Origin of the sequence: Pseudomonas sp. FEN (assembly GCF_904067045.1) — a bacterium.
Lineage (GTDB): Bacteria > Pseudomonadota > Gammaproteobacteria > Pseudomonadales > Pseudomonadaceae > Aquipseudomonas.
Map to the genome: position 1 here is coordinate 111,163 of NZ_CAJFDC010000010.1, position 57,671 is coordinate 168,833.

Consider the following 57,671-nt stretch of genomic DNA (forward strand, 5'->3'; position numbering starts at 1 on the left):
GCGCCTCGAACAGCGAACTGGTGGTGCCGTTGCTCAAGGACGGCCGCTTGATCGGCGTGCTCGACCTGGACAGCCCGCGCCTGGCTCGTTTCAGCCTTGAAGACCAGGCGGGTATCGAGCAACTGGCGGCGATCTTCCTGCGCCTGACCGACTGCTGAGGTGGTTCAGGCAACCAGCCCGGCCTTATCCAGCAGCGACTCGGCATTCACCGCGTCGATCTGCTGGGGCAGGACGTACTGCCGGGCGTATTGCAAGTAGATTTCTTCGCTGATAAACAGCTTGAATAATTCTGGGTCGATATGGGCGTCGCGGCACATGCCAGCCATGATATCCAGCGCTTCGCTCAGCGACTTGCCCTTCTTGTAGGGGCGATCGGCAGCGGTCAGCGCCTCGAAAATATCGGCAATCGCCATCATCCTGGCCGGCAGGCTCATGTCTTCGCGCTTCAAGCGTTTGGGGTAGCCGCTGCCGTCCATTTTCTCGTGGTGTCCGCCGGCGATCTCCGGCACGGACGCCAGGTGCTTGGGAAACGGCAGTTGGTCGAGCATCAGGATGGTCTGCACCATGTGATGGTTGACGATGTAGCGCTCTTCGCGGGTCAGTGTCCCGCGGGCAACGCTCAGGTTGTACAACTCCCCCCGATTGAACTTGTAGGGCGGCACATCCAGTTGAAAGCCCCAGCGATTGTCCGCGGGCATCCGTTCGGCGGCGTTGCGTTCGAGCAGGTGCTCGGGCTTGTCCGCCAACAACGCTTCGGTGGCCGGCAGAGGGACGGCCGGGTGGCGTTCCTGGCGTTGACGTTCTTCCCAGGAGACGCCGAGGCGATCGTCCAGCGTGCGGGTCCAGGTGCGTTGGGCAATACGCTTCAGGCGTTCCAGGTCGGCCTCGGCCATGACTTCGCCACCGAGGTTGCAGTGGGCGACAAAGGCAAAGTCCTCGTCCAGGGCGCTGAGGTCGATATCCCGGACCTGGCTCAAGGTCGGTTCGTCGCCACCTTGCGCCAGACCTTGCCAATAGTCGATCCAGGCATCGCGCTTGAGTACTTCGAAACGGGTGCGGATTTCGTGAATGCGGTCGTACAGGGTTTCCAGCTTGGTGGCTTTGTCGACCACGTATTCGGGCGTGGTGACCTTGCCACAGTCATGCAGCCAGGCGGCGACGTGCAGCGCTTCCCATTCGTCTTCCGTCGGCTGGTAGGCCTGGAAGGCGGGTATCTGGCTGGCCGCGGCGGCTTCGGCGAGCATCAGCGTCAGGACCGGGACACGTTGGCAGTGGCCGCCGGTGTAGGGGCTCTTGGCATCGATGGCACCGGCCAGCAACTGGATGAAGGCCTCCAGCAGTTGTTTCTGGCGGGCCTGCAGGCGCTGGCTTTCGATACAGGCGGCCGCAGTGCCGGAAATGGCACTGATGAAGGCAATGCGGTCCGGCTGCAGGCTCTCCAGATCGGCGTCGGTGCCGCTGTCCGGCAGCAGCAGGGCAAGGACGCCGACGGTTTCGCCATGGCGGTTGTGCAGGCGGATGCCGATCAGGTGAATGCGTGGGCTCTCCAGGGTGAGCATGAGCTTTTGCAAGTCGGCCGCCTGCTCGAAGCCCAGGGTGGTCACTACATTGTCGCGCTGGTCGAGTGTCTTGAGCCAGTCCGGGCGGCGTTCGTCGGCCTCGGCGGCGTTGTGGATATCGAATTGCCGGGGCTCCCGCGGTACGCCATCGATGATCAGAGCGTGGGCTTCCAACTGTCGGCTATCGCTGTCCAGCAGGTAGATCAGGCCGGCCCGGGCCTGGGCGATTTTCAGCGTTTCTTCGAGCACGCGTTGCAGCAGGGGGTCGAAGCGGGTTTGCTCCGAGAGGCTGGAGGCGATTTCGAAGAAGCTCGCCAGGGTCTGCTTCATGCGAGTCATCGAGATCGCCAGCCGATCCACCTCCAGTACCGGCGAACGCGGCGTTGCCGGGTACTTGAAATTGAAGCTGCGAATCGCATCGGCCTCCCGCACCAGGGCGTGCAATGGCTTGACCAGCAGCCGGGAGGTCAGCCAACCCAGGGGCAGGCACAGCAGCAGGGTCGCCAGGGTGATCAGCGCGCCTTGCCAGCGGATCCGGTAGGCGTCCGCCAGGAGCTCGTCCTCTGGCACCAGCAGGGCCAGTTGCAGTCCCTTGGGACCGCCTTCGGCGAGCTGTGTGTGGGCGACTATCCATTGCCGCTGCTCGATCGCCAGAGGGTGCTCGGTGGTACTGCCCGGTTCCATGAAGCGCCGCAGGGTCGGGCTCAGGTCCTCGACCCGGGCCAGGCCCGCGCCGCTGCTGCCGTTGATCAGCCTGGCATAGTCGGGGTAGGCCACCGCGGTGCCGTGCTCATCGAACAGGACGATTTCGGTCGAGGGCGTGACCTTGTGCTTGTCCAGGGTGGCGGACAGATCGGCCAGGGTCAGGTCGGCGGCAATCACCACGTTCGGGCTACCGCGCCGGGCGAGGGTGGTGCCGACATTGTGGGTGGAGAAAAACAGGTAGGGCGCCGTGGTGATCTGTTCGCTGTCACTCAGTGCGCTGTTGAACCAGGAGCGCACGCGGGGATCGTAGGCTTCACGGTGATTGTCCTGGCGGCTGATCAGTTTCAAGGCCGCATCGTAGAACAGCGACTCGGACCTGACCTCGTTGGCCCCGGGGTCGCGCTCGATGCTCCAGACCTGGAAGGTGGCGTTGTCCGGCGCCTTGAAGTAGGCGCGCAAGGCGCTGTCGCGTAGCGGCCGGACCATGAAGAAGTCACCATCGGCGTAACCGAGGTACAGCGATGCCAGGTTCGGGTTATCGGCCAGCGCCTGGGTGAAGGGCCCGAGCAGGGCCAACCGTTGCTCCAGCGTAAGGGCCCGGGTGCGATCGTCGATGGCCAACAGGCTCAGCAAATGGCGAATCGGCTGGTAGGTGTGTTGTAGATCGAGCTGGACATCTTCCTGGATCCTGGCGAAGAGTTTTTCGCTGCTGGAGAGAATGATCTGTGTGGTTTGCCGGTAGTTGAACAGCCCCAGCAGGGCACCAGTCAACAGCAGCAGGCAGGTGAACAGGATACTGATGTGCACGTGCAGCGCCAGCCGGCGTCTTTCGCGTTGCATGGGGCGAGGCATCGCCGATCTCCCTGGGTGATGGGGTGCACTGTTCAGCGCCCAAGGATAGCCAATGTCCGCTGTCAGGTGTGGTCCTGTCCGGGCATTTTTTCAGGTGCTGGATCGGTGTGTTCGCGCAATGCCGTTTCGAGTTCGAGCAGCGCCCGCACAATGCTCCGCCGGGCGGCTTCGATGCGCGGCGTCGGGGCGTCTTGCTGGCATTGCTGTTCCAGGGTTTCGCAGTGCTCCACCAGGTCGCTGGCCTGGGCGATCCGCGCCGCGCCCTTGATCTTGTGGGCCATGTCGAGCAGCGCGAGCCGGTCGCCACCGACGGGCAGTTGCAGCAGTTCCTCGCGGTCTGCCTGGCAACTGCTCAGCAGCTCGTCGATCAGGCGGCGCAGCAACAGCGGTTCGCCTCCGGTCAGGGCGTTCAGGCCATCGAGACTGAAGGTGCTCTTGCGTGGGCGCGGCGTGACATCGGCCAGTTTCTGGTTGAGGGTGGTCAGGCTGATGGGCTTGAACAGGCAGTCGTCCATGCCGGCTTCCTTGCAGCGGGTTCGTTCCTCGGGCTGGGCATTGGCGGTGAAACCGAAAACGGCGCAGGGTGCCAGATCATGGCTGGCTTCATGTTCGCGCAGGCGCCGGGTCATCTCATAGCCGTTCAGGACCGGCATGTTGCAGTCCACGATTACCAGGTCGAAATGCCCGTCTTTCCAGGCTTGCAATCCGCTCGCGCCATTCTGCGCGGTGGCGAACGAGTGGCCGAGGAAGCCCAACTGCTGGCACATCAACAGCCGATTGGCCGGGTGGTCGTCCACCACCAGCACATTCAATGCCTGCGACGGCAGCGCCAGTTCCGGGTCGCGGTTGGCGATCCCTTGAGTGGCTTCGAGGCTGTCCAGCTCCAGGGTCACCACCACGCGGGTACCTTCGCCGGGGCGGCTGGAGAGAGCCAGGGTGCCGCCCATCATTTCGCACAGGCTGCGGCAGATCACCAGGCCCAGGCCGGCGCCACTGCGGGCCAGGTGCCCCGAGTTGTCGGCTTGCACGAAAGGTTCGAACAGCCGGGCCTGGTCGGCGGCGCTGATGCCGATGCCGGTGTCCTGGACGGTCAGGCTCATGTGGGTCCGCTGCGCGCCGCTGGCGGGTTGCATGAGCAGTCCGATCGTGACCTGGCCGTGCTCGGTGAACTTGATGGCATTGCTGATCAGGTTGGAAAGAATCTGCTTGAAGCGCAAGGGGTCGATCAGGATGTCGCCGATGCCGTGCCCCTCGGGCAACTGCACCACCAGGTCGAGCTGTTTCTGGCGCGCCAGGCCATCGAAGACCCTGACCACCGACTCCACCAGTTCGCTCAGGTTGACCCGTTCGGGGGACAGGCTCAGGCGTCCCGACTCGATGCGGGCGATATCGAGGATGTCGCCGATCAGTTCCAGCAGGTCCTTGGCCGAGTTGTAGGCGACTTCAATGGCGGGGCGATCCAGGTGACCCTGGTCCGCCCGCTTGAGGGTCAGTTCGAGCATGCCGATCACTGCGTTCATGGGCGTGCGGATTTCGTGGCTCATGGTCGCCAGGAACGTGCTCTTGGCCCGGTTGGCGCTGTCGGCCTGATCCTTGGCCGCGCGCAGTTCGTCGAACAGTTCACGACGTTCGCTGATATCGATCCAGCCGCCGATGATGCCTTGCACCTCGCCCAGCGAATTGCGGTAGGGCAGGATCCAGTGATAGATGGTCATCCTGCGGTCGCCGATATGCAGTGTGCGGTCGCAGATCTGTGCCGTGCCTTCCGCCATGACCCGCTGGTAATCGGCCTGGTACTCCCGGGCCTCGAGGTCGTTGTCCTGATAGGCGTCCATGACCCGCTTGCCGATCACGTCCTCAAGCTTGGTCGAGAAGGCCTGCAGGTAGCTGTCGTTGCAGGTCTGCAAGCGGCCTTCGCGATCACGCACATAGATCGGGTGCGGCGTGCCGTTGACCAGTGCGCGCATGAATTCGAACTGGTCGCTCAAGGCGCGTTCGGCCAGTTGGCGTTGCCTGATCTGCCGGCGCATGTAGGCGTTCCAGCCCAGGGAGAGCAGCAGCAGCGCGCCGGCCCCGATGACGATCTGCAGGATCAGGCGATGGTAGTTGCGCCAATAGCTGTCGGACGCCGAGGTATAGCCACGCCAGCGATTGTTGATGATGCCCAGTTCGTCCGGGGCGATGCTCAGCAGCGCCTTGTCGAGAATCGAGCTCAGCTCGGTGGCGCCACGGGCGGTGGCGAGGGCGAAGATCGCCTGCTGGGTGCCGATGGTCGTGCTGATCTGCAATTTGTCGTCGAAGGTCTGCGAAGCGATCAGGTAATTGGCAATCACCAGCGAGCTCACGGCGCCATCGGCCTGGCCTTGCGCGAGCAGTTCGGCGGCCTTGAGGCTGTCGTCGGTTTCAATCAGCCTGATCTGCGGGAAGTCGCTGCGCAGGTAGTTGAGCAGCGGGTTGCCGCGGATCACCGCCAGGCTCCGGCCCTGCATCTGCTCCAGGTTGCTGGCGCTGTCGCCTCCTTTGGCCGTCAGCAGCACGTACGAGTTCTCCATGTAGGGCCGGCTGAAATGCAGGATGTTCTCGCGTTCATTGGTCGGGCTGACGGCGGCGATAATGTCGGCCTGATGGTTTTTCACCCGATTGATCATGTCCTCCAGGCTGCGCGAGCGCTGCACTTCGAATCGCAGGCCGGTGCGCAGGCGGATCAGCTCCAGCAGGTCGGCGGTGACGCCTCGGAAGGTGTTGTTCGCATCGAAGAAGGTGACGGGCGCGAGGGCTTCGTTGACCACGACGCGAGCCACGGGGTGCTCCTTGAGCCAGCGTTCTTCGCGTGCGGTCAGTTGCAACTTGTGGTCGGTCAGCAGGATGTCGCTGCCGGCGCTCCAGCGGCGGGCGATGTTCTCGCGTTCGCTGGTGGGAATCGCCTTGAGGGTCGCGTTGACGGCGCCGAGCAGTGCGTTATTGTCGCCGCGCACGGCGAAGCTGAAGCCGTAGGCCTCGTGCCTGCCGAAATTGGCCATTTTGACATTGCGCAAATAGCCCTTGTTGATCAGGTAGTGGGTCGAGATCGTGTCCCCCAGGAACACGTCGGCCTGGTCGAACGCCACGGCGTTGAGCGCGTTCAGGTAGGAGGGATAGAACTGCAGCGTGGCGTTGGGATACAGCGCCTTGATCTCGTCCAGCGGCAAGTAGTGGTAGACCATGCTCAGGCGCATCCCCGCCAGGCCATCGTTCAGGGCGCGGGTTTCGTCTTCACGGGTGACCAGCACCGGCTGGTCGATGGCGTAGGGGCTCGAGAGCGCGATGTTCTTGTTGACCGCCTCGAAGCCGTTGGCGCTGCCGAGCAGGTCGATGCGACCTTGTTCGAGCGCGCTGATGGCGGCTTCCCGGGTGGCAAAGCTCTGTACCTTGATGGGCAAGCCCAGGGCTCTGCCCAGGATGCCGGCGTAGTCGGCGGTGATACCTTCATAGTCACGCCCGCTGACGGTCATGTCGAAGGGCGGATAGTCCGGGGCGGAGGTGCCGAGCACCAGTTCGCGCTGGTCCTGGATCCAGCGCCGCTGTTCCTTGTCCAGCGCGACCTCCATGTGGCTGGCGCTTGAGCGGCTGAGCAATGAGAAGTGAGTGACACTTGGGGTCTCTGCAAGCGCTGACAGGCACAGGCACAAGCCTGTGATCACCATCAGATAGTCCTTTATGCGCATGGGCATTGGTTTTCTCACACTACCGCGTTGCGTTTGGCCATCTCGATAAGCTCTACCAAGGATTTGGCTTTCAATTTTTGCATGAGTCTTTTCTTGTAGGTGCTGACGGTCTTGTTGCTGAGAAACATGCCCTTGGCGATTTCCTTGTTGGTTCGTCCCTGGGCAAACAGTTGCAGGACCATCAGTTCCCGATCATTTACCAGTTTGAATAATTCGATCTCCGGATTTTCCGGTCCCTCTTTTCGCGCACCGATCAGTGCCTGGCTTGGGAAGTAATTGTAGCCGGACAGTACCGCCTTGATCGCGCTCAGGAGTTCGCTCAAGTCTTCTGCCTTGCAAACATAACCCGAAGCGCCGGATTGCATGCAGCGCATCGCGAACAGGTTGGGCGTCTGGGCGGTCAGCACCAGGGTCTTGAGCGGCGAATTCATGGCATTGAAGCGGGCCAGGACCTCCAGGCCATCCAGTTTGGGGATGCTGATATCCAGGATGACCAGGTCCGGCATGCACTCACGGACCATTTGCATCGCATCGACACCGTTATCGGTTTCCCCGACTATTTCATAACAATCCTCCTGTTCCAACAATATCCTGATGGCCAGGCGGACAACGGGGTGGTCGTCGACGATAAAAACCGAGTTCATAATAAAGTCCCATACGAGCTGCTTGGAAAGCGCGAACCTTAGCTCAGTTGGACAAGCAGGCGCATGAAGGGAAGGCCCTACAGAGGTAGTATAGGAATATTCCTACTCTAATTAGGGTTTTGACTTACGAGTGGCGCAAGTTCTAAAAAGAAAGAGCTATTAAGTATGGGTTCGCTTGGTTATACGGAATGGTTAATGGTTTATAAAATCTTATAGTGCTTTGGGAAGTTTCCTACTTATAGGTCGGGGTGTTCTTGCCGTGGCAGCCCCCTGGACAGAACCCGGGGGGGCTGATGGATTTGTCTCACGAAGAACTGGTGGAGCGAGGTCCGTCGGATGGCTCGGACCAGGCGGGGCCGGCTGTCTCCTGCGCAGGGCGGTCCAGGCCCAGCGCAGCCTTGAGGGCGCGACCATTCAACGGTTTGCTCAGGCAACCGAGCAACGGTAGCCGCCGTTCCAGCGCGAGGGCGCTGAGGGCATCGAGTTCTTCGTTGCTGAGACTGCTGAGCAGGATCGCCTGATTGATCATGCCGCCGCGGCAGGCGGTTTCGATCAGGTCCAGCCCCAGCGCGTCCGGCAGGCATTGGTCGCAAAGCATCAGGTCGAACGGTATGTGGGTCGAATCCAGCGCGCTCAAGGCTTCCCGGGCATTGAGCGTCGGCGTCAGGTCGTGGAAGCCATAGCTGTTGAGCAGGCTCTGTGTGGCGGCCAGTTGAAAGGGGTGATCCTCTACCAGCAACACGCGTAAGTTGTGTTTGGGCATGGTGTTTTCCGGGCGACCTGTCGACTCGGGACAAGGCTACATAGGTAGGCGCTGTGTAGGAAAATATGCCTGGAATCGGGCGCTTGTTGAATGGCAGGTCAGCTTGAGTGTGGGCGGCAGACATAAGAGGAAAGCAATTATTTCAGTGGGCCGAAGCCGTGATCAATCAGTTGATTCCCGTGCCCGCGTAGGTTTTGTCCTGCCAGGCGGCCCGCCTTGGTCAGGGCGGGCCGCCTGGCCTTATACCGGGCTGGAGCGACCGGTCATTTCCCGGGCCATTTCGCTGGCATAGCTGTCCGTCATACCGGCGATGAAGTCGATCACCCGCAGAAATGAGGTGTGCAGCGGCCACTCGGGTTGCGGTGCGCTGTTACCCAGCAGATCGAGGATGCGCCGATGCTTGAACGACGGCGTGCGTCCGCCATGTTGTTCCAGGGCCGCGCCACAGAAGGCGTTCAGGAGGATTTCCAGGGTGGTGTAGGCGCCGATCTCATGCAGAGTCTTGCGCTTGTCCTGGAAGATTTTCTTGCGCGCGATGTCCTTGGCGTTGAGTACACAGCGTTTGGCCGGGCCGTGCATGTGCTCCACCAGGTCCCCCGACAGGGTGCCGGCCAACAGCGCATCCTGTTGCTCGACGAAGGCCCTGGCGGCGGCATTGGTCAGGTGTTCGATGGCCTTGCCGCGCAGGATCGCCAGCTTGCGCCGCCTGGAGTCCTGGGGCCCGAGTTGCCGGTAGGTTTCCGGCAGGTCGTCGCCCACCAGGCCGAGCAGCAGGGACTCGACCTCGGCATAGTCGAGCAGCTCCATTTCCAGGCCGTCTTCCAGGTCGATCAGGGCATAGCAGATATCGTCCGCGGCCTCCATCAGGTAGACCAGCGGATGGCGCGCCCAGCGTTGTTCCTCCAACTGCGGCAGGCCGAGTTTGTGGGCGATCTGTTCGAGGATCGGCAACTCGCTCTGGTAGCAGCCGAACTTGTGCTTCTTGTACCCCAGCGAATCGGCGTGCCGGGCCGTCCACGGGTACTTGAGGTAGGTGCCGAGGGTGGCGTAGGTCAGGCGGGTACCGCCGTCGAACTGATGGTATTCAAGCTGGGTCAGTACCCGGAAGCCCTGGGCGTTGCCTTCGAAGTTGAGGAAGTCATTGCCTTCGGCCGGGCTCATGCCGTCCAGCCAGCCGCGTCCGGCCGCCTGCTGGAACCAGTGGCGAATGGCGTCCTCGCCGGAGTGGCCGAACGGCGGGTTACCGATGTCATGGGCCAGGCAGGCCGATTGCACGACCATGCCCAGGTCGCTCGGCTCGCACCAGGCCGGCAGGGCGTCGCGCAGGGTTTCACCGACGCGCATGCCCAGGGAACGACCGACGCAACTGACTTCCAGCGAGTGGGTCAGGCGGGTATGGATATGGTCGTTGCTGGTCACCGGGTGCACCTGGGTCTTGCGCCCCAGGCGGCGGAAGGCACCGGAGAAGATGATGCGGTCATGGTCTTTGTGGAAGGGGCTGCGCCCCAGTTCTTCGGGGCTGTGCAGCGATTTTCCGAGGCGTTCGCGGGTAAGCAGTGTGTGCCAATCCAAGGCGGGGCTCTCCGTTGGTGACTGATGCCCCAGCTTCCCGTTTAGTGCGTCTGCCTGCAAGCGAAACTATGCAAGCAAACCTTATAGGCCGGCGGCATCGATATCGATCAGCAGCAGCCGTTGGCCGTTGTCGAAGAATTGCCCGGCGGTCAGGCAATACTGGTTGCTGGTGGCGTCGCGATAGGTGCTGGAGAGGATCAGTCGCCGTTCGTCCCAGCCTTCAGCCAGCAAGTGATAGAAGTAGGGCCGCCAGGACCAGTTGTGGCCCAGGTAGCTGCTGTCGGCCTGCCAGGCATTGTTGCGCCACTCCAGATTCGGGGTGAGCTGGGTGCCATGGCGATCGCATTGGTAGAAGCGCAGCAGCCAGGGGTAGCCGTCGGGCTGGGGCAATTGGCTGAGCGGTGCCTGGCCCTGGGCCCAGCTCTGGAGTGTGTTCATGAGTCCGCCCAATTGCTGGCGCAGGCTCATCAGGCGGGTGCGTTCGGCCAGCTTCTGCTGCACATAGCGCTCCCTGAGTTCGGCGAAACGGGCGACAAAGGCGTCGGTGGCAAAGAACTCCAGCTCAGCCCTGGCGAACAGATACCCCTGTACGTAGCGTGAGCCGCACTCGAGGGCGAAATTCAGTTCGGCCTCGGTTTCCACGCCTTCGGCGATGATCCAGCAGCCGGTCTTTTCCGCCATTTGCGCCAGGGCCTTGACCACTTCGCTGCTGGGGCCGCCGCGGGCCGCGGCCTGGAACAGGCGCATGTCGAGCTTGAGAATATCTGGCTGCAAGGCCAGCACCCGATCAAGTTGGGAGTAACCGGCTCCGAAATCGTCGATGGCAATGCGCGCGCCGGCCTCCCGATAGCGGCTGACCACTTCGGCCAGGCGCAGGCTGTCGCCGCCCAGTTCGGTGATTTCGAAGACAATGCGCCGTGGATCGACCTTGTGCCGCGCCAGTTGTTTGAGGCTCGGCAAGGCCTGGCCGTTGCTCAGGCGACTGATCCAGCGTGGCGACATGTTCAGGCTCAGGAACCAGTCCCGGGGTGCTTCATGCAGCCGGCTCAGGGCGTTGTCGCGGATCTGTCGGTCCAGGCGTCGCAGGGCTGCGGAGGGCGCGCGCGGATCGGCGAACAGCGGTCCCACGGAGGTCAGTTGGCCGTTGGCCTGGCGCAGTCGGCCAAGGGCCTCGACACCAGCGATACGGCCGGTGGCGGTATCGATGAACGGCTGGAAGCAGGCGAGCGGTTGCCCGTCGATCACGGAACCTCCTTGGTTTGGGTCTTGTGGGGCTGACTGCGGCGGGCAGGGTCGATCGAGCGCGGGCCGGGGCGCGTGCTCAATCGGATGGCTGTTGCAAGAATGCAGCCAGTTTCGCTGGCGTCAGGATTTCGGCGCGGTGCCGCGCAGCGCCAGCCGAATCAGCGGCAACAGGCTGGCACCCAGGCGCGCCCAGCGTGACAGGCTGTCCACGCCACCGCCTTTGGCGCCCCTGCCGCTCATGAAGCCGAGCAGCGCGACGATACCGATACCCCACAAGGGCGCGTGCTTGAGGCCGAGGCTCGCCTGCCAGTTCTGGCCCAGGCCACGCATGCGCTGCAAGGGTTGCAGCAGCTCCCGGGATTCATGGCGGATTTCCTGGCGATGCATTTCCATGCGCAGGCGGACCAGTGCCTTGCGCATGTCCCGGCGTGAATGGAGCTGCGTCAGATCGGGCAAGCTCATGGCAGCAGTCGCTCCCTGTCGTTGGCCAACTCTTCAAGGGTGGCATGGAAGGGTGACGACTCATCGAAGATCGCCGCTTTCAGGCGCAGGGCACAGAACAGCGTGGCCAGGCTGTAAAAGACGCACAGGCCGATGATCGCGGCCAGGCGCCAGTTGTCCCAGAGCAGGATCAGCACCAGCGCCGACAACCCCACCAGCAACAGCAGGCCGAACACCAGGGTCAGCCCGGCGAACAGCAGCAGGCTTACGGTGCGGGCTTTCTGCTCCTGCAATTCAATGCCGAACAGTTCGACATGACTGTGCAACAGGCCGAGGAAGGCCGCGCCCAGGCGGCGTGTCGAGGAACCGCTGGCGGTCGACTCATCGCTAGCCATGATCAGCGCCGCGTTGCCAGCAGGCCGACGAGAAAGCCGATACCGGCGGCGATCCCGATGGACTGCCAGGGTTTGGCCTGGACGTAGGCTTCGGTTGCTTCGACCGCCACCTGGCTGCGATCGCGCAGGGACGCTTCGGTCAGTTGCAGGGTTTCGCGGGCCTTGAGCAGGCTTTCGCGAATCTGCTCGCGCAACTCGTCGGCCTGCTCGCCGGCCAGGCTGGCGGTGTGCTCGAGCAGGCGTTCAGCGTCGCTGACCAGGGTCTGAAAATCCGCCATCAGTATTTCTTGAGCCGTCTGTGCCGTTTTGCGAGCCATGATGTTCTCCGTGAAAGGCGTCGTGACAAGTGTGTGAAGGTTTCGAGTGCGAGCCCCGCGTGAAGGTTCACCGCGACTGGCTGGTACAACTTTTGCTATGTGCTGGTGCGTTGTGCCGGGCGTGTGCGCCTTATTTGGGCGTTCCAGAGCCCTGGCCTGCGAAAACCATACCTCAAATAATTGTAAATGCGGAAAAAAGCCAAAAGTTCTCTGTGCTTCATTCTTCGCTCTGCGCCAAAGCGGTTCGCCAGCGGATTCGGTTGGCGCCAATCTGGTGCGAAATGCAAGTGAATGAACTGCTTTGGTGCTTTTCCCCGACTTCAGGTCTGCCGTCTCCATGGAAAACTTGCAAAGCGCTGTGGACACTCTGGTCCATGGTTCCAACACCCTGTTCATTCTACTCGGTGCGGTCATGGTTCTGGCCATGCACGCCGGTTTCGCCTTTCTGGAAGTCGGGACCGTCCGGCAAAAGAACCAGGTCAATGCCTTGTCGAAGATCCTCAGCGACTTCGCCATTTCGACCCTGGCCTATTTCTTTATAGGCTACTGGGTTTCCTACGGCGTCAGCTTTTTGCAGCCGGCGGCGCAAATCAGTGGCGACCACGGTTATGGCCTGGTCAAGTTCTTCTTCCTGTTGACCTTCGCGGCGGCGATTCCGGCGATCATCTCCGGCGGCATTGCCGAGCGGGCGCGGTTTGCCCCGCAGTTGTGCGCCACCGCGCTGATCGTGGCCTTCATCTATCCATTTTTCGAAGGCTTGGTCTGGAACGGCAACTTTGGTCTGCAGGCGTGGCTGTTGGCTCGTTTTGGCGCCAGTTTCCATGATTTCGCCGGCTCCGTGGTGGTGCACGCCATGGGGGGCTGGCTGGCGCTGGCGGCGGTACTGTTGCTCGGGCCGCGCCAGGGGCGCTATCGCGAGGGGCGCCTGGTGGCGTTCGCGCCGTCGAGCATTCCGTTCCTGGCCCTGGGCTCGTGGATCCTGATCGTCGGCTGGTTCGGTTTCAACGTCATGAGCGCACAGACCCTGCAAGGGGTGAGCGGGCTGGTGGCGGTCAATTCCTTGATGGCGATGGTCGGCGGCACGGTGACGGCGTTGATCGTCGGTCGCAATGACCCGGGCTTTCTGCATAACGGGCCCCTGGCCGGGCTGGTGGCGATCTGCGCCGGTTCTGACCTGATGCACCCGGTGGGGGCGCTGGTCACCGGCGCGGTGGCGGGCGGGTTGTTTGTCTGGTGCTTTATCGCGGCTCAGAGCCAGTGGAAGATCGACGATGTGCTGGGTGTCTGGCCGTTGCATGGCCTGTGCGGGGTCTGGGGCGGGATTGCCTGTGGGATCTTCGGGCAGCAGGCGTTGGGTGGCCTGGGTGGCGTCAGCCTGGTCAGCCAGTTGATTGGCACCGCGCTGGGGGTGGTGGTGGCCCTGGCCGGCGGCTTTGCGGTGTATGGGGTGATCAAGGCGGTGCATGGCCTGCGGCTGAGTCAGGAAGAGGAGTACTACGGTGCCGACCTGTCGATTCACAAGATCGGCGCGGTGAGCCAGGACTGATCCGGCCCGGTTCAAGAGGATGGCTCGACGCTCTCTCGGCGCGGGCCTAAAATAGAGACCTCTCTTGGACCGGACCTTGCCCCATGCCTCCTGAATGCCAGCTGTTCGGCACCTTGGGTTGCCATCTCTGTGAACTCGCCGAAGCGCAACTGATGCCGCTGGTCGTCGAGCACGGCCTGATGGTGGAACTGGTGGATATCGCCGACAGCGAAGCCTTGTTCGAAACCTATGGCTTGCGTATCCCGGTCCTGCGCCGCGTGGATACGGGGGCCGAACTGGGTTGGCCCTTTGATGTCGAGCAGGTCGTGACCTTTCTGAGTTGAACCTCTTTTCAGCACTCCAGCAGCGGATCGGTCGATCCGTCGTGCGCTTGCCGAGCCCTTCTGTTTCATCAAATTACCTGCGGTTGCGCTTGAAAAACGACTGTGCTTACGTCGCTGCATGACGTTTGACGCAGCACGTTCCAGTGGTGCAAGGGAGGGAGATGAAATGAAAGGGAGGTCGATTCTGCTGGTCAACCAACTGGGCGGTCGCAAGTTTCTGGCCACCGTGGTGGTTGGCGTAAGCACCGCGATGTTGACCTGGTATGGAAAGATTGATGGTGGGACCTACGCCATGGTGATCCTCGGCACTGTGGGCTCGTTCATCGGCGGCAACGTCTATGGAAAAGTCCACCCCAGGGAATCATGAGGGCGGCCGGCGGGCGGTAATCGGTTGGCGGGTCATCAAAAAATAAGTTACTGTATGTTTATACAGTTTTCGTTCCGGTGTTGGGACAGGATGCCCACCCTGACGTGCGCACCCGGGAACGGAATCCAGAGAGATAAAGAGGGTTAAAGCATGCTCAATGTCGAACAATTGAAATCCAGCGTGAACCGCATGTCCGCTGATGTGGTGCGTGAGGCGGTCCTGGAGTTGCGCCTGGACGGCCTGGTAACGGAAGGCAAGACCCCGTTCAACAAGTTGCACTTCAATACCTGTTTCGCGGAAATCGAAGCCTTGTTCCAGCGCGCGGGCTATCACCGACAACTGGATGTGGTGGGTTACCAGGGGCTGTTGTATGCGCTCTACGATCCGGGGCGCTGGGAGGCCGTGGATGTGTTGCGCTGGTTGAAGGATTACACCGAGGCGGCCAGTGCCAGGCGGCTGGAGAGCAAGATCGCCAGCGGCTGAGAGTCGGGTGTGCTGGCGGGGACGTGGATGGTTTTTCCGCGAGCCTAGGTTCCGCCGGGGTCTTGCTGGATAATACCGGCTCGTCCAGCCGTTCGAGTCCTCTCATGTCCGCCTTGTCCTTCAATGCCGCCGAGCACCAGGCCAGCACCCTGTACCTGCCACCCGGTTCGTGGGCAACGGTGCTGGACTGCCTGTGCGAACACTTCAAGGCGATCAGCCGCGAACAATGGCTCGACCGCATTGCCCGCGGTCGGGTGCTGGACGCGGGGGGCGTCGCGATCAGCGCGCGGCTGCCTTACCGTGAAGGCTTGCGCATTCACTACTTTCGCGAGGTGCCCGACGAGACGCCGATTCCGGTCACTGAGACGATTCTCTACGCCGACGAGCACCTGGTGGTGGCGGACAAACCGCATTTCCTGCCGGTGACGCCGGCCGGCGAATATGTCGAGCAGACCTTGTTGCGGCGGCTGATCCGCCGCCTGGACAATCCGCACCTGGTGCCGCTGCACCGTATCGACCGGCACACCGCGGGCCTGGTGTTGTTCTCGGCTGATCCGGCGAGCCGTTCGGCTTATCAGGCGCTGTTTCCGACAAGACAGATTGAAAAGCGCTACGAGGCAATTGCCCGTGCCTTGCCGGAGCTGTCGTTTCCCCTGGTCCATAAAAGCCGACTGGTGGAGGGCGAACCGTTTTTCCGGATGCGCGAAGGCGTTGGTGCCAGCAATACCGAAACCGCGGTCGAGGTCGCGGAAAAAAATGGCGAACTGTGGCGCTATGGGTTGTATCCGGTCACGGGCAAGAAGCACCAGTTGCGAGTCCATATGGCGGCACTGGGGGCGGGGATCTGCAATGACCCGTTTTATCCACAGGTGCTCAAGGATGCCGAGGATGACTACGCCAACCCGCTCAAGCTATTGGCCCAGGGTTTGCGCTTTCGCGACCCGCTCAGTGGCCAGGTGCGCTGCTTCGAGAGCGAGATCATCCTGCACTGGTGAAGCCCGCGGCCGTCAATGGCAAGCCTGGGCCGCGCTCACCGCCGCCCGCAGGCCCAGCAGGTAGCTGTCGACACCGAAACCGCAGATCTGCCCACGAGCCACTTCGGCCAGCACCGACGGCTGGTGCAAGGGTTCGTTGCGATGGATATTGGCCATGTGCAACTCGATCACCGGTACCGACAGGTGGGCCAGGGCGTCGCGAATATCGTAGCTGCTATGGGCCCAGGCACCGGCATTGATCAGTACCGCGTCCACTTGTTCGCGGGCGCCCTGCTGGATCCGTATGCACATCGCTCCCTCGCTGTTGGTCTGGAAACTGGTGACATCCACGTCAAGCTCCCTGGCCAGCACGCGCAGGCGGTCGTCGATCTGCTCCAGGGTGATGCTGGCATGACGGATCGGCTCGCACTTGCCGAACAGATGGTGATTGATACCGTGCAGCATGAGGACTTTCATGGTTCGGCTCCCGGAGGGGGAATGAGTCCAAGTGAGGGGTTCTCATAGAATAGGCCGTACCCGAGGGTTGTGCCTGTGCGCTGTCGCTGCCGCGAGGAAACGACGGAGCCCGCGCAGGGCGGGCTCCGTGTTGGGACGTTCGCGGGGCTTACAGCTCCTTGACGGTACGCACCTGGTCTTTGTTGATGCGGGTCTTTTTACCGTCCAGTTGCTTGAATTCGTAGAATCCTGAATTTTCGTCGTATCTGGGGGTATCCACGGCCTGGATTTCACGCCCGTCGTTCAAGGTGATCACCGTCGGCGACGAGCAACCGGCGAGGGCGGCGAGGCTGGCTGTCAGCAGGAGCGCGGCAAGAGTCCGTTGTGTCATGGTACTTCTCCAAAAGGGGCAGGTTGAGAATAGCGTTGATTGGTGTCGGATCCGATAAATTACAGCACTGATTATTAGTTTCTGACGTGCACAGGCTCAGCAAGTTCCTGATAAGTGCCCATCCGGCGAGTGAGCAGCCGGTTGCAGCAGCTCTGGCGTGTTCAGATTGGCCAGCCTGGGATCACCGGGCAGACATTCCAGGGCCTGTGCCCGCAGTTGCAGCAGGATCTTGCGTGGGCTGCGCTCACCCAGGGCCCAGGCGCTTTCGAAGGCCCCGGCCAGCGCCGTGGGAATCACGCACAACAGCGGTTCCCAGTGCTCGCCCTGGCGTAGCATCAGCGGTTTTTGCGGATCGCGGCGAACCGCGTCGAGCATGGCGCCGAGCAAAGCGCTGTCGATCTGCGGCACATCGCAGGGCAGCACCAGCAGATGGTCATGGCGAGCCGCCGCGAGGCCCGCGCGGATCCCGGCCAGGGGGCCGGGAAAATCCTGGCTGTCGTCGCTCACCAACTGGTCGGCGTAGGTGGCGTAGCGCTCCTGGTTGCGGTTGCAGGAAATGATCAGGTCATCGCTGAATGGGCGTGCCACGGCGTGCAGATGGGCGATCAGCGGCTGCCCGCGCCACTCCAGCAGGCCTTTGTCCTGGCCGCCCATGCGTTGGCCGCGACCGCCGGCCAGGAGCAGAATGGAAAGATTGTTCACGGGCATGGGCAGTCTCGACAGCAGCGATGAAAAGGGACGCTGTGATATAACACTGGGCTGTTCCTCCTTCAACTGGACCGAGCCTATGAAAGCCAAGGCTGATACACCTTTCGTACCGCTGAACATCGCGGTGTTGACCGTCAGTGACACCCGCACCTTCGATACCGACACCTCGGGGCAGGTCTTCGTCGACCGCCTGGGCGCCGCCGGGCACCGTCTCGCCGAACGAGTGTTGCTCAAGGACGATCTCTATCGGATTCGTGCGCAGGTCGCCACCTGGATCGCCGACGACCTGATCCAGGTCGTGCTGATCACCGGTGGCACCGGTTTTACCGGGCGCGACAGCACCCCGGAAGCGGTGGCCTGTCTGCTGGACAAGCAGGTCGACGGTTTCGGCGAACTGTTCCGGCAGATTTCCGTGGCGGACATCGGCACCTCCACCGTGCAATCCCGGGCGTTGGCGGGGCTGGCCAATGGCACGCTGGTCTGCTGCCTGCCGGGTTCGACCAACGCGGTGCGCACCGGCTGGGACGGAATCCTCGCCGAGCAACTGGACTCGCGCCATCGCCCATGCAACTTCGTACCGCACCTGAAACAGGCGGCGCCTTGTGAATCCCGTGGGTAAGCCGGGCAAGGGCGGTGCATTGATGCCAGTGGAAGTCGCCCTGGCCCGTCTGCTTGAACTGGCCGAGGCGGCGCCGATCCGTGAGTCGCAGTCTGTGCCATTGGCGCAAGTCGACGGGCGGGTGCTGGCCGCGGACCTGGTTTCCAGCCTCGACCTGCCGCCCTGGCCCAACAGCGCCATGGACGGTTACGCCCTGTGTGTGTCCGATTGGCACGGCGAGCCGCTGCCGGTCAGCCAGCGCATCTTTGCCGGGCAGGTCCCCGAGCCGTTGCAGCCGGGCACCTGCGCGCGGATTTTCACCGGCGCGCCGGTTCCGCTGGGGGCCGATTGCGTCGAAATGCAGGAAAACACCGAAGTGCTCGCCGATGGGCGGGTGCGTTTCATCGAAGCGCTGACTGTGGCGCGGAATATCCGCCCGCGGGGCCAGGAAACCACGGTGGGCGAGGTGGTGCTGGCCGCCGGGACCCGGCTGGGGCCAATCGAGCAGGGCCTGGCGGCGTCCCTCGGTTGCGCCGAACTGAATGTGCTGCGCCGGGTGCGGGTGGCGGTGCTGTCCACCGGCGATGAGCTGGTCGAGCCGGGCCAGCCGCTGGGGCCGGGGCAGATCTACAACAGCAACCGCGTGTTGCTGTGCAGCTGGTTGACGCGCCAGGGCTGCGAGGTGCTGGATGCGGGGATCCTGCCGGATGACCTGGAGGCTACCCGGCAGCGTTTGACACAGCTGGACGATGTCGACCTGATCCTGTCCACGGGCGGGGTCTCGGTGGGCGAAGCCGATTTCCTCGGCGTCGCCTTGCGTGAGGCGGGCGAACTGGAGCTATGGAAGCTGGCGATCAAGCCGGGAAAACCCCTGACCTTCGGGCATTTTCGCGGGGTACCGGTGATCGGCCTGCCGGGCAACCCGGCATCGACCCTGGTCACCTTCGCCTTGTTGGCGCGGCCTTATCTGCTGCGCCGCCAGGGGGTGCGGGAGGTTCAGCCGTTGCAGTTCAAGGTGCCGGCGGGGTTTGTCTGGCCCAAGCCGGGCAATCGCCGCGAATACCTGCGCGCGCGCCTGGAAAACGGCCGGGCGACGATCTACCGCAACCAGAGTTCCGGTGTGTTGCGCAGCGCGGCCTGGGCCGAGGGCCTGGTCGAGGTGTTGGAGGGGAGCACCCTGGTGGAAGGCGACTGGGTGAACTTTATTCCATTGAGCGAAGTGCTGGGTTAGCCAGCGAGGTCTTTGGCGGTCTTGCGGGCCTCTTCGCGGATAAATCCGGCTCCCACTCTGTGTGTGTCGAACCCAGAGTTCGCATACGACTGCATACTTGTGGGAGCGGAGCTTGCCCGCGAAGCTCTTGGCGTCCTCCAGAACGCTACCACCGTATCAGCCCTCCAGCGACCCACCGGCCAGCGCACAGAGCTGGATCGGGTCGAGGATGTGCACTTCCTTGCCTTCGGCGGCGATCAGTTCGTTGCTCTGGAAACGGGTAAAGACCCGGGAAACGGTTTCCACCGCCAGTCCCAGGTAGTTGCCGATCTCGTTGCGCGACATGCTCAGGCGGAACTGGTTGGCCGAGAAGCCCCGGGCGCGGAAACGTGCCGAGAGGTTGACCAGGAAAGTGGCGATGCGCTCATCGGCGGTTTTTTTCGACAGCAGCAACATCATTTGCTGGTCGTCGCGAATTTCCCGGCTCATCACCCGCATCAACTGACGTCGCAGTTGGGGCAGTTGCAGGGCCAGTTCGTCCAGGCGCTCGAAGGGGATCTCGCAGACCGAAGTGGTTTCCAGCGCCTGGGCCGAGACCGGATAAGTCTCGGTGTCCATGCCCGACAGGCCGACCAGCTCGCTCGGCAAATGAAAGCCGGTGATCTGTTCTTCGCCGCCGTCGCTCAGGCTGAAGGTCTTCAGCGCGCCGGAACGCACGGCGTAGACCGAACCGAACGCGTCGCCCTGGCGAAACAGGAACTCACCTTTCTTCAGTGGTCGGCCACGTTTGACGATGTCGTCCAACGCGTCCATGTCCTCCATATTCAGCGAAAGCGGCAGGCAGAGCGGGGCCAGGCTGCAATCCTTGCAATGGGCCTGGTTAGGGGCGCGCAATTTCACTGGGTCGGACATTTCTTAAATCCTTGTGGGAAAACACACATAAGACATAAGGGTAACTCAGCAAAGGGGGTCCAGGCCAGCCTGCGCCAAAATGGCACACCTGTGCAGATGGCGCGCACCACCTCCCCGGGTGAACCGCTGGATTCCGACTCGCCCGCGCCGCCATTCGCGGGACTGGATTATGCGCCTGAGGCGGCCGCTGAAGCGGGCCGAACCATCAGATCACCCGCGAAAACCGCTGGCGATTCTGCTGTTCCAGGTAGGCATCGAAGACCATGCACACTGAACGGACCAGCAGGCGTCCCGCCGGCAGCACCGTGAGTCGCTCGTGGTCCAGTTCGATCAGACCGTCCGCGGCCATCTCCGTCAGGCGTGGCCAGAGCGCGGCGAAATAGCCGCCGAAGTCGATATTGAACTGGCGCTCGATACTGGCGAACTCCAGGGTCAGGTTGCAGATGATCTGCTGGATCACTTCCCGACGCAGGCGGTCGTCGGCGTTGCACAGCAGGCCGCGGCTGGTGGCCAGTTGCGCGCTGGCGAGGGTGTTCTGGTACTGGTTCAGGTCACTGCTGTTCTGGCAGTAGAGGTCGCCGATCTGGCTGATGGCCGACACGCCCAGGCCGATCAGATCGCAATGGCCATGGGTGGTGTAGCCCTGGAAGTTGCGTTGCAGGGTCGACTCTTCCTGGGCAATCGCCAGCTCGTCGTCGGGCAGGGCGAAGTGGTCCATGCCGATATAGCGATAGCCGGCGGCGGTGAGTTGTTCGATGGTGCGGTGGAGCATTTCCAGTTTCTCGGCCGGTGCCGGCAGGTCGTTGCTGTCGATCCGCCGCTGCGGCATGAAACGCTCGGGCAGGTGGGCATAGTTGAACACCGACAGGCGATCGGGCTGCAGGTTGATCACTTCATCGATGGTCCGGGCGAAGTTGTCCGGGGTTTGCTTGGGCAGGCCGTAGATCAGGTCGATATTGATCGAGCGGTATTGCAGGGTGCGCGCCGCCTCGATGATTGCCCGGGTTTCGTCCAGGCTTTGCAGGCGGTTGACCGCCCGCTGCACATTTGGGTCGAGGTCCTGCAGGCCGACGCTGACCCGGTTGAAACCCAGTTCGCGCAGCAGGCCCATGGTCGACCAGTCGGCTTCGCGCGGATCGATTTCGATACCGTAGTCGCCGGAATCGTCGTCCAGCAGATTGAAATGCTGGCGCAATTGGCTCATCAGTTGCCGCAGTTCGTCATGGCTGAGAAAGGTCGGGGTGCCACCGCCCAGGTGCAGTTGTTCGACCTTTTGTGCCGGGTTCAGGTGGCAGGCGATCAGCTGGATTTCCTGCTCCAGGCGTTGCAGGTAAGGCAGCGCGCGACCACGGTCCTTGGTAATGACCTTGTTGCAGGCGCAGTAGTAGCAGATGTTCGCGCAGAACGGTATGTGCACGTACAGGGACAGCGGGCGCAGGGCTTTGCGGCTGTCACGCAGGGCGTGGAGCAGGTCGAAGGCACCGACCTGGCTGTTGAATTGTACGGCCGTGGGATAGGAGGTGTAGCGCGGTCCCGCGATGTCGTAGCGGTGGATCAGATCAGAGTCCCAACGGATGGCGTCGAGCATGCGGGCATTCCCCCGGATTGGCTGCAATATCCCGAGTCTAGGGGTTGCGGGGAGCGGCCATCTTGACCTGTATCAACGGCTCTCAGTGCCCCATCAGCCAGTGCTGATGCGGCCCCGGCAAGGTCCACAGGCCGAACAGGATTACCAGCAGACCGCCGCTCATGCGCACACTGCGTTTGCGCAGCACGACCGTGACCCGCTCCGCCGCCAGCCCGGTGGCGAGCAGTACCGGCCAGGTGCCCAGGCCGAAGGCCAGCATCAACAGCGCGCTGTCGAATGCATTGCCCTGGCTCGCCGCCCAGAGCAGGGTGCTGTAGACCAGTCCGCACGGCAGCCAGCCCCAGAGGGCACCCAGCAGCAGAGCGCGAGGCAGGCTCGAGACCGGCAGCAGGCGGTTGGCCAGCGGCTGGATATGCCGCCACAGGCCGCGTCCGAGGCTTTCGATGCGGGTCAGGCCGCTCCACCAGCCGGCCAGGTACAGCCCCATGCTGATCAACAGCAGCCCGGCGATCACCCGCAGGAACAACGCCGCCGGGCTGCTGGCCACGGCCCAGCCGGCAAGGCCGATCAGCAGGCCGGCCGTGGCATAGCTGAGAATCCGCCCCAGGTTGTACGCCAGCAGCAGGCGAAAACGCCGGCTGCGTTGCTCGCGCGGAATCGCCAGGGTCAGGGCCCCCATCAGGCCGCCGCACATGCCCAGGCAATGACCGCCGCCGAGCAGGCCGAGAATCAGCGCGGAAACCAGCAGGGGGGCCAGTTCAAGCATGGGGCGGGGCCTTGTCGTGCTTGTCCACGGCCGGCTGGGTCTCTTCGACGGCAGCGGCGTGCTTGGGGTCCTGGTCGTCGAACAGGATGCTGTGGGCCGGGCCCTCGAGGTCGTCGTACTGGCCGCTGTCCACGGCCCAGAAGAAGATGTAGACGGCGATGGCCACGATCAGCAGGGCCGCGGGAATCATGATGTAGAGAGCTGGCATGGGAACTCCATGCCCGCGCGGCTCAGGCCGGCAGCGGGCGGGTAACTGGCGTGGCGTTGAATGCCGCCGCGCCAGGCAGACGCGTCAGGCGCAGGGCATTGAGTACCACGGTCAGCGAACTGATGGACATGCCGATTGCGGCCCACACCGGAGTGATCCAGCCAAGGGCGGCGAACGGCAACATCAGGCCATTGTACAGTGTGGCCCAGATCAGGTTCTCGATGATGATCCGCCGGGTCCGGCGAGCCAGGCTGATGGCTTGCACCAGGGCGCCCAGGCGATTGGACAGGAGCACCGCGTCGGCGCTGGTCTTGGCCAGGTCGGTGGCCGAGCCCATGGCCACGCTGATATCGGCGGCGGCCAGGACCGGGACGTCGTTGACACCATCACCGAGCATCAGCACTTTATGGCCCTGGCGATGCAAGTCCCGCAGCACCTGCAATTTGTCATCCGGGCGCAAGCCGCCGCGGGCTTCGTCGATACCCAGTTCGGCGGCGACACTGGCGACCATCGGCGAGCTGTCACCGGACAGCAGCAGTGTGCGCCAGCCGTGTGCCCGGCAGGCCGCCAGCAGCGCGGGAGCGTCGTCACGCAGGCGGTCGTCAAGGACGAACCAGGCCAGCGGCCCGCGGCTATCACCCAGTAGCAGCCACTGTCCGGCTTCGTCTGGCGTCGGTGGCAGCGCGCAAGCGCCGAGTTCGCAGACAAACGCGGCCTGGCCGATGCGCAGCAGTTGCTCGCCGACCCGACCCTCGAGGCCCAGGCCGGGTGTGCCGTGGACCTCCTCGGCGGCTTGCGGGGCACGGCCAAAGGCCCGGGCAATCGGGTGCTCGGAACGGTTTTCCAGGGCGGCGGCGAGGCTCAGGCAGCGCTCGCTGTCCAGCTCGCGCAGCGGGTGGATGGCGCGCAGGGTCAGGCGGCCTTCGGTGAGGGTACCGGTCTTGTCGAAAATGACCGTGTCGACCTGGTTCAGGCCTTCAAGCACATGGCCACGGGTCAACAGCAGGCCGAGCTTGTGCAGGGTGCCAGTGGCGGCGGTCAGGGCGGTGGGCGTGGCCAGCGACAGGGCGCAGGGGCAGGTGGCGACCAGCATCGCCAGCACGATCCAGAACGCCCGCGCCGGCTCCAACTGCCACCAGACCAGGCCGATGACCGCCGCGGCGAGCAACGAGAACAGCAGGAACCACTGGGCGGCGCGGTCGGCGATCTGTGCCAGGCGCGGTTTCTCGCTCTGGGCACGGTCGAGCAGGCGGACGATGGCGGATAACCGGGTGTCCTGACCGAGGGCCAGGACCTCGACCGTCAGCGCGCCTTCGACGTTCAAGGTGCCGGCGGTGACCGCATCCCCGGTTGTGCGGGGCTGCGGCAGGTACTCGCCGGTCAGCAGCGATTCGTCGATGCTCGACTGGCCTTCGACAATCCGGCCGTCGGCTGGCAGCACGGCGCCGGGATGCACCAGCACCCGTTCCCCCAGACGCAGTTCGCTGAGCAGGATACGTTCGCTCTGGCCGTCCGCCCCCAGGCGCAGGCAGGACGCCGGCAGCAGGTTGACCAGTTGCGCGGTGGCGGCAGCGGTGCGCTCGCGGGCGCGGCGTTCCAGGTAGCGGCCGGCCAGCAGGAACAGCGCGAACATGCCCACGGCATCGAAGTAGAGTTCGCCGACCCCGGTAATCGCGGTCCAGATCCCGGCGCAGTAGGCGCTGCCGATGGCCAGCGAGACCGAAACGTCCATGGTCAGGTGGCGGGTGCGCAGATCGCGAAAGGCGCCGCGAAAGAACGGGGCACAGCTGTAGAAGACGATGGGGGTGGTCAGGAACAATGCCACCCAGCGCAGGATGGTGTGCAGTTCCGGGCTCAGGTCGATATTGAATTCCGGCCAGGTGGCCATGGTTGCCATCATCGCCTGGAACCACAACAGGCCGGCCAGGCCCAGTTGGCGCAGGGACTTGCGGTTTTCGTTGGCGAGCTGTTCGCTGGCCTGGTCGGCCTGATAGGGGTGCGCGGCGTAGCCGATATGGCGCAGTTCGCCGAGGATCTGGCTCAACGGCAGTTGGCTATCCGCCCAGCGCAGTTGCAGGCGGTGATTGGACAGGTTCAAGCGGGCCTCGGCCACGGCGGGCAGAGCGAGCAGGTGTTTCTCGATCAGCCAGCCGCAGGCGGCGCAACTGATGCCCTCCATCAACAGGGTGGCTTCGGCGAGTTCGCCGGCGTGGCGGACGAAGGGTTGCTGTACATCGGCGCGGTCGTACAGCGCCAGCTCATCCACCAGTTGCACCGGCAGGGTATCGGGATTGGCCGAGGTTTCGCTGCGATGGCTGTAATAGTGCTCCAGGCCGCCAGCGACAATGGCCTGCGCTACCGCCTGGCAACCCGGGCAGCAGAACTCGCGGGGCTCGCCGAGGACGACCGCGGTGAAGTGGCTGCCGGAGGGGACGGGCAGGGCGCAGTGGTAGCAGGGAACAGGACTGGTCATGGGCGCTATCGGTCAATCAATTGTGGCGAGCGGGCTTGCCCCAATATTAGCCAGTCAAGAATGCTCTCAAGTCTGGCCGAGGTTTGTGGCGAGCAGGCTTGCCCGCGCTGGGCTGCGAAGCGGCCCCAAAATCGGCAAATGCGTTGTATCAGATACAGCGAGATTGCAGGTTCTCCGACTGCTTCGCAGCCGAGCGCGGGCAAGCCCGCTCGCCACAGGAGTTTGTCCGTCCGGGAAGAGGGCATTTATTTAGAGCGTTCTTCAGCGCCTTGCAGCGGTTCGTCGCCCAGCTTCAGGTCCTTGTCTTGGCTGATCTGCTCTTCTTCGAACATCCGCCAGGTCTTGTCGCCCTCGACCCCCAGCAACTCGACGAAACGTCGGCCTTCGATCTTGTCGGCCAGTTGTCCGATATAGCGCCCCGGTTCGCTGGCACTGCGGCTCAGGGTGATCTTGCGGTCCTTCTCCGGCTGGGTCGGCGAGATCAGGTTCAGCTCCAGGCTGGCCGGCTGGCTATTGCCGGTCAGGCGCAGCTCGACTTCACCGGTGACCTCGTCCAGGTGCACCTTGGCATGCAGTTTCAGGCTCTGGGCCAGCACTTCGCGGTCCAGGGAGCGGTTGATGCCCTTGCCGGCCTCGTAGTAGTTGTCGTTGACCAGGTTGTCCGGGTTGTTCACCGCAATGGTCACCATCGACAGGGTCAGGGTCACCGAGCAGGCCATGATCCCGATCAGGATCCAGGGCCAGAGATGCTTGTACCAGGGGCTGGTGGCGGTTGCAGCGGGCATTGTGTCTTCCCTTAACGAATTTGCGGGCCGATGAATCGGCTCTTGGCTTCAATATGAATGCTGTCGTCGTCGGCGTCGCGCAAGGTGAATTTCACCTCGTTGGTGCTCGACGGCAGCTTGTCGGGTGCGCTGGACAGTTCCATCGGCATGCTGAATATCTCGCCAGCGGCCACATGGATTTCGCGCTTGCCTTGCAGTTTCAGGTCGGGCAAGCCGCTGGCGTCCAGGACATAGGTGTGATCGCGCTGATCCTTGTTCATGATCTTCAGGCTGTAGACGTTTTCGATCCGCCCTTCGGCATTCTCGCGGTACAGCACGCGGTCCTTGCTGACGTCGAAGCCCACCAGTGGACGCAGGAAGAAAGCAGTCACCAGCAGGCTGATCATGGTCAGCAGGACCAGTGCATAACCGATCAGGCGTGGCCGCAGCTTATGGGTTTTCTGCCCGGACAGGTTGTGTTCGGTGGTGTAGCTGATCAGCCCGCGCGGGTACTGCATCTTGTCCATGATGCTGTCGCAGGCGTCGATGCAGGCGGCGCAACCGATGCACTCGATCTGCAGGCCGTCGCGGATGTCGATGCCGGTGGGGCAGACCTGCACGCACATCGTGCAGTCGATGCAGTCGCCCAGGCCCTGGGCCTTGTAGTCCGCGCCTTTCTTGCGCGGACCACGGCTCTCGCCACGGCGCGGATCGTAGGAGACGATCAGCGTGTCCTTGTCGAACATCACGCTCTGGAAACGAGCATAGGGGCACATATAGATGCACACCTGTTCGCGCAGCCAGCCGGCGTTACCGTAAGTGGCGAGGGTGAAAAAGCCGACCCAGAAGTAGGACCAGCCATCGGCCTCGCCGGTGAAGAAGCTGATGACCAGATCGCGAATCGGCGAGAAGTAGCCGACAAAGGTCAGGCCGGTGACAAAACCGATCAGCAGCCACAGGCTGTGTTTGCAGAATTTGCGCAGGAACTTGTTGCCGCTCATGGGCGCCTTGTCGAGCTTCATGCGCTGGTTGCGGTCGCCTTCGGTGACCTTTTCACACCACATGAAGATCCAGGTCCAGACGCTTTGCGGACAGGTGTAACCGCACCAGACCCGCCCGGCATAGACGGTGATGAAGAACAGGCCGAAGGCGGCAATGATCAACAGGCCCGAGAGCAGGATGAAGTCCTGGGGCCAGAAGGTCGCGCCGAAGATGAAGAACTTGCGCTCGGGCAGGTTCCACCACACGGCCTGGTGACCGCCCCAGTTCAGCCACACGGTACCGAAGTACAGCAGGAACAGGCCGGCACCGCCCACCATCCGCAGGTTGCGGAACAGGCCAGTGAAGGCGCGGGTGTAGATTTTCTCGCGTGAAGCGTAGAGGTCGACGGTTGCGTTGGCGGGTTTGGCAGGTGGCGTGACGTCGTGTACCGGAATCTGGTTGCTCATCATTGCGTCCCACGGCTGGGGGAAATGCCTCGGTCAGTACATGCCGACCGCGATCGGAAGGAGTAGTGCAGTGGCGCAATGATACGCCGCTCCCTGCGCTCCAGGGGTGCGACCTTTGGTCGCGTTGGGTGAGCCATCAGTATGGTGTAGCAGATGTAACAAAGCATGATCCAAGTCAATTGACTATAGATTATGGGCCGTGGCCGGGGACGGATCGGAGAGTGGCCATGGTGTTCGCCGATCCTCCGCTTGGCGTGCGTGTCGAACAGCGCCGCGGCTAATGAAAACGGCCCCGCCAGTTGCGCTGGCGGGGCCGTTGGGGTTGCTCAGGCGCGCTTATTCAGCAGGCTTGTTGTCACCGTGGGACAGGCTGTAGACGTAGGCGGCCAGCAAGTGCACCTTGTCGTTGCCCTGCAACTGTTCCTGAGCCGGCATTTGGCCCTGGCGACCATAGCGGATGGTCTGTTGCAATTGCGCGAAGCTCGAACCATAGATGAACGCGGCCGGGTGCGTCAGGTTCGGCGCGCCCATGGCTGGGGTGCCCTTGCCTTCAGGCCCGTGGCAGGCCACGCAGTTGGCGGCGAAGAGCTTCTGGCCCGCCACCGGGTCGGCCTTGGCGCCTTCCGGCAGCTTGCGCCCGTCGAGGTTGGTCAGCACGAACGCGGCGACATCGGCCACGCCCTGTTCGCCAATGACATCGGCCCAGGCCGGCATCACCGCGTGGCGACCGCCCATGATGGTGGTCTTGATGGTTGCCGGCTCGCCGCCCCAACGCCAGTCTTCGTCGGTCAGGTTGGGGAAACCGTAGGCGCCCTTGGCGTCGGAACCGTGGCAGACCGAGCAGTTGGAGGCAAACAGGCGCGCGCCCATCTTCAGCGCTTGCGGGTCCTTGGCCACTTCCTCGATAGGCATGGCGGCGAATTTGGCGAAGATCGGCCCGAACTTGGCATCCGATCTGGCCATTTCCTTCTCCCACTCGTGCACGCCGGTCCAGCCGCTCTGGCCGTTGGCGAAGGCGGTCTGCTTGTCGTTGTCCAGGTACGAGTAGCCTGGCAGCAGGCCTTTCCAGTTACCCAGGCCCGGATACAGGGCCAGGTAGCCGAGGGCGAAGACGATGGTGCCGACGAACAGCATGAACCACCACTTGGGCAGTGGGTTGTCGTACTCCTCGATACCGTCGAAGGAGTGGCCGACCGTCTCGTCGGTCTGCTCGGCGCGCTGGCCCCGGCGGGTGGACAGCAGCAGCCAGGTCAGGGCGAAGATGGTGCCCAGGCTGAGGACTGTGACGTACAGACTCCAGAATGTAGTCATTCTTTGTTACTCCTAGACGCTTTTTTGACCTGCTTGATGGCTTCGGGATCATCCGCGAAAGGCAGCAAGGTTGCGTCGTCGAACTCCGACTTGCGCCGTGGGCTGAACACCCACAGCGCCAGGCCGATAAAGGCCACCATCACCACGAGGGTGCCCAGGCCACGAATCATCCCGATATCCATCCAGATCACCGTTTGCTTTTGATGATGGTGCCCAGGCCTTGCAAGTAGGCCACCAGCGCGTCCATTTCAGTCTTGCCCTTCACGGCGTCCTTGGCTCCGGCGATGTCTTCGTCGGTGTAAGGCACGCCCAGGGTGCGCAGGACTTCCATTTTCTTCGCCGTGTCCTTGCCGTCGAGCTTGTTTTCCACCAGGAACGGATAAGCCGGCATTTTCGACTCGGGCACTACGTTGCGCGGGTTGTACAGGTGCGCGCGGTGCCAGTCATCGGAGTAACGTCCGCCGACCCGGGCCAGGTCCGGCCCGGTGCGCTTGGAACCCCAGAGGAACGGGTGGTCCCAGACGCTTTCACCGGCCACCGAGTAGTGGCCGTAGCGTTCGGTTTCGGCGCGGAACGGCCGGATCATCTGCGAGTGGCAGCCGACACAGCCGTTGGCGATATAGATGTCGCGGCCTTCCAGTTCCAGCGCGGAGCGTGGCTTCATGCCCTCGACCGGCTTGTTGGTGACGTCCTGGAAAAACAACGGGACGATCTGCGTCAGGCCGCCGATGCTTACGGCGATGACCATGAAGAAGGCCAGCAGGCCGATATTCTTCTCGACTACTTCGTGCTTCATCAGTGAGCTCCAGCGACAGCGATCTGAGCGGCGGCTTCAGCTTCAGCCGGGTTCGAGGCGCGAACGGTACGGAACACGTTGTAGGCCATGAACAGCATGCCACTGGCGAAGAACGCACCGCCGATGGCGCGAACGATATAGCCAGGGTGGCTGGCCTGCAGTGCTTCGACGAACGAGTAGGTCAGCGTGCCGTCGTCGTTGATTGCGCGCCACATCAGGCCCTGGGTAATACCGTTGACCCACATCGAGGCGATGTAGAGCACGGTGCCGATGGTGGCGAGCCAGAAGTGCGCGTTGATCAGGCCGACGCTGTGCATCTGCGGCCGCCCGAAGATTTTCGGAATCATGTGGTACAGCGAGCCGATGGAGATCATCGCCACCCAGCCGAGCGCCCCGGCGTGAACGTGGCCGATGGTCCAGTCGGTGTAGTGGGACAGCGAGTTGACGGTCTTGATCGCCATCATCGGCCCTTCGAAGGTCGACATGCCGTAGAACGCCAGGGACACCACCAGGAACCGCAGGATCGGGTCGGTGCGCAGCTTATGCCAGGCGCCCGAGAGGGTCATCATGCCGTTGATCATGCCGCCCCAGCTTGGCGCCAGGAGGATGATCGACATCGCCATGCCCAGCGACTGGGCCCAGTCCGGCAGCGCGGTGTAGTGCAGGTGGTGGGGGCCGGCCCAGATGTACAGGGTGATCAGCGCCCAGAAGTGCACGATGGACAGGCGATAGGAGTAGATCGGGCGTTCGGCCTGTTTCGGCACGAAGTAGTACATCATCCCCAGGAAGCCGGTGGTCAGGAAGAAGCCCACGGCGTTGTGGCCGTACCACCACTGGATCATCGCATCGGTCGCCCCGGCATAGGCCGAGTAGGACTTGAAGAAGCTGACCGGCAGGGAGATATGGTTGACGATGTGCAGCATCGCCGTGACGATGATGAAGGCACCGTAGAACCAGTTGCCGACATAGATGTGCTTGGTCTTGCGCTTGACGATGGTACCGAAGAACACCAGGGCGTAGACCACCCAGACTACCGCCAGCAGGATAGCCAGGGGCCATTCCAGTTCAGCGTATTCCTTGGTGGTGGTGTAGCCCAGGGGCAGGGTGATCCCGGCGCCGACGATCACTGCCTGCCAACCCCAGAAGTGGAAGGCCGCGAGGCTGTCGGAGATCAGTCGTACCTGGCAGGTTCGCTGCACGACATAGTAGGAGGTGGCAAACAATGCACAACCACCGAAGGCGAAGATCACCAGGTTGGTGTGCAGCGGGCGCAGGCGTCCAAAACTCGTCCAGGGCAGACCGAAATTCAACTCCGGCCAGACCAGTTGCGAGGCGATGAAAACACCGAGCCCCATGCCAAGGATCCCCCAGACCACCGTCATGATGGCGAACTGGCGGACTACCTTATAGTTATAAGCAGTCGGACTGATTGCTGTGCTCATTCTAAGGTTCCACGGTTTGGGTATATTTATTAGGGGTAAAATCGGCGGCAAGTATGGATAAAGTGTAGGGTCATTGCAACGCGCCATGACCTTGATCAATACCTTGCGAAGCTGATTCTGCGGCCTTTCCATGCTCGGTGTAAGGTCAAAACGTGTCCGCGCGGACGCCAGGATCGACCGGCAGGCGACGGGATACGCTTTGATCGAAGTTTGCAAAGCTTAGTACCGATTCCCGGGAGTGGGTAGGCGGACCAAAGGAGAGGTGCGACACTTGGTCGCGTACAGGCAGGGAACTGCCGCACCTTGATCGATGCGGCAGGGGACATGCGGAGGTTATTGCGCTTTCTTTTCTCCTGGATTGCCGTGGGACAGGCTGAACACGTAAGCGGCCAGCAACTGCACCTTGTCGTTGCCGAGCAGTTCGCTCTGGGCCGGCATTTGACCTTGGCGGCCGTGACGGATGGTTTGCTGCAATTGCGCCAGGCTGCTGCCATAGATGAACGCGACCGGCTCGGTCAGGTTCGGCGCGCCCATGGCCTGGGTGCCCTGGCCGGTAGCGCCGTGGCAGGCCACGCAGTTGGTGTTGAAGATCTGCTGGCCGGCCTGCACGTTGGCATCGCTGCCCTCGGGCAAAGGCAGATGACCCAGCTCATGGCGCACATAGGCGGCGACATTCTTCACGCCGTCCTCGCCGAGGATTTCTCCCCAGGCCGGCATTGCCGCGATACGGCCGCCCATGATCGTCTGCTTGATGGTGTCGGCGCTGCCGCCCCAACGCCAGCTGCTGTCGGCCAGGTTCGGGAAGCCGTAGGCACCCTTGGCGTCCGAGCCGTGGCACACCGCGCAGTTGGAGGCGAACAGGCGTCCGCCCATTTTCAGCGCTTGTGGGTCCTTGGCTACTTCTTCCACGGGCATGGCCGCGAACTTGGCGAAGATCGGCCCGAACTTGGCGTCGGCCTTGTCCATCTCCTTTTCCCACTCGTGAACGCCGGTCCAGCCGTTCTCGTAACCGGGCAGGATGCCTTTCCAATTGCCCAGGCCGGGGTAGAGGATCAGGTAGCCGACGGCAAATACCAGGGTCCCGGCGAACAGCATGAACCACCACTGCGGCAGCGGGTTGTCGTACTCCTCGATGCCGTCGAAGCTGTGGCCCATGGTCTGGTCGACGCTGCCCTTGGTTTCACCCTTGCGCGTACCGATCAACAACCAGGTCAGGCCGATCAGGCTGCCGATGGTCAGTACGCAGATGTACGTACTCCAGAAGGTGGTCATGGCCGGGTGCTCCTTGTCGCAGTGGAATCTTCAGGGGTGTCGGGAAGCGGCTCGTCATCGGCGAAGGGCAACATGCAGGCTTCGGCGAACTCGGGGCCGCGCTTGGCGTTGAACACCCAGAGGGCCAGGCCGATGAAGGCGATGAACACCACCAGCGTGCCGAGGCCACGGATCATTCCGGTACTCATTTCCATGACTCACCTCTTGCTCTTGATCGCAGTGCCGAGCACTTGCAGGTAGGCGACCAGGGCGTCCATCTCGCTCTTGCCCTTGAGGCTGGCCACGGCGCCGGCGATATCGTCGTCGGTGTAGGGCACGCCGAGGGTGCGCATGGTTCGCAGCTTGGTTTCGGTCAGGCTGCTGTCCAGCGGCTTGTCCACCAGCCAGGGGTAGCCGGGCATTTTCGATTCCGGTACCACGTTGCGCGGGTTGTACAGGTGCGCGCGGTGCCAGTCATCGGAGTAACGTCCGCCGACCCGGGCCAGGTCCGGCCCGGTGCGCTTGGAGCCCCAGAGGAATGGGTGGTCCCAGACGCTTTCACCGGCCACCGAATAGTGGCCATAGCGTTCGGTTTCGGCGCGGAACGGCCGGATCATTTGCGAGTGGCAGCCGACGCAGCCGTTGGCGATATAGATATCGCGGCCTTCCAGTTGCAGCGCGGTGTAGGGTTTCATGCCCTCGACCGGCTTGTTGGTGACGTCCTGGAAGAACAACGGAACGATCTGGGTCAGGCCGCCGATGCTGACGGCTAACGCCATCAGCAGCATCAGCAGGCCGACGTTCTTTTCAATTACTTCGTGTCTCATGGCGGACTCCTCAAGCCATCTGCGAGGCGGCGATCACGGCGGCGGGTTGCGCACCGCGCACGGTGCGCCAGGTGTTGTAGGCCATCAGCAGCATGCCGCTGAAGAAGATTGCCCCGCCCACCAGCCGCACGACGTAACCGGGGTGGCTGGCCACCAGGGTTTCGACGAAGGAGTAGGTCAGCGTGCCGTCTTCGTTGACCGCGCGCCACATCAGGCCCTGGGCGATGCCGTTGACCCACATCGAGGCGATGTAGAGCACGGTGCCGATGGTGGCGAGCCAGAAGTGCGCGTTGATCAGGCCGATGCTGTGCATCTGCTCGCGGCCGAACACTTTCGGAATCATGTGATACAGCGCGCCGATGGAGATCATCGCCACCCAGCCGAGTGCCCCGGCGTGAACGTGGCCGATGGTCCAGTCGGTGTAGTGGGAGAGGGCGTTGACGGTCTTGATCGCCATCATCGGCCCTTCGAAGGTCGACATGCCGTAGAACGCCAGGGACACCACCAGGAACCGCAGGATCGGGTCACTGCGCAGCTTATGCCAGGCGCCCGAGAGGGTCATCATGCCGTTGATCATGCCGCCCCAGCTCGGTGCCAGGAGGATCAGCGACATCACCATGCCCAGCGACTGGGCCCAGTCCGGCAGCGCGGTGTAGTGCAGGTGGTGGGGACCGGCCCAGATGTACAGGGTAATCAGCGCCCAGAAGTGCACGATGGACAAGCGGTAGGAATACACCGGGCGCTCGGCCTGTTTCGGCACGAAGTAGTACATCATCCCCAGGAAGCCGGCAGTGAGGAAAAAGCCCACGGCGTTGTGCCCGTACCACCATTGCACCATCGCGTCGGTTGCCCCGCCGTACAGCGAGTAGGACTTGGTCAGGCTGACCGGGATTTCCAGGTTGTTGACGATGTGCAGGATCGCCACGGTGATGATGAAGGCACCGAAGAACCAGTTACCGACATAGATGTGCTTGGTGGTGCGCTTCGCCAGCGTGCCGAAGAACACAATGGCGTAGGCGACCCAGACAATGGTGATCAGGATATCGATCGGCCATTCCAGTTCGGCGTATTCCTTGGAACTGGTGTAGCCCAACGGCAGGCTGATGGCTGCCAGGAGGATCACCAGTTGCCAGCCCCAGAAGGTGAACGCCGCGATCTTCGGCGCAAACAGCTGGGTCTGGCAGGTGCGTTGCACCGAGTAGTAGGAACTGGCGAACAGCGCGCAGCCACCGAAGGCGAAAATCACCGCATTGGTATGCAGCGGTCGCAAGCGACCGAAGCTGGTCCACGGCAGGTTGAAGTTGAGTTCAGGCCAGACCAATTGGGCCGCGAGGAAAACCCCGAGTCCCATGCCGACGATGCCCCATACCACCGTCATAATCGCGAATTGGCGGACCACCTTGTAGTTGTAGGCGGTACTGATTGAAGTGTTCATGGTTCCCCATCCACGGTTCAGATCCGGCCGGCGCTCTGGCATTCGCAGGATCTGGAGTTATAGGCAGACTAAAAGCCAGGTAAGCATGGGCAAATAGCCAGCGGGTGTTATTGACTAGGGTCAATGGGGCGGGGGTTGCCGGTTGTGGGAGTGGTGCTTGCCTGTGAGAGTGATGCTTGCCTGTGGGAGCGGTGCTTGCCCGCGAAGCTTTTAGCGGTCTCACGGTCCTCTTCGCGGACAAGCACCGCTCCCACAGGGTATGCATTCATGCTCAAACCACAGGGTATGTATTCAAGCTCGAGCCTCATGCCCGGGTGGACAGGCTACCGAAGGCTCAGTCCAGACCCAGGCCATAGGCGTTGCTCAGATCGAACAGAATCGACTCCTTGCCGCTGGGCAAGTGAACGACGTAGTACTTGATCGGCGGGACCGTGGTCGCGCGGTCCATGGACCAGGTCAGACCGAAATCCCGCGAGGTCGTCGACTCCGTGTCCCGCGGGGTGTCCGCCAGCCATTCGCGCTGGGCGCCCAAGGGCCAGCGGCTAGCGTAGAGGCGATGGATTTCCGCGAGCTCGGCGCGGGTCGGCAGTCGCCGATGCGCGCTATTGGCCTTGGCCAACATGTTCGCGAAGGTCCCCAATCCCAGGGCGTGGCAGTGGATCACGCCGCTGACCGACAGGCTGTAGCTTTTCATCTGTCCGCCGCGATCGCGCACCGTGATGCTGGTGCTACCGTTGCCGCGCACCGTGACCAGTCCGGAGGCGTCGACCACGGCAATCGCCGGATTGTCCGAGGTGTAGGTGTAACCGGGCGTGCCACCGCTGGCCTGGCGCCTGACCGAGGTGGTTGGGCCGAAGGCGGGCAATACCGCCGGATGGCTGGGGATCAGGTAGATCTTGCCACTCAGGGTAACCGGACGTTGGTCGAACACCAGCTCGGGACGCCCGCCGCCGACCAGTCGCAACTTGACCGTGACCGCCTCCGAACGCTCCGACAGGTTGCCCGCCCGGTCCCTGATCCGGTAGGTCACCGGCCAATCGGCATCAGGCCCCAGCGAGGCGAGGAAGGCCCGGGAAAACTCGATGACGATGGTCTTGAGCTCCATGACTTGCACGCCCGGCCCCTCGACCCCGGCCCAGAAGGTCGTCACCTGGTCACCGATATTGAAACCGTTGTAACTGGCGATCGTGCCCGGCAGTACATTGCCCAGTTGGGTCAGTTCCGCCGAGGTCAGGCCGTCGTCGATCTGTGCTGGAAAGGCCATCGCCCCGAGCAAGGGTTGGCCGGGTTTTTCGCGGTCGACCTCGATCAGGGAAGGGAACGAATCCGTCGAGGTCTGGTTGAGGGTGTTGTACGCCCGGTACCGCAGTTCATGCTGGCCGTGGGTCAGCGCCGCGACGGGAATGTCCAGGCTCAGGGCGTCTCCGGGATTGTCGCCCGGGGCAATGAACATCGGGCTGCCGAGCAGTTCCGTGCCCCACAGCAACTGATAGGTTTCCTCCGTGGCGGGATTCGCCCAGACCGGGAAGGTCACCGGAACGGGCGCCTCGAGGGCGCTGATCGGTAGCAGCCCCTGGCCGTCGTCCAGGGCCGCCGCGACCCTGGGCCTTTCCAGTTCCCGGGCAGCCTCGGGCAGGCTCCTGGCATTTCTGCACGTGGGCAGCAGCGCGGGGCCGATACCCAGACCGCTGGCTTCATAGATCAGGCCCAGGCCGGCGGTGATCTTGATATAGGGGCGTTCCGGCTCGACCACGCTCAAGGTCATGTCCAGTACCGCATACACCAGTGCCAACGGGGTCTTGGTGGTCGATGACCAGGTTTTCCGCTTGAGCGGCGACTGCAACGGCCAGCGCTTGTCGTAGGCCGTCCGTATGCCGATCAATTCGTCCAGCGACGGAATGCTCAGGCCTTTTTGCCGCGCCCTGCGCAGCGTTTCCTCGCTGCTGCCCTCGCCCAGGTTGTAGCACTGAACCACGCCGCTGACATTGACCTCGTAGCTTTTGCGTTGTCCGGCGCTGTCGCTGACCCGGATAACGGTCTTGCCATTGCCGCGCACGGTCACCTTGCCGTTGCCGTCGACCACGGCGATCCGTGGGTCGTCGCTGCGGTAGTGATAACCCGGCACACCGCCGCCGGCGGCGCGCTGGAGCGTCGTGCCGGGGCCGAAGGCGGGCAGTACCTGTGGGTGGCAGGGAATCAGGTAGATCTTGCCGGGCAGGCTGACGGGGCTGCTGTCGAAGATCAGTTCGGGCACCCGTTTGTGGGCCCTGACCGTCAACGACAAGCGGGGGAAGGTCAGGGCCGTCGATTCGTCGCTGCTACCATCGAAGGCCACCTTGAAGGTGAACGTCAGCCCGCTCAGATCCCTCAATTGATCGAGATCGGCGCGTGGTAGCAGGCCTTCGACAAGGTCCGAGATACTGCTGACTTCCTCCGCGTTCCAGAGTGTGAGCGTGAAAGGTCCGCCGTTGCTCCGGGTGCCCTCGATCCGCAGCCAGATCCGCTGCCCGATCTGGATATGCGGCCATTTCCTGACTTCAACGTGGGCATCGCCGGTAAAACTGTTGAGGTCCAGCAGGAGATTGTCCGCTGCCTCGCGAACGAAGGGCGCGCGCAGGTGTTCGTGGGCGATGGGCAGTATGTCCAGTGGCAGGATTTTCGACGGCGCCGGAACACCCTGGCGGGTGACGGTATAGCCGACTTCCACGCGCCTTCCGATATTGGCGCTGACGGCCGTGGCGGGCACGGCAAAGTCGACGCTGCCGCTGGTGTTGCCGGGCTTGGCTTCGAGCGCCGGGGTGCCGTTGCCGGGCGTGCCGCGCCAGTAGGCTTGAATGCTGTCGTGGATCTCCATGCCGTAGCTGACCCGGATTGTCGCGCCATCGAGCGCCTGGAGCGGGAACAGCACGTTGTCGTGGGCCTCCACTACCTTGGGCGGATCAAGCTCCAGTGGCCTGGTGCTGACCGGCAGCAACAGCGCCTGTGAGCGGAAGGGCTCCGGGGCCTCGGTCTTGACCTCATAACGCACCACGACGGAGCCACCGGCCAGCACGCTGACCTTGTCGTCCGGGAGGGTGAAGTCGATGTCCTGGCCGCTCTCGATCACCGGCAGGCTCTGTTGGTGATGGATCTCCATGCCAACAGCGGTCGTGCCGATCCAGATCAGCGTCACCGTCTGGCCATTGGCCATGAATGCATACGCTTCCACCCGGGCAATGACCCCGGTTGCCTCCGGGTCGAGCACGTTGCCATTCGCTTCGGCCACGGGCACCCGTGGCGGCTTGAGATTCAGGGCGCGGCCGATGATTTTCAGCGACCGGCTCTTGGAGCGACGCAACGGCTGGTCGGGCGCCTCGACATAGTAGTAGAAGCGTGCCTGTCCCTGAATGATCAGCGGGAACTGCTCGTTCGGGACCTGGAAGGACACGAACGGATCGCTGTCGTGGCCGGGCATGACGGCGCTGTAGGCGGGCAGCGCCGCGCCCAGGGCGGTTTCCCGTTCGACCCGCAGGCGCAAGGTCTGGGTACTGCTCATCCCCTCGTAGCGCAGTATCAGGGTCTGGACATCGGCACCCTCGAGTGCGTCCAGGTTCAGTTGCAGGCCTTGGGCCCGCGGCACCACCGGGGCCGGCAGGGACGGATCGCCGATGCCGACTTCGACAAAGGCCGGACGTGACCATCGCGACCAGTTGTTGACCCCATCGCGGATCTCGTAACGCACCAGGATCGCGTCGGAGTTGCCGGCCTCGCTGACGATTTTCGGGTCGATCGGCACGACCACCTCATCGCTTGGTCCGCTCAAGGGTGGGTGCTCCACGAGGCGACCGTGCCAGGAGACGACGATCGAATCGCCAGCGCTCATGTTTGCGTAGCGCTTGACCACCACGCTGACGCCCTCGGGCGCTTCGATCACCCCGGGAGGCAATATCACCGGCAGTTCGAGTTTGTCGTTGAGAGTGGGGGTCGCGGATTGAGTGTCGGGGTCGCCAGGCACGTCCAGTTTGACCCGCACGCGGGTCTCGGCGCTTTCCGGCGTGCCGCCGGGGAAGGGCGTGAGGACGTAGCGTACCGTCACCTCCGGCGCCGACATGATCCAGCGCGTATCGACCCGCAGGGTGAGGTGGCTGGGGCCGGGTTCGCTGCCTTGGGTATGGCTGGCGACGGGGTCGGGATGCGCGCCCCAATACAGGTCGAGCCGATCCCTGGGCTTGAGCTCCAGGGCGGCGATCACCACGGGCAAGGAGCGTTGCGGATCGATCACATCGGTGGCGCCGATGCCGCCGATATTGAAACTGCCGATCAGCGGCGGTACCAGGTCTCTGGTTACGCGCGGCTGTCGTGCACTCGCTGGCGAGGCGAGTTTCCAGGTGGACTCGACGGGCCCTGGCGCTTGCCAGAAGTCGTCCGTCACCAGTACGTTCAGCCTGCCCGTGGCCGCTACTTTCTGGACGAATTCCGCGCTGGGCAGTTCAAACCTCTGGAGAGAGCTGGCGGGGCTTTCTTCGCCGCTGGGGATCGTTTTGCAAAGCGCGTGTTGTGCCGCTGATTCGCCTGGTTGGTACTTGAGCAATGCACCTTCGCCAACTGACAGGTAGACAGCTTGCGGGGAGACGCTCAGGTCCGCCAGGATGCGGGTGACGAAGCAGATGTCCGTGGCGGAGAAAAAGTCCCGGGACCACTGGGTATCGGCATCGGTTTCGTAGGGGAGTGGGGCTGCCGGGTGAGCGGTATGCAGGCTGTCCAGATGGTAGGCGGAGCCGAAAGTCACCAGCAGGCGATCACTCTCCAGCGTCTGGGTTTTCGATTGGCTGCCGACACGGATGATGTTGACGGCCTTGTCATGGGTATAGGGCTCCAGGGTGACGTAGCCCATGTCGTTCGGTGCCTGGTAGATGGGGTTGACCACCAGTTGACCGGCGTTGCGAACGATCTCGCGATGGGTATGCTTCGCGGCGTCGTCGGCGCTCGTGAACAGTGGCCCGACGGCATAGCGCTCGGTACGCGTCGAGCGGGTCTGCGAGGCGCTCCAGGTCGCCGCCAGGAGACCTTGATCGGTCCACAGCGGGCTGCTACGTATGACGCTCAGTTTGCCGCTGGCCGCCACTCGACGGACATACTCGAGCGCCGTCAGCGCGCCGCTTTCCAACTGTCCCTCGGTGACGATACCGTCTTCGGCAAAGACTTCGCCGCTGGCGGTTTCGTCCTTTTCGGGGAAGAGTTCGACCTTGTAGCGCAGCAGTGCCTCGTCGGCGCTGGACAGATACAGGTTCACGCTCGCTTGCCGGGACAGGTTCCTGGGGTTGGGGCAGACGCTGCGCGCCGTACCGATCAGCTGGGCGAGATGTCTGGCGCTGATGAAGTTGCGATAGATCCGGTCGTCCTTGAGTGTCTCGAGGGCGGGCGTCGTCGCTGTGATGACATAGACACCGTCGAAGTCATAACCCTCGCCGATCATCTTGAGCAGATCGAAATTTTCCGGAAAGACCCGATAACGATTGAATCCGGAGCCTGCATTGGCCACCGGAGCGGTAGCCACGTACTGGTCTTCGCCATTGTTTCTGAAAATGAAGCCGAACTGGCTGTCGACGCGCTCGCTGATCTGACCGAGGGCGTGACGGAGTGCGTCCTGGACGTCGATGAATACCGGGCTCAGGACCGGGAAATCGGCGGCATGAGCAAGGTTTGTCGCTTCACGAGCATTGTTGCCGCTGAATCCCTCGCTGCTGGAACTGATGGACGAGACGATTCCCGGATGCCGCCAAATCGCCCCGGGAACCAGGACATGCAGTTCGCCCGCCTGTATCAGGGCCCGGGCATAAGCCGGCAGCGCGCCTTTGTCGGCGGCTCGGGTGCTGCCGAAACGTTGCTGCATGGCATTGTCCATCAATTTCAGCGGCGCGTCGGCGGGCGGCGAGAGGTCCTTGAGCAATACACTTTCGTCGGCGGAGCCGCTGGCCGTGTAGCGGATGAGCGAGCCGTCCTGGCCCGCGAGGTAGCGATGGGGGATCGACGCGCGATCCTTGATCGCGCGGTAGATATCCCAGGTTGGGAAGAGGTTTCGATAGAGCTCGGCCTCATCCCTGGGCAGGTAAAAGTCGATTTGCGCGCTGCGCGAATGGTACACACCGACGATCTTGTGGTCCTTGGGGAAGAAGGTCGCGTGGACCTCGCGGGGAAAAATCAGCTGGTGATCGAAGATTTCGGTGGGCGAGCGCCAAGGCTCGGTAGCGACGAACAAGTTGTCCGGTCGTTGCAGGATCAGTCCGCCAAAGACCTGTTCGCGACGCCCTGGGATCTGTGCACAGGCATCGCGTGCCGCATCATCGGCCCTGATGAACACCGGGCCCAGCGCGCGGCGCCGGAAATTCCGGTAGGGCACCCAGTCGGCCGCGACACGGCCAGTGGTGCTCCAGATTTCACTGGTGTCCAGCACGCTCAGTTCTCCGGCCTCGGCCAGTGCGCGGACGAAGAACATCGGCGTGACATGACCGGCCACGACCTGTTCAGCCACGCTCGGTTGCGTGCCCTTGCCCTGGCGCGTGAGCAGCAAGGCCTCGGCTTGAGTGTCGAGGTACTTGAGCAGCGCACCGTCCAGGGTACCCAGGTACAGGGGCACGACTGAGGTGTTCGAGGCGTGTTTTCGGGCCAGGGGCAATGCGGCACCGAGGTCGTGGGGGGTGACGGCGTTCCGGTACAGCCATTGCTCGTCCCCTGGCGGCAGCGGCGTGGGGTAGAGCGGCGTGCTGTAGTGGATGCCCGCCAGTTCAAAGCCTTCGGGCAGTGCCGGGCTGCCCTCGAGCGGATCACTGGCGACATAGCGCGACTGGTGCCGGTGCTTCAGGATGAAACTGATCCGCTTGTGTCCGTGCCGGTTGTCGAACCGCCGGTTGTTATGCCGTGCGGCTTCGTCCGCACTGTCGAACAGCGGGCCGAGGGCGAGGGGCGGGCGGGTTGCCGGCCGCTGGTTGGAATAGGGCTGCCAGTCGCTCGGGAGCTTTCCGGGCGGTCCCCAATAAGGGCTGCTTCTGACCACATACAGCCCTTGGGCTCTGGCCAGCAGCTTGATGAAACCACTGGGCAGCAGTTGGCGCTCCCTGAGTTCCTGGTCGATCTCGCTGCCATCCGGCCCGGGCAGCAAACGGGCAATCAGCAGCTCCTCTTCCGCGGAGCCACTGGGCAGGTACTTGATCAGGCTGAAGTCGCTCATCAGTACATAGAAGGCTTGCACGCCTGTCGATTGCGCCACGAGGGTTGCCAGTACTTCATCGGGGCTGATGCTTTTGAGCGCGAGGCGGCGTTCATCCTCCGCCAGCGCACCGAGGTGTGCGGGGATGTTGTTCGGCTCGCTCATCTCGAGCAAGCTGACATTGGAGCGGTAGATCGCGTACAAGCGATAGCCTTCGGGATAAACGCGGCTGCCGGTTTCGGTTCTGGGATAGAGGCGGCTGGCGTCGAACTTGCGCTGCCCGGTGCTGAGTGGCCGCGTGGCGACGAACGTCTGGTCCGGGCGCTGGAAGATCAAGCCGCCCAATTCCTTCTCGGTGCCGCCCTGGATGATCTGCTGGGCATGGCGGGCGGCATCGTCCGCGGACAGGAACACTGGACCCAGTTCAGGCAGCACGGCGCCGGCGAACGCTGCCCACTGGATCGGGTCCACCTCACCCACGCGGTTCCATAGGTGGCTGGGGTGTATCACCCGCAAGCGGCCGGCGGCGGCGAGGGTGCGGACGAATTGGCTGGGAGGCAGTGCGCCGTTGAGCAGTTGATCGGCGTAGTGGTCGGCTCGAGCTCGCCAGTCCGCGCCTTCGGGTAAAAGCGCTTGCTCCAGGTCGCTGTCTTCGGACTGGTAGGCCAGCAGCGCGCCGTCGGGGGTGCCGAGGAACAAGGCGGGCGGGCGCGCGCCAGCGCTCGATGGACGTGCGCGGCGGGCATGATGGAGCGCCGCGAGCAGGTCATGGGGGCTGAAAAAGTTTTCGTACAGCCAGCTTTCCTTGGGCGGCAGTTGCTCCAGGGCGGTCTCGGCCTGGCAATAGAGCCCGGCCAGGACAAGGTTTTCGGGCAATTGCAGGATGCCCCGGGCGTCGCGGCTGAAGATGGCCTCCGGGTCGAAGGGCGCGCAAGGGGCGCCCAGTGGTTCGGTCGTCTTGAACTCATCCTTTTGCGCGTGCTTGAGCATAAACGACGACTGTCGACTCAAACCTTTGAAAGCCGCCTGGCCGTGGGCATACTTGACGGCTTCGTCCAGGCTGGCGAAGGCGCGGCCGAGCAGCGGCTGAGCGGCCTTGTTGCACGCTGGCGCAAGCGCGCGATCGGTTTGCAAATGACTGGTGCCTGGTTGTTCGGCGTGGGTGAGGGCGTCTTGAGGCATGGCAATACTCGTCTGAAAATGAAAAGGGAGAGCGTCCCGTGTCGCCGGTGCCGGCCTTGCGGTGTCCGGGCAGGCAGGTAAGGTGTTTTCATTTTCAGGAAAAGCGGCGCAGCGATGCGTTACATATCTAGGTTGCCGGCGCGGATCCATTCGCTGTCCGTTGTCGGTGCGAGCAGTGAAATGAGAGGTGCTATGTCGACCCTGCAAGCGACCCGCTCCCAAGTCCCCTGGGCAGTGGCTGGCGGCTATCTGTACAACGCGGCCGGAGGGGATGGCCCGCCCGCCACGCTGATCCTTGCCCACGGCGCCGGCGCGCCGATGGACAGTGCTTTCATGAATACCATGGCCGAGCACCTGGCGACGCTGGGCATCGCCGTGCTGCGCTTCGAGTTTCCCTACATGGCCCAACGGCGCCTGGACGGCGGCAAGCGTCCGCCCAACCCGCAGAGCAGGTTGCTGGAGTGTTGGCGCGAGGTGTACGAGACGGTGCGGCGGCAGGTCCAGGGACCGCTGTTTATCGGCGGCAAATCCATGGGCGGACGCATGGCCAGCTTGTTGGCCGACGACCTCGGCGCGCAAGGATTGGTATGCCTGGGATATCCGTTCTACGCGGCGGGCAAACCGGAGAAACCCCGGGTGGCACATCTGGCGGATATCGCCACGCCGACCCTGATCGTGCAAGGCGAGCGCGATGCCTTGGGCAATCGGCAGACGGTGACGGGCTATCCATTGTCGGCGCAGGTGCGGGTGAGCTGGCTGGCTGCCGCCGATCACGACCTCAAGCCGCTGAAGGCCAGCGGTTTCAGTCATGAGCAGCATCTGGACACGGCGGCTCGGCAAATCCGCGACTTCATCCAGCGTCAGCCGGCGTGAAACGCCGATTGCCGGCTGTACGGCAATCGGCGCGGGTGGTTCAGGGTGAGTCGAGGCTGACCACCACCGCGGTGGCGGGCGAGCGTTTCGACCAGTTACCGACTACATCGCGGATCTCATGGCGTACCCGCAGGTCGTTGGCGTTGCCGACGGCTTCGATGATGTGCGCCGGGATCGGGATAATCACCTCCAGCGCCACTTGCGCAGCCGTCAATGGCGGATGGTCGATGCGCTGTTCGGCCCAGGTAACGCTGATCCGATCGCCTTCGCTCATGTGCGGGTAGGGCGCGACAATTGCCCTTACCCCTTGAGGATCGACGATAACTCCCGATGGCCGCACCTGCGGCGGGTGCAGGGCTTCGTTCTCATAAGGGGTCGCCGGATCGATGTCGACGCCGCCGGGGGCTTCCAGTTTTACCCGGACATGGGTGATTTCGGAGTCTTCCGATGTCCCGCCGGGAAACGGCGTGAAGCGATAGCGAACCGGCACCGGGTCCGTGGCGGACTCAAGGTGTCGGGTTTCTACCGTGAGGGTCACGAAGTCATTGATCGGTGGCGCGTCCAGCGGGTGCTCGTAGCTACTGACGGGGACCGCGGCATCGCCCCAGTACAGGTCGATATGGTCCCAGGGTTTGAGGTTCAAGGGGCCCACCAGCACGGGCAGGGGTTTTGTCGGGTTCTCTACGTCGACGGCACCGACCCCGGCGGGGTTGACGCTGAGGATCAGCGGTTGATCCGGGCGGCGCGGATTGATGTTCTCAGACATGCTGAAGTCTCCAGGGAAAAGGGCCGTTCACGGCTGCAAGGCCGGTGGACAGACGCCGCCTGTGCGCATATCCACGTAGGCGTTCTGGCGCTTTGAACGACCGCTCCCGGTGACGCTGTCGACGCTGTACGTGGCCTCGGCGTGGCCGTAGCAATTGCTGTCCAGCACGGCTCTCGGCACCCGCAGGTCATAGCCGTTGCGGGTCTGTTCCTCGGTCAACGGGGCGGAGGTGTGCGGCCACTGGTTTTTCCGGTTGCCGCCAATCAGTTGGTCAAAGCCTTCGTAAAGAAAGTGGATGACGTCGCCTTGCTTGATATTCACGTAGGGGGCGATGTGGACCGGGGCGCCGTCCTGGCCGTTGACCGTATTGATCGCGCCATGCTCGTTCAGCTCGGTGAACCGCGGGGCCTCCGGCCCGCTCGGGCCACCGGGCAGTTCATCGCGCGAGCGGACGATCAGGCTTTGTTCCGGCGATCTCGAGGTGTTCGGATTGCCGCTCTGGTTGACGCTGTAATAGCTGCGGATATCGGTACCCGTGCCCACTGGCCGGAAGCGACTGTTGAGGACCGCTCGGTTCAGGTCGCGGGCGGCGGCGACATCGCTGGCGCTGATGCGATAGGGCGGTTCGAACATCGGTTGTCCGCCCCAGTACAGCTGGAGGGTCTGGCCTTCGGTGAAAGCGGGATTCCAGGCAATGCTGGCGCTGGCATCCCGTTCAAAGTCATGCTCATCGATCAGGTTATCCAGCGCTTCGGGCGAGGCACCGCGAATGACTGGCCGCGCCAGGTCGCCGGGCACCGGCAGCCTGGCCCTGACCAGGATATCCAGCGGTAACGAGTAGCCGATGACATGACCGTCACGGCTGAGCTCGTAGCTCAGACGGATACCGCCATCGCCGGCGGCTTCGACGCTCGCGAAGTCCACGTCGATGCGCAGGATGATCGGTTGGCCGAGGGTCTCGGGGTCGAATGGGCCCAGGGGCACGCTGCCCCAATGCAGGAGAAGCTGGTCGCCGCTTTCCACCAGGTCCGCGGTGGGAATCCACACTTCGATGCCGGCTTGCGCCTGTTCGTGGTCGATGGGCTCGATATAGCCGTCGATGATCGGCGCGGGGAGATCGGTTACCGGTTCGTCGAGCAACAGTCGAACCTCAATGGCGGTCGAGTTATTCGAGGGATTGCCGGCCCGATCGGTGACGGTATAGAACACCGGCCCGTTGAAGTCGCCCAGGGATTCGAGAAAGGCGCGGGGGAACTCGACGAGCACTTCCCGGGGCTCCATGTCATCCTCTTCGACCTTGCCACCAGGCCCCTCGGTATTGCCCCAGAAGGTCCTGATCCGGTCGCCGATGGCGAAACCGCTGTAGCCGTGGACGGTACCGAGCAGGACGTCGCCCAGTTGCGTCAGTTCTTCCGAGGTGAGGCCGTCTTTGACCTCAGGAGGAAAATCCAGGGGCGCGAGGGTGGTGGGATGGCCGGGGGCGGTGGTGTCGATTTCGATCGGGGTGAAAAAAGAAGGCGTGGTTACACCGTTGCCGGTATTGCGTACTTGATACTTCAGTTGATAGGTGCCTTCTTTCAACAGGTCGACTGGAATATCAAGCCTGAGTTCATCTCCCGGTTTATCGTCGTCGGTAACGGGAGTGGGTGTGCCAATGGGCACGTCATTCCAGAGTAGTTGATAGGTTTCGGTGGTGTTGGGGTCGGCCCATAGTGGAAAAGTCACCGGAACCGGAGCGTTCAGGATGTCGATTGGCAAGAGTCCCTCACCCTGGTCAAGGGCTGATTCAACCCTGGGTTTTTGCAGCAGGCGCTCGTTGGCCTGAGTCTGGTTTTTTGCAAAGGAGTCATTCATTTTATTGAAGCCTGTCGAGAGACAATGAAGTCAATTAAAAAAGCGGCGCAGAAACGCCAAGTACCGCCGGGGTTTCCCGGCGATATGTCTAACGTTTGCGGTTTTTAAACAGCGAATCGACTGGATTCGCTGCTCAATAAGTTATGCGCAGCCGAAGCCAGGACGACTCATGTCCACTCGAACATGAGCGACCAGGGAAGTTGCCGGCTCCTGGTTATGCTCGGGCTTGGGTTCAACCCGGAAGAGGGCTTCCGCGCGACCGACACAGAGTGCACGCAGTGTGTCGTCGGGTATGCTGAAGTCGTAACCGTTGACAATATCCCACTGGTCGAATTCGCGTTGATCGGTGTAGTGCGCGCCGGCGATCGGGCTGTCGTTGCGGTCATAACCGTCGAAGGTCATGTAGACGGTATGCCCCTGCTTGATATTGTCGTAGGGAGCAATGTGCAGTGGGGTGCCATCGGGGTTCTCGATCGGACCGACGACACCACCCGGTGTGGTCCGGGTAAAACGTGGCGCCAGCAGGCCGGCCTCGCCACCGGGCTGCTCGGTGCGCGAGCGCACCCTGACCGGCTGGACCGGTCCATTGGCGGGGTTGGGGTTGCCGGTGCGGGTCACGGTGTAGCTCACCGCAATGGCCGCCCCGGTGCCTTGATCCTTGATCACCCGATTGCTGATCGGGGCGCTGAAATCCACTCCGGCATCGAAATCGGACTGTTTGATTTCATACCAGCGTGGAACTTCCTGCTCCCCCCAGCTCAGGTTGATGAAGTCGCCGACACGCAGGCCGGTCACCCAGCGGAAAATCGCTCGCGCATCGAGTTCGTAGTCATCCGGGTCGATGACATTGTCCTCGACATCGGGATTGCTGCTGGTGCCTTGAATGGTCAAGGGCCGCAGGTCTTCTACCGGTAGCGGCAAGGTCAAAAGCACATTTACTGGCTTGACCAGGGAAGTGCCCCGCAGATCGCCTTGACGACGGACCTCGTATTTGACGTTGACCTGTCCCTCCGGAATAAGGTTGATCACATCGAACTGCAGAACCGGTTCCAGTACCGGGTCCTTGTTTTCATCGCCGGGAAGCAGATCGAGCTCGGGCAGCGGGTTGCCGTCGCCCCAGAACAGCTTGATCCGGTCACCGGGCGCCGCCCCGTCGTAGTGGGGAATACCGACGGTAACGCCGCTTTTCGCGTCCTGGTAGTCGATAAGACCATCGTCCGCCTGTTGCACAATCGGCGCGCGCAGATCGTCCGGGATATCCGCCAGCAGCAGCCTGACGTAGGCGGGTTCGGAGCGCGGGGAAATGTTCAAGGCCCGGTCGGTCACGAAGTAGGTGACTTCGGCTTCGTTGCTGCCGATTTGTGCTTCGACCTGTTCGAGGAAGGCCCGGGTAAAAGGCAGGCTGACGGCTTGCAGCGCCTCCTCTGTTTTAGTGACAGTAGTAGAAGGGCCCTTGATATTTCCCCACCATGTCTCGATGAAATCGCCCTCGACCATGACGTTGTAACTGGTGATGCGGACATCCAGCTGGTTACCCAGCGCTGTCAATTCCGCCGAGGTCAGGCCGTCTTCCACTTCTCGCGGGAAGATCATGGGGCCGTGGTCTGGCAGACCGGGCCGGGTCTGGTCGATTTCCACCAGGTAATCAAAAGATGGCGTATCAAGTTCATTGTCATTATTGAAAAATTTATAGATGAGTTTGTATTTTTTATCCGTTGGATTGAGCGGATCGTTCTTTTCCAGCAAATACTCAGTGGGGACGTACAGACGCAAGCGACGTGTCGGGTTGTCCAGGTCATCTTGTGTCACGTATACCCAGTCATCGCCCAGTTCATCGCCGTCCCAGAACAATCGATAGGAGTAATGAAGGCCGGCATCGCTCGGCAGTGGAAAGGTAACTTCCAGTGGCGCGTTCAATGCGGTGATGGGTAATAAACCATCCACCAAGGCCAGGGTGACATCCGGTTTATCGTAAAAGTTGAGGTTTGCTCGGCTATAGCTATTGCGGTTAAGAGTGATCGGGCTTTTCGAGGTGCACATGGTCTGTTTTCCAATATCTAATGAAGGTCATACAGGTTTTTCGTGCGAGTGGGTTCATGTGCGTGATCAGCACTTGTCATCAAGTGCGCAACCACACAGCGTACTAAGCACGATGTTGTGATAAAGCGCTGGATAGGCTCTATCTGGTTTTGAAGTAATCGGGTTTCTTGGTGGGTGTCAATGGATTTATATGAATATTCTGTTTTAAGTTTCGAGTAAATTTCTGTAGGAAATAGATGTCACCGGTTTGGGAGCAGGCTTGTAGTTCATCAAGATGTAGAGTGTGTTAAGTCAGTGTTGCTCTGCGCAGAATGGGAGGCTCCCTTTTTACGCAGGTGAAATTATGTGGTACCTGAATCAGGAAAGCAGAAGCTCTATTTATAAGGTCGGTTTAAAGGTTATAGGTTTGTCCTGTGGAGCGACGTTGGGCTTTCAGGTTCAAGCGGCGCAACTTGAGGAGCGCAGTGCAATAACCGGAACGGTGAACAACCGGATTGAAACCCTGAACGCTTCCAGTCCGGTAGAGTCCTGGACGGTGCTCAACCGTGGCGTATTGCAGATTTTCGACGGGGCGGTGACTGACTCGGTGACGGCCAGCGGCGGTTCCGTGGTCAATATCAATAATGGAACTGTAAATGGAATGCTGCGCTTGTCCGGCGACGCCAGCGCCTCTATCGTCAATGGGACAATTAACAATGCGACCGGTAGAGCACTGAGTATCGGCTCAACATCCAGCGGTGATGGAGGCTTGTTGACCTCGTCGGCGAGAGTTCAAGACAGTCTCGTGTCTGGTGTGGGAATTGGTGCGATCGTCGCGCCGCTCAGCGACCTCACGCTCAATCGCACCGTGGTGACGGCCACTGCCGGTGCGGGGAATGATGGCGAGGCGATTCGTCTGGCCGGCAGCACGCTGCATATGAGTAACGCTAGCCTGGGCCAGGGAGAGTCAGTCGGCCTGCATATCACCGGTGATACTACCGGCCCGGGCATGCCGGCGCCGGTCGGTTCCAGTACCTCCGTGGTGCTGGACCATTCAACGCTCGAAGGGCTGGCGGGGCCGGCTATCCGCATCGTCGACGCGGCCGTGGCGGATATCGCCGTGCAAAACGGCTCCGCGCTGCTGGCCGGCAACGGCAAGCTGCTGGATGTCACGGGGGCCAGCGAAGTCAATTTCACCGCCGACGGCAGCACTCTCTTCGGCGATCTGATTGCCGACGATAGCAGTACCCTGGATGTCACCCTGCAAAACGGCGCGCTACTGTCCGGCAACCTGGTCAATACCAACAGTGTGGCGATCCATAGTCGGGCGAACTGGACGCTGACCGGCGATGCCGAGGTCAAATCGCTGTCCCTGGACGGTGGCAGCGTGACCCTGGGTTCGACCGAGCAGTTCTACACCTTGTCCTTGGGCGAGCTGTCCGGCACCGGCATGTTCAATATGCATGTCAATCTGCTGGACAACACCGGCGACCGCTTGGACGTCAATGGCGAGGCCAACGGCAATTTCCTGCTGAATGTGCGGAACACCGGGCTTGAGCCCAACTCCCCCGAGATCACCCCGTTGCATGTGGTGCATACCGAAGGTGGCGACGCCCTGTTTGAGGTGGTCGGCGGCAGTGTCGACCTGGGCGTCTACTCCTATCAGCTGGAAAAACAGGGCGACGACTGGTTTATCGTTGGCACCGGCAAGACCATCAGCCCCTCGACCGAGGCGTCTCTGGCCTTGTTCAGCGTGGGGCCGACGATCTGGTACGGCGAGCTGGCCACCTTGCGCGGCCGCATGGGGGAAATACGCACCAGTGGTGAAGGTGGCGGCTGGATCCGCGGTTACGGCAACCAGTACAACGTCACCGCCGAAGCCGGATTCGGCTACAAGCAGCGCCAGAAAGGTTTGTCTTTCGGGGTCGATCTGCCCATACCGGTGAGCGATGGGCAACTGATGGTCGGGGTCATGGCCGGGCACAGCCGCTCCGACCTGAACCTGAGTCGCGGCACGTCCGCCACGGTGGACAGTTACTCTCTCGGCGCCTACGGCACCTGGCTGCGCGAGGACGGCTACTATATTGACGGCGTGCTCAAGCTGAACCGTTTCGACAACCAGGCCGATGTCTCGATGACCAACGGCACCCAGGCCAAGGGGGACTACGACAACTTCGCCTACGGCGGTTCGCTGGAGTTCGGCAAACACATCAAGCTGGGCAACGATGTCTTTGTCGAGCCTTATACCCAGTTGTCCTCGGTCCTGGTCAAAGGCGATAACTACCAACTGGATAACGGCCTGCGCGTGGATAACGGACGTACCGTCTCGGTGCTCGGCAAGGCCGGCGCGACCCTGGGGCGCAACCTTGAACTGCCTGACGGCGGGTTGTTGCAGCCGTATCTGCGGGTGGCCATGGCCCATGAGTTTTCCCGCAACGACAACACCGTGAAGGTCAATGACACGGCCTTCGATAACAGCCTGTTCGGCAGCCGTGGCGAATTGGCCGTGGGGGTCTCCGCCGCCTTGTCGAAGAACCTGCAACTGCACGCGGATTTCGACTACATGAAGGGCGAGCACATCGAGCAGCCCTGGGGTGTGAATGTCGGGTTGCGCTACGGCTTCTGACACCCGGAACCCCTTGATAACAGGCTTTGAGCAGAAACCCTCGAGGAAGAATCGTCGAGGGTTTTTGTGCTGGCGATCAGCGTGCCATGATGGGGGTTCGCGACGAGATATAGACATCGGCTGGCAATGAGGTGACCCGTCCCAGCTCGCTGATGACCTCGTAACGAGCACGACCGCGACCATGCTCGACGGCCATCAGGTGTGCCAGCGGTACGCGGAAGCGACAGCCATGGCGGATCTCGTTGTCGCTCACCAGCCGTTCGGTGGTGAACTGCGCTTCAACGATCTCGCTGCCTCCCGTCAGGGCATCGAAGCCAAAAAACCGCAAGACGACCCGGTCGCCGACCTTGATGTTGCGATACGGCGGCACGTGCACCACCGTGCCCTCCGGATCCTTGCGCGGGTCGACCACGTTCAGCACATTGGCGCCGCAGAAGGCTGGCTCCAGCAGTCCGGCCGAACCGCCTGGCAATTGCATCTGGAAGATCACGGCCACCGATTGCTTGGGGGAGTAGGAGATGTTCGGATTGCCCTCCCGGGTCACGGTGTAGTGGACGCAGACATCCACGCCGCAGCCCTGCTCGACAATCAGGCCGTTCGGTACGTTGATCACCAGATAGCAGCCGGCATCGACATCCTGCCGGGTAATCGGGCGCACCAGCGGCCGCGCCGATTTGCCCCAGAACAGATTGATCCGGTCACCGGCCTGGAACGCGTTGCGCCAGGCGATGACCGCGTCGGCGGACAGTTGCGCGTTGTCTTCGTCAAGGTAGTTGTCCAGGGGCCGGGCGTTCGGATTCTTGCCCTTGATCACTGGCGCGGCCAGTGCCTCGTTGACCAGCGTCTGCGGTGTCGGGTCCTGGGGGCCGGGCAAACGCAAAAAAACCTCGAGTTCCAGATCCGGGGAAACAAAGACCTCGCCATTGCGGCGCACCTGGTATTTCACTTTGCCCAGGCCATCGCCATGACGAGAGATCGCCAGGTACCGCACCATAACGTTCAGGAGCAACGGTTTGCCCAGTTCGTGTTCGCCAATGACACGCCTGGCCGCGGCCTGCTCGCCATTCCATAGCACGCGGATTTCGTCACCGACAGCGACGTGATCGTAGGCTGGGACCGCGATCTTCACGCCCACGCGGGCGTGGACATCATGAACCTGACCGTTTTCGATCAGCGGGGCGACGGGGGCCGGCAGGTTGGCCGGCAATTGCCGCAGCAGCAGTTTGAGCGTTACCGCTTGCGAACGAACCGAAGTATTGCCGGCGCGGTCGCGAACACTGTAACTGACGGCGAATTCACCGTTACCCAGTTGTTCGAGGAAAGTCCGCTCGACGGTGATCCGGACTTTGTCGCTACCGGGTTCATCGGGTTGTACCGTATGAGTGGGGCCGGAGTGTTCGCCCCAGTAGCTTTGAATGACATCGCCCCATTTCATGTCGAAATAACCGGGGACGCTTACAGTGAGTTGATTGCCTAGTTCGATCAGTTCGCGGTTGGTCAGGCCATCGAGAGCAACTGCCGGGACGATAGGGGCGGCGAGGAGTGTTCCGCCAGGTGCGCTGCGATCGATGACAATAAGGGTAATTTCAGAGTCGACCGACTCCTGGCTGATCGTGTCATAGGCTTTATATTGGAGTTCGTTTTTACCTTCGCCGGAAAGTTGTTCGCCAGGCAGAAACATGGTCAGTAGATCCCCTGTTTGATAGTTGGGCAGCGGGGTAGGTGAGCCCACCAGAGCGCCATTCCAGATCAATTGGCAGGTTTCTGTGGCTGTGACGTTGTTCCATAGGCGAATGGTAACGATCAGCGGTTTGTGCAGATCTTTCGCTTGCAACAGCCCGTCTTCTGGGGCCGCAACAGCAACGAAGGGGGCTTTCAGTAAAGTACGCTGGGTTTGACTTGTTAAATCCTTCATTTGGATATTCCTGCTATCTAATTGAGTGCTGTCAGGCGTTTCCACGGTCGGACGCGTTCCCGGTTATTGTGAGCGTTCTGCGTCGGTGCGTGGTTATCTGGCAAATAAGGCACGGAAATCTTCGATGGGTAGTAACCCGTTATGCGATAGAGTGCCAAGGCTTCAACGAATAGTAAGTGTGAAGTGTTGTCAAGAGTTTTGCGTGGGTGGGTTTTGTTTGCTGTTCTTGTGGGTTTTAAGTTTATCTATATAGGGAAAGTTCTTACTTTTAAAAAAGAAATGCTTGGTTTTGTGTAGGTAATAAAAAACCCGATGACTGTTGGTCATCGGGTTTTTGCTCTTGCGCAATTTCAAGTCAGCGGTTGAAGCGCTCCACCAACGAATACTGCGTATGCGCCGTGCGGGTCAACTCCTCGCTCAGGTGCGCCGAGTTGTGCGCTTGTTCCGAGGTCTGGTCGGCCAGTTGCGCAATGGTGCTGATATTGCGGCTGATCTCTTCGGCTACCGAGCTTTGCTCCTCGGTGGCGGCGGCGATCTGGGTGGTCATGTCGGTGATATTGGCCACCGCCTCGCTGATCCCCACCAGTGCCGCATCGGCTTCCATGACCCGGGCCACGCCTTCCTGGGCCTGGCGGTGGCCGGCGTCCATGGTTTGCACGGCGTTGCCGGCGGTCTGTTGCAGCTTGGCGATCAAGGCGTGGATCTGGCCGGTGGATTCGCTGGTGCGTTGCGCCAGTTGGCGCACTTCATCGGCGACCACGGCAAAGCCACGACCCATTTCCCCGGCGCGGGCCGCCTCAATGGCCGCGTTCAAGGCCAGCAGGTTGGTCTGGTCGGCAATGCCCTTGATCACATCGACCACGCCGCCAATCTCGTCGCTGTCCTTGGCCAGTTGCGTCACCGTGCTACCGGTTTCGCCAACCACCAGCGACAGGCGCTCGATGGCCTCGCGGGTTTCCCCGGCGATATCGCGACCGCGACTGGTCAGGCGATTGGCTTCCTGGGTGGCATCGGCCGTGCGCTGGACGTGGCTGGCCACCTCCTGGGTGGTGGCGGCCATCTGATTGACAGCGGTGGCCACCTGCTCGGTTTCCTGGCGCTGGCGATCCAGGCCGGTGGAGCTTTTCTGCGCCAGTTCGTCAGACTGCTTGGCCTGGCTGGTCAGGTGTTCGGCGGTGTCCTGCAAGCGGGTCAGACAGGTCTTCAGGCGTGCCTCCTGGCTGAGGATGGACATTTCCAGGCGGGCCTGGGCGCCACGACTGTCGGTGTACATCTGGGCGATCAGCGGGTCGGAGGTGGTTTGCTCGGCCAGGCGCAACAGGCGCTTGAGGCCACGTTGCTGCCAGCTCAGGCCCAGCAGTCCGAGTGGTACCGAGACCGCCGCGGCGAGGGCGAAACCCCAGTGGGAGTTGAGCCAGACACCGATCAGGAAGCTGACCTGGCTGACCAGGATGAACGGCAGCCAGTCCTGCAGCACCGGCAGCCACTTGTCGCGTCGCGGCACGGCCGACTTGCCCTGGTTGATGCGCTGGTACAACGCCTCGGCGCGGCGGATCTGCTCGGCGCTGGGCTTGACCCGCACCGACTCGTAGCCGATCACCTGGCTGCCGTCGAAAATCGGCGTCACATAAGCGTTGACCCAGTAATGGTCACCCGTCTTGCAGCGGTTCTTGACAATGCCCATCCATGGCAGGCCTTGTTTCAGAGTGTTCCACATATGCGCAAACACCGCCGCCGGCACGTCCGGGTGACGCACCAGGTTGTGTGGTGCGCGGATCAGTTCCTCGCGGGAAAATCCACTGATCTCGACGAAGGCGTCGTTGCAGTAGGTGATCACGCCTTTGGCGTCGGTAGTGGAAATCAACCGTTGCTGAGCAGGGAAGGTGCGTTCTCGTTGGGTTATGGGTTGGTTATTACGCATGGTTTCTCTATCCGCAAGGCTTTGACGGAATATCGGCTGGGTTCGGGAAATACTGAATATATTTTTCAACGCTGAGGGGCGAGTCGCATCTTGCTGTTGCAGGACTTGACCCCAGGCTGAGTTGCTTTCTCAAACAGTGACTGGAGCATAGTGCCTTATTATTCGGTCGTTGGGTTTAATTGGAACCCGGGTGCCACAATCTTGTCCCCCCATATTAAAGCACCGGCCGGGGCCGGTGCTGTATCAGACTATTTTCTTAGTGCCGTTCAAGAGGCGATCAATTGCCGCAAGACATAATGCAGAATCCCCCCGGCCTTGAAGTATTCCACTTCGTTCAAGGTATCGATCCGGCATAGCACCTCGAGTTTCTCCTGGCTGCCGTCTTCACGGGTCAGGGTCAGGCCGAGGTTCATCCGCGGTTGCAGGTCGGCGCCACTGAGGCCCTGGATACTCAGGGTCTCCCGGCCGGTCAACTGCAGGCTCTTGCGGTTCTGGTCGAGCTTGAACTGCAAGGGCAGCACGCCCATGCCCACCAGGTTGGAACGGTGGATACGCTCGAAGCTCTCGGCGATCACCGCCTTGACCCCCAACAGGTTGGTGCCCTTGGCGGCCCAGTCGCGGCTCGAACCGGTGCCGTATTCCTGGCCGGCAATCACCACCAGCGGCGTGCCTTCGGCCTGGTAGCGCATGGCCGCATCGTAGATCGGCAGCTTCTCCCCGGATGGCACATGGAGGGTATTGCCGCCTTCCTCGCCGCCGAGCATTTCATTGCGGATGCGGATATTGGCGAAAGTGCCACGCATCATCACTTCATGGTTGCCCCGACGTGAGCCGTAGGAGTTGAAGTCCCGGGGCTCCACGCCCTGTTCGCGCAGATAGCGTCCGGCGGGGCTGTCGGCCTTGATATTGCCGGCGGGGGAGATGTGGTCGGTGGTCACCGAATCCCCGAGCAGGGCCAGTATCCGCGCGCCCTGGATATCTTCGATCAACGGCGGCGGGCCGGCGATATCGTCGAAGAACGGTGGATGCTGGATATAGGTCGAGTCCTGTTGCCAGACATAGGTGGCCGCCTGCGGCACTTCAATCGCCTGCCACTGGGCGTCCCCGGCGAAGACTTCGGCGTACTCCTTGTGGAACATGGCGGTATCGACCTGAGCCACCGCGTCGGCGATTTCCTTTTGGCTGGGCCAGATATCCCGCAGGTACACCGGCTTGCCGTGCTGGTCCTCACCGAGCGGTTCGCGGCTGATATCGATCCGCACGCTACCGGCCAGGGCGTAGGCCACCACCAGCGGCGGTGAGGCCAGCCAGTTGGTCTTCACCAGCGGATGCACGCGGCCCTCGAAGTTGCGGTTACCGGACAACACCGAGGCGACGGTGAGATCCGACTGGGTAATGGCTTTTTCAATTGGCTCGGGCAAGGGGCCGGAGTTGCCGATGCAGGTGGTGCAACCATAGCCCACCAGGGCAAAGCCCAGTTCGTCGAGATAGCGGGTCAGGCCGGCGGCCTTGTAATAGTCGGTCACCACCTTGGAGCCGGGAGCCAGAGAACTCTTGACCCAGGGTTTGCGTTTCAGGCCTTTTTCCACGGCTTTCTTCGCCACCAGGCCGGCGGCCATCATCACGCTGGGGTTGGAGGTGTTGGTACAGGAGGTGATGGCGGCGATGACCACGGCACCGTTCTTCAGTCGGTAGGTCTGACCTTCGTAGCTGTAGTCGGCTTCGCCGAGCATATCGGCATTGCCCACCGCGACACCGCCGCCGCCTTCGCTTTCCAGGCGGCTTTCATCCTTGTGCGCCGGCTTGAATTGCACGGCCATGAAGTCGCTGAAAGCTTGCGCGACATCCGGCAGCGACACCCGGTCCTGCGGGCGCTTGGGCCCGGCCAGACTGGCTTCGACGCTGGCCATGTCAAGGCCCAGGCTGTCGCTGAAGGCCGGCTCATGGCCCGGCAGCCGCCACAGGCCTTGGGCCTTGCTGTAGGCTTCCACCAGTTGGACGGTTTCGTTCGGACGACCGGACAGGCGCAGATAGTCCAGTGTCACCTCGTCCACCGGGAAGAAACCGCAGGTGGCGCCGTATTCCGGGGCCATGTTGGCGATGGTCGCGCGGTCCGCCAGGGGCAGTTCGGCCAGGCCGTCGCCGTAGAACTCGACAAACTTGCCGACCACGCCTTTCTTGCGCAGCATCTGGGTCACCGTCAGCACCAGGTCGGTGGCGGTGATGCCTTCCTTGAGTTTGCCGGTGAGCTTGAAGCCGATCACTTCGGGAATCAGCATCGATACCGGCTGGCCGAGCATCGCCGCCTCCGCCTCGATGCCGCCGACGCCCCAGCCGAGCACGCCGAGACCGTTGATCATGGTGGTGTGGGAGTCGGTGCCGACCAGGGTATCGGGGAACGCATAGGTGCGGCCGTCTTCCTCCTTGGTCCAGACGGTACGGCCCAGATACTCAAGGTTGACCTGATGGCAGATCCCGGTGCCCGGTGGTACCACGCTGAAGTTGTCGAAGGCGCTCTGGCCCCAGCGCAGGAAGGCGTAGCGTTCGCCGTTGCGCTGCATTTCGATATCGACGTTCTGGCCGAAGGCTGCTGGCGTGGCGAATTTGTCGACCATCACCGAGTGGTCGATCACCAGGTCAACCGGGGAGAGCGGGTTGATCCGCTGCGGATCGCCGCCGGCCTTGGCCACGGCGGCGCGCATGGCGGCCAGGTCGACCACCGCCGGCACCCCGGTGAAGTCCTGCATCAGCACCCGGGCCGGGCGATACTGGATTTCCCGGTCGGAGCTGCGCGCCTTGAGCCAGGCGGCGAGGGCCTTGAGGTCGGCGCCGGTGACGGTCTTGCCGTCCTCCCA

44 protein-coding genes (2 of these 44 only partly in view) are annotated in these 57,671 nt (G+C 62.4%); 10 read left to right on the forward strand and 34 right to left on the reverse strand.

Going from position 1 to position 57,671, the window contains the following annotated elements; genetic code table 11:
* On the forward strand, positions 1–158 hold the 3' end of the coding sequence (locus tag PFEN_RS09275) for a GAF domain-containing protein (protein ID WP_191486542.1). 325 nt of this gene lie to the left of the window's left edge; 158 of the gene's 483 nt are visible here — the last part of the coding sequence; the start codon falls outside the window, past its left edge; its stop codon occupies positions 156–158.
* Positions 159–164: 6 nt separating this feature from the next.
* Here PFEN_RS09275 and PFEN_RS09280 read toward each other — a convergent pair whose 3' ends face one another.
* From PFEN_RS09280 to PFEN_RS09320, 9 genes are all read right to left on the reverse strand, one after another.
* A complete protein-coding gene (locus tag PFEN_RS09280) occupies positions 165–3,116 on the reverse strand; it encodes an HD domain-containing phosphohydrolase (protein ID WP_191486543.1) in 2,952 nt (983 codons plus the stop codon).
* A gap of 62 nt (positions 3,117–3,178) precedes the next feature.
* Entirely contained in the window at positions 3,179–6,826 is a 3,648-nt protein-coding gene (locus PFEN_RS09285; RefSeq protein WP_191486544.1) for a transporter substrate-binding domain-containing protein, read from the reverse strand.
* Positions 6,827–6,834: 8 nt separating this feature from the next.
* The gene (locus PFEN_RS09290; protein WP_040064687.1) at positions 6,835–7,464 is read right to left on the reverse strand and encodes a response regulator transcription factor; all 630 of its coding nucleotides are present in this window, start codon (positions 7,462–7,464) and stop codon (positions 6,835–6,837) included.
* Between the two features lie 304 nt (positions 7,465–7,768).
* On the reverse strand, positions 7,769–8,227 hold the full coding sequence (locus tag PFEN_RS09295; RefSeq protein WP_191486545.1) for a response regulator: 459 nt from the start codon (positions 8,225–8,227) through the stop codon (positions 7,769–7,771).
* A gap of 240 nt (positions 8,228–8,467) precedes the next feature.
* Complete coding sequence (locus PFEN_RS09300) at positions 8,468–9,799, reverse strand: deoxyguanosinetriphosphate triphosphohydrolase (RefSeq protein ID WP_191486546.1); 1,332 nt, start codon at positions 9,797–9,799, stop codon at positions 8,468–8,470.
* 81 nt (positions 9,800–9,880) lie between these two features.
* The gene (locus PFEN_RS09305) at positions 9,881–11,044 is read right to left on the reverse strand and encodes an EAL domain-containing protein (protein WP_191486547.1); all 1,164 of its coding nucleotides are present in this window, start codon (positions 11,042–11,044) and stop codon (positions 9,881–9,883) included.
* Between the two features lie 120 nt (positions 11,045–11,164).
* Positions 11,165–11,506: a hypothetical protein gene (locus PFEN_RS09310; RefSeq protein WP_191486548.1), complete on the reverse strand. Its 342-nt coding sequence runs from the start codon at positions 11,504–11,506 to the stop codon at positions 11,165–11,167.
* Positions 11,503–11,880 (reverse strand): phage holin family protein, encoded by a 378-nt coding sequence (locus PFEN_RS09315; RefSeq protein ID WP_191486549.1) that lies wholly within the window; start codon positions 11,878–11,880, stop codon positions 11,503–11,505. The genes PFEN_RS09310 and PFEN_RS09315 overlap by 4 nt, the downstream gene beginning before the upstream one ends.
* A gap of 2 nt (positions 11,881–11,882) precedes the next feature.
* Positions 11,883–12,197, reverse strand: coding sequence for a DUF883 family protein (locus PFEN_RS09320; RefSeq protein WP_191486550.1), 315 nt, complete (start codon positions 12,195–12,197; stop codon positions 11,883–11,885).
* Between the two features lie 337 nt (positions 12,198–12,534).
* On the opposite strand from PFEN_RS09320, the gene PFEN_RS09325 reads away from it, so the two are divergent.
* From PFEN_RS09325 to PFEN_RS09345, 5 genes are all read left to right on the forward strand, one after another.
* Positions 12,535–13,743, forward strand: coding sequence for an ammonium transporter (locus PFEN_RS09325; RefSeq protein ID WP_191486551.1), 1,209 nt, complete (start codon positions 12,535–12,537; stop codon positions 13,741–13,743).
* Between the two features lie 83 nt (positions 13,744–13,826).
* Positions 13,827–14,066, forward strand: a complete 240-nt coding sequence (locus PFEN_RS09330; RefSeq protein WP_191486552.1) for a glutaredoxin family protein — start codon at positions 13,827–13,829, stop codon at positions 14,064–14,066.
* A gap of 166 nt (positions 14,067–14,232) precedes the next feature.
* Complete coding sequence (locus tag PFEN_RS09335; protein ID WP_191486553.1) at positions 14,233–14,433, forward strand: hypothetical protein; 201 nt, start codon at positions 14,233–14,235, stop codon at positions 14,431–14,433.
* 150 nt (positions 14,434–14,583) lie between these two features.
* Complete coding sequence (locus tag PFEN_RS09340) at positions 14,584–14,916, forward strand: transcriptional regulator (RefSeq protein ID WP_191486554.1); 333 nt, start codon at positions 14,584–14,586, stop codon at positions 14,914–14,916.
* Positions 14,917–15,020: 104 nt separating this feature from the next.
* On the forward strand, positions 15,021–15,911 hold the full coding sequence (locus PFEN_RS09345; protein WP_191486555.1) for a pseudouridine synthase: 891 nt from the start codon (positions 15,021–15,023) through the stop codon (positions 15,909–15,911).
* A 12-nt stretch (positions 15,912–15,923) separates the two neighbouring features.
* Here PFEN_RS09345 and PFEN_RS09350 read toward each other — a convergent pair whose 3' ends face one another.
* The 3 genes from PFEN_RS09350 to mobA all read right to left on the reverse strand — a co-directional run bounded on the left by PFEN_RS09350 (position 15,924) and on the right by mobA (position 17,445).
* Complete coding sequence (locus PFEN_RS09350) at positions 15,924–16,367, reverse strand: type II 3-dehydroquinate dehydratase (protein WP_191486556.1); 444 nt, start codon at positions 16,365–16,367, stop codon at positions 15,924–15,926.
* A gap of 148 nt (positions 16,368–16,515) precedes the next feature.
* Complete coding sequence (locus PFEN_RS09355; protein WP_191486557.1) at positions 16,516–16,737, reverse strand: YgdI/YgdR family lipoprotein; 222 nt, start codon at positions 16,735–16,737, stop codon at positions 16,516–16,518.
* Between the two features lie 96 nt (positions 16,738–16,833).
* On the reverse strand, positions 16,834–17,445 hold the full coding sequence (gene mobA / locus PFEN_RS09360; RefSeq protein WP_191486558.1) for a molybdenum cofactor guanylyltransferase MobA: 612 nt from the start codon (positions 17,443–17,445) through the stop codon (positions 16,834–16,836).
* 79 nt (positions 17,446–17,524) lie between these two features.
* On the opposite strand from mobA, the gene moaB reads away from it, so the two are divergent.
* Together moaB and glp are read left to right on the forward strand one after the other, a co-directional pair.
* Positions 17,525–18,064, forward strand: coding sequence for a molybdenum cofactor biosynthesis protein B (moaB, locus tag PFEN_RS09365; RefSeq protein WP_191486989.1), 540 nt, complete (start codon positions 17,525–17,527; stop codon positions 18,062–18,064).
* Entirely contained in the window at positions 18,048–19,274 is a 1,227-nt protein-coding gene (gene glp, locus PFEN_RS09370; protein ID WP_191486559.1) for a gephyrin-like molybdotransferase Glp, read from the forward strand. The genes moaB and glp overlap by 17 nt, the downstream gene beginning before the upstream one ends.
* A gap of 156 nt (positions 19,275–19,430) precedes the next feature.
* Here the strand turns inward: glp and fnr are convergent, their stop codons facing one another.
* The 16 genes from fnr to PFEN_RS09450 all read right to left on the reverse strand — a co-directional run bounded on the left by fnr (position 19,431) and on the right by PFEN_RS09450 (position 42,842).
* Complete coding sequence (gene fnr / locus PFEN_RS09375) at positions 19,431–20,165, reverse strand: fumarate/nitrate reduction transcriptional regulator Fnr (protein WP_191486560.1); 735 nt, start codon at positions 20,163–20,165, stop codon at positions 19,431–19,433.
* A gap of 205 nt (positions 20,166–20,370) precedes the next feature.
* Positions 20,371–21,753: an oxygen-independent coproporphyrinogen III oxidase gene (gene hemN, locus PFEN_RS09380; protein WP_191486561.1), complete on the reverse strand. Its 1,383-nt coding sequence runs from the start codon at positions 21,751–21,753 to the stop codon at positions 20,371–20,373.
* Between the two features lie 82 nt (positions 21,754–21,835).
* On the reverse strand, positions 21,836–22,519 hold the full coding sequence (locus PFEN_RS09385; RefSeq protein WP_191486562.1) for a sulfite exporter TauE/SafE family protein: 684 nt from the start codon (positions 22,517–22,519) through the stop codon (positions 21,836–21,838).
* Entirely contained in the window at positions 22,512–22,727 is a 216-nt protein-coding gene (gene ccoS / locus PFEN_RS09390) for a cbb3-type cytochrome oxidase assembly protein CcoS (RefSeq protein WP_191486563.1), read from the reverse strand. The genes PFEN_RS09385 and ccoS overlap by 8 nt, the downstream gene beginning before the upstream one ends.
* A 22-nt stretch (positions 22,728–22,749) precedes the next feature.
* Positions 22,750–25,200 (reverse strand): heavy metal translocating P-type ATPase, encoded by a 2,451-nt coding sequence (locus tag PFEN_RS09395; protein WP_191486564.1) that lies wholly within the window; start codon positions 25,198–25,200, stop codon positions 22,750–22,752.
* 245 nt (positions 25,201–25,445) lie between these two features.
* Positions 25,446–25,985, reverse strand: a complete 540-nt coding sequence (locus PFEN_RS09400; RefSeq protein ID WP_191486565.1) for a FixH family protein — start codon at positions 25,983–25,985, stop codon at positions 25,446–25,448.
* 11 nt (positions 25,986–25,996) lie between these two features.
* Positions 25,997–27,412, reverse strand: coding sequence for a cytochrome c oxidase accessory protein CcoG (gene ccoG / locus PFEN_RS09405; protein ID WP_191486566.1), 1,416 nt, complete (start codon positions 27,410–27,412; stop codon positions 25,997–25,999).
* A gap of 336 nt (positions 27,413–27,748) precedes the next feature.
* On the reverse strand, positions 27,749–28,723 hold the full coding sequence (gene ccoP, locus PFEN_RS09410; RefSeq protein ID WP_191486567.1) for a cytochrome-c oxidase, cbb3-type subunit III: 975 nt from the start codon (positions 28,721–28,723) through the stop codon (positions 27,749–27,751).
* Positions 28,720–28,905: a cbb3-type cytochrome oxidase subunit 3 gene (locus PFEN_RS09415; RefSeq protein ID WP_191486568.1), complete on the reverse strand. Its 186-nt coding sequence runs from the start codon at positions 28,903–28,905 to the stop codon at positions 28,720–28,722. Before PFEN_RS09415 ends, ccoP (PFEN_RS09410) begins: the two co-directional genes overlap by 4 nt.
* A 5-nt stretch (positions 28,906–28,910) precedes the next feature.
* Positions 28,911–29,519, reverse strand: coding sequence for a cytochrome-c oxidase, cbb3-type subunit II (ccoO, locus tag PFEN_RS09420; protein WP_191486569.1), 609 nt, complete (start codon positions 29,517–29,519; stop codon positions 28,911–28,913).
* The gene (ccoN, locus tag PFEN_RS09425) at positions 29,519–30,961 is read right to left on the reverse strand and encodes a cytochrome-c oxidase, cbb3-type subunit I (protein WP_191486570.1); all 1,443 of its coding nucleotides are present in this window, start codon (positions 30,959–30,961) and stop codon (positions 29,519–29,521) included. The genes ccoO (PFEN_RS09420) and ccoN (PFEN_RS09425) overlap by 1 nt, the downstream gene beginning before the upstream one ends.
* Positions 30,962–31,294: 333 nt before the next feature.
* Positions 31,295–32,233, reverse strand: a complete 939-nt coding sequence (ccoP, locus tag PFEN_RS09430; protein WP_191486571.1) for a cytochrome-c oxidase, cbb3-type subunit III — start codon at positions 32,231–32,233, stop codon at positions 31,295–31,297.
* A complete protein-coding gene (locus PFEN_RS09435; RefSeq protein ID WP_191486572.1) occupies positions 32,230–32,427 on the reverse strand; it encodes a cbb3-type cytochrome oxidase subunit 3 in 198 nt (65 codons plus the stop codon). The genes ccoP (PFEN_RS09430) and PFEN_RS09435 overlap by 4 nt, the downstream gene beginning before the upstream one ends.
* Before the next feature lie 3 nt (positions 32,428–32,430).
* Positions 32,431–33,039: a cytochrome-c oxidase, cbb3-type subunit II gene (ccoO, locus tag PFEN_RS09440; protein WP_191486573.1), complete on the reverse strand. Its 609-nt coding sequence runs from the start codon at positions 33,037–33,039 to the stop codon at positions 32,431–32,433.
* A gap of 10 nt (positions 33,040–33,049) precedes the next feature.
* Positions 33,050–34,474, reverse strand: a complete 1,425-nt coding sequence (gene ccoN, locus PFEN_RS09445) for a cytochrome-c oxidase, cbb3-type subunit I (protein WP_191486574.1) — start codon at positions 34,472–34,474, stop codon at positions 33,050–33,052.
* Between the two features lie 334 nt (positions 34,475–34,808).
* Complete coding sequence (locus PFEN_RS09450; protein ID WP_191486575.1) at positions 34,809–42,842, reverse strand: Ig-like domain-containing protein; 8,034 nt, start codon at positions 42,840–42,842, stop codon at positions 34,809–34,811.
* A gap of 192 nt (positions 42,843–43,034) precedes the next feature.
* On the opposite strand from PFEN_RS09450, the gene PFEN_RS09455 reads away from it, so the two are divergent.
* A complete protein-coding gene (locus PFEN_RS09455; protein ID WP_191486576.1) occupies positions 43,035–43,715 on the forward strand; it encodes an alpha/beta family hydrolase in 681 nt (226 codons plus the stop codon).
* 40 nt (positions 43,716–43,755) lie between these two features.
* Here PFEN_RS09455 and PFEN_RS09460 read toward each other — a convergent pair whose 3' ends face one another.
* From PFEN_RS09460 to PFEN_RS09470, 3 genes are all read right to left on the reverse strand, one after another.
* Positions 43,756–44,481, reverse strand: a complete 726-nt coding sequence (locus tag PFEN_RS09460) for a hypothetical protein (RefSeq protein WP_191486577.1) — start codon at positions 44,479–44,481, stop codon at positions 43,756–43,758.
* A gap of 27 nt (positions 44,482–44,508) precedes the next feature.
* The gene (locus tag PFEN_RS09465) at positions 44,509–46,335 is read right to left on the reverse strand and encodes an addiction module component (RefSeq protein ID WP_191486578.1); all 1,827 of its coding nucleotides are present in this window, start codon (positions 46,333–46,335) and stop codon (positions 44,509–44,511) included.
* A gap of 141 nt (positions 46,336–46,476) precedes the next feature.
* A complete protein-coding gene (locus PFEN_RS09470) occupies positions 46,477–48,375 on the reverse strand; it encodes a hypothetical protein (RefSeq protein ID WP_191486579.1) in 1,899 nt (632 codons plus the stop codon).
* Positions 48,376–49,159: 784 nt separating this feature from the next.
* Here PFEN_RS09470 and PFEN_RS09475 point away from each other — a divergent pair.
* Positions 49,160–50,980, forward strand: a complete 1,821-nt coding sequence (locus PFEN_RS09475) for an autotransporter outer membrane beta-barrel domain-containing protein (protein WP_224770933.1) — start codon at positions 49,160–49,162, stop codon at positions 50,978–50,980.
* A gap of 76 nt (positions 50,981–51,056) precedes the next feature.
* Here PFEN_RS09475 and PFEN_RS09480 read toward each other — a convergent pair whose 3' ends face one another.
* From PFEN_RS09480 to acnA, 3 genes are all read right to left on the reverse strand, one after another.
* On the reverse strand, positions 51,057–52,940 hold the full coding sequence (locus PFEN_RS09480; protein WP_224770934.1) for a hypothetical protein: 1,884 nt from the start codon (positions 52,938–52,940) through the stop codon (positions 51,057–51,059).
* A 310-nt stretch (positions 52,941–53,250) separates the two neighbouring features.
* Entirely contained in the window at positions 53,251–54,816 is a 1,566-nt protein-coding gene (locus tag PFEN_RS09485; RefSeq protein ID WP_191486581.1) for a methyl-accepting chemotaxis protein, read from the reverse strand.
* A 266-nt stretch (positions 54,817–55,082) separates the two neighbouring features.
* Positions 55,083–57,671: the 3' portion of an aconitate hydratase AcnA gene (gene acnA, locus PFEN_RS09490; protein WP_191486582.1), read on the reverse strand. 153 nt of this gene lie beyond the right edge of the window; the window shows 2,589 of its 2,742 coding nt (coding positions 154–2,742); its start codon lies beyond the right edge, outside the window — the gene reads right to left on this strand; the stop codon is at positions 55,083–55,085.

Bases quoted from the DNA above. Each gene is read 5' to 3' on its own strand.
- PFEN_RS09280 (WP_191486543.1), bottom strand. From the start codon at position 3,116: ATGCCTCGCCCCATGCAACGCGAAAGACGCCGGCTGGCGCTGCACGTG.
- PFEN_RS09285 (WP_191486544.1), bottom strand. From the start codon at position 6,826: ATGCCCATGCGCATAAAGGACTATCTGATGGTGATCACAGGCTTGTGC.
- PFEN_RS09290 (WP_040064687.1), bottom strand. From the start codon at position 7,464: ATGAACTCGGTTTTTATCGTCGACGACCACCCCGTTGTCCGCCTGGCC.
- PFEN_RS09295 (WP_191486545.1), bottom strand. From the start codon at position 8,227: ATGCCCAAACACAACTTACGCGTGTTGCTGGTAGAGGATCACCCCTTT.
- PFEN_RS09310 (WP_191486548.1), bottom strand. From the start codon at position 11,506: ATGAGCTTGCCCGATCTGACGCAGCTCCATTCACGCCGGGACATGCGC.
- PFEN_RS09315 (WP_191486549.1), bottom strand. From the start codon at position 11,880: ATGGCTAGCGATGAGTCGACCGCCAGCGGTTCCTCGACACGCCGCCTG.
- PFEN_RS09320 (WP_191486550.1), bottom strand. From the start codon at position 12,197: ATGGCTCGCAAAACGGCACAGACGGCTCAAGAAATACTGATGGCGGAT.
- PFEN_RS09325 (WP_191486551.1), top strand. From the start codon at position 12,535: ATGGAAAACTTGCAAAGCGCTGTGGACACTCTGGTCCATGGTTCCAAC.
- PFEN_RS09330 (WP_191486552.1), top strand. From the start codon at position 13,827: ATGCCTCCTGAATGCCAGCTGTTCGGCACCTTGGGTTGCCATCTCTGT.
- PFEN_RS09335 (WP_191486553.1), top strand. From the start codon at position 14,233: ATGAAAGGGAGGTCGATTCTGCTGGTCAACCAACTGGGCGGTCGCAAG.
- PFEN_RS09340 (WP_191486554.1), top strand. From the start codon at position 14,584: ATGCTCAATGTCGAACAATTGAAATCCAGCGTGAACCGCATGTCCGCT.
- PFEN_RS09345 (WP_191486555.1), top strand. From the start codon at position 15,021: ATGTCCGCCTTGTCCTTCAATGCCGCCGAGCACCAGGCCAGCACCCTG.
- PFEN_RS09350 (WP_191486556.1), bottom strand. From the start codon at position 16,367: ATGAAAGTCCTCATGCTGCACGGTATCAATCACCATCTGTTCGGCAAG.
- PFEN_RS09355 (WP_191486557.1), bottom strand. From the start codon at position 16,737: ATGACACAACGGACTCTTGCCGCGCTCCTGCTGACAGCCAGCCTCGCC.
- mobA (WP_191486558.1), bottom strand. From the start codon at position 17,445: ATGCCCGTGAACAATCTTTCCATTCTGCTCCTGGCCGGCGGTCGCGGC.
- moaB (WP_191486989.1), top strand. From the start codon at position 17,525: ATGAAAGCCAAGGCTGATACACCTTTCGTACCGCTGAACATCGCGGTG.
- fnr (WP_191486560.1), bottom strand. From the start codon at position 20,165: ATGTCCGACCCAGTGAAATTGCGCGCCCCTAACCAGGCCCATTGCAAG.
- hemN (WP_191486561.1), bottom strand. From the start codon at position 21,753: ATGCTCGACGCCATCCGTTGGGACTCTGATCTGATCCACCGCTACGAC.
- PFEN_RS09385 (WP_191486562.1), bottom strand. From the start codon at position 22,519: ATGCTTGAACTGGCCCCCCTGCTGGTTTCCGCGCTGATTCTCGGCCTG.
- ccoS (WP_191486563.1), bottom strand. From the start codon at position 22,727: ATGCCAGCTCTCTACATCATGATTCCCGCGGCCCTGCTGATCGTGGCC.
- PFEN_RS09395 (WP_191486564.1), bottom strand. From the start codon at position 25,200: ATGACCAGTCCTGTTCCCTGCTACCACTGCGCCCTGCCCGTCCCCTCC.
- PFEN_RS09400 (WP_191486565.1), bottom strand. From the start codon at position 25,985: ATGCCCGCTGCAACCGCCACCAGCCCCTGGTACAAGCATCTCTGGCCC.
- ccoG (WP_191486566.1), bottom strand. From the start codon at position 27,412: ATGAGCAACCAGATTCCGGTACACGACGTCACGCCACCTGCCAAACCC.
- ccoP (WP_191486567.1), bottom strand. From the start codon at position 28,723: ATGACTACATTCTGGAGTCTGTACGTCACAGTCCTCAGCCTGGGCACC.
- PFEN_RS09415 (WP_191486568.1), bottom strand. From the start codon at position 28,905: ATGGATATCGGGATGATTCGTGGCCTGGGCACCCTCGTGGTGATGGTG.
- ccoO (WP_191486569.1), bottom strand. From the start codon at position 29,519: ATGAAGCACGAAGTAGTCGAGAAGAATATCGGCCTGCTGGCCTTCTTC.
- ccoN (WP_191486570.1), bottom strand. From the start codon at position 30,961: ATGAGCACAGCAATCAGTCCGACTGCTTATAACTATAAGGTAGTCCGC.
- ccoP (WP_191486571.1), bottom strand. From the start codon at position 32,233: ATGACCACCTTCTGGAGTACGTACATCTGCGTACTGACCATCGGCAGC.
- PFEN_RS09435 (WP_191486572.1), bottom strand. From the start codon at position 32,427: ATGGAAATGAGTACCGGAATGATCCGTGGCCTCGGCACGCTGGTGGTG.
- ccoO (WP_191486573.1), bottom strand. From the start codon at position 33,039: ATGAGACACGAAGTAATTGAAAAGAACGTCGGCCTGCTGATGCTGCTG.
- ccoN (WP_191486574.1), bottom strand. From the start codon at position 34,474: ATGAACACTTCAATCAGTACCGCCTACAACTACAAGGTGGTCCGCCAA.
- PFEN_RS09450 (WP_191486575.1), bottom strand. From the start codon at position 42,842: ATGCCTCAAGACGCCCTCACCCACGCCGAACAACCAGGCACCAGTCAT.
- PFEN_RS09455 (WP_191486576.1), top strand. From the start codon at position 43,035: ATGTCGACCCTGCAAGCGACCCGCTCCCAAGTCCCCTGGGCAGTGGCT.
- PFEN_RS09460 (WP_191486577.1), bottom strand. From the start codon at position 44,481: ATGTCTGAGAACATCAATCCGCGCCGCCCGGATCAACCGCTGATCCTC.
- PFEN_RS09465 (WP_191486578.1), bottom strand. From the start codon at position 46,335: ATGAATGACTCCTTTGCAAAAAACCAGACTCAGGCCAACGAGCGCCTG.
- PFEN_RS09470 (WP_191486579.1), bottom strand. From the start codon at position 48,375: ATGTGCACCTCGAAAAGCCCGATCACTCTTAACCGCAATAGCTATAGC.
- PFEN_RS09485 (WP_191486581.1), bottom strand. From the start codon at position 54,816: ATGCGTAATAACCAACCCATAACCCAACGAGAACGCACCTTCCCTGCT.